General features: G+C 72.2%; 38 protein-coding genes. 27 read left to right on the top strand and 11 right to left on the bottom strand.

Annotated features, from left to right (window positions below; all coding sequences use genetic code 11):
• From ACZ5FU_RS34225 to ACZ5FU_RS34200, 6 genes are all read left to right on the top strand, one after another.
• Positions 1-2820: SDR family NAD(P)-dependent oxidoreductase (locus ACZ5FU_RS34225; RefSeq protein WP_469047844.1), on the top strand; the 2820-nt coding region annotated here is incomplete at its 5' end.
• Positions 2821-2824: 4 nt separating this feature from the next.
• Positions 2825-3607, top strand: coding sequence for an arylamine N-acetyltransferase family protein (locus ACZ5FU_RS34220; protein ID WP_451530466.1), 783 nt, complete (start codon positions 2825-2827; stop codon positions 3605-3607).
• Between the two features lie 12 nt (positions 3608-3619).
• Positions 3620-5266 (top strand): bifunctional 3-(3-hydroxy-phenyl)propionate/3-hydroxycinnamic acid hydroxylase MhpA, encoded by a 1647-nt coding sequence (mhpA, locus tag ACZ5FU_RS34215; RefSeq protein WP_468839250.1) that lies wholly within the window; start codon positions 3620-3622, stop codon positions 5264-5266.
• A 64-nt stretch (positions 5267-5330) separates the two neighbouring features.
• Complete coding sequence (locus ACZ5FU_RS34210) at positions 5331-6281, top strand: class I SAM-dependent methyltransferase (RefSeq protein WP_451780098.1); 951 nt, start codon at positions 5331-5333, stop codon at positions 6279-6281.
• Between the two features lie 192 nt (positions 6282-6473).
• A complete protein-coding gene (locus tag ACZ5FU_RS34205; RefSeq protein ID WP_468645913.1) occupies positions 6474-7067 on the top strand; it encodes a malonic semialdehyde reductase in 594 nt (197 codons plus the stop codon).
• Between the two features lie 273 nt (positions 7068-7340).
• Positions 7341-8105 (top strand): thioesterase II family protein, encoded by a 765-nt coding sequence (locus ACZ5FU_RS34200; RefSeq protein WP_451530462.1) that lies wholly within the window; start codon positions 7341-7343, stop codon positions 8103-8105.
• A 255-nt stretch (positions 8106-8360) separates the two neighbouring features.
• On the opposite strand, the gene ACZ5FU_RS34195 is transcribed toward ACZ5FU_RS34200, so the two are convergent.
• Positions 8361-9830 carry a non-reducing end alpha-L-arabinofuranosidase family hydrolase gene (locus tag ACZ5FU_RS34195; RefSeq protein WP_451530461.1) on the bottom strand — a complete coding sequence of 490 codons (1470 nt, stop codon included), beginning with the start codon at positions 9828-9830 and terminating at the stop codon, positions 8361-8363.
• A gap of 768 nt (positions 9831-10598) precedes the next feature.
• Between ACZ5FU_RS34195 and ACZ5FU_RS34190 the strand changes: the two genes are divergently transcribed.
• The 3 genes from ACZ5FU_RS34190 to ACZ5FU_RS34180 all read left to right on the top strand — a co-directional run bounded on the left by ACZ5FU_RS34190 (position 10599) and on the right by ACZ5FU_RS34180 (position 15367).
• Entirely contained in the window at positions 10599-12032 is a 1434-nt protein-coding gene (locus ACZ5FU_RS34190; RefSeq protein ID WP_451530460.1) for an endo-1,4-beta-xylanase, read from the top strand.
• A gap of 739 nt (positions 12033-12771) precedes the next feature.
• A complete protein-coding gene (locus ACZ5FU_RS34185; protein WP_468839254.1) occupies positions 12772-14076 on the top strand; it encodes a family 16 glycosylhydrolase in 1305 nt (434 codons plus the stop codon).
• Positions 14077-14167: 91 nt separating this feature from the next.
• Entirely contained in the window at positions 14168-15367 is a 1200-nt protein-coding gene (locus ACZ5FU_RS34180; protein WP_469047843.1) for a beta-1,3-glucanase family protein, read from the top strand.
• Positions 15368-15497: 130 nt separating this feature from the next.
• Here ACZ5FU_RS34180 and ACZ5FU_RS34175 read toward each other — a convergent pair whose 3' ends face one another.
• Complete coding sequence (locus tag ACZ5FU_RS34175) at positions 15498-16631, bottom strand: hypothetical protein (RefSeq protein ID WP_469047842.1); 1134 nt, start codon at positions 16629-16631, stop codon at positions 15498-15500.
• 286 nt (positions 16632-16917) lie between these two features.
• On the opposite strand from ACZ5FU_RS34175, the gene ACZ5FU_RS34170 reads away from it, so the two are divergent.
• Entirely contained in the window at positions 16918-18807 is a 1890-nt protein-coding gene (locus tag ACZ5FU_RS34170; RefSeq protein WP_469047841.1) for an ABC transporter ATP-binding protein, read from the top strand.
• Positions 18808-18960: 153 nt separating this feature from the next.
• Here ACZ5FU_RS34170 and ACZ5FU_RS34165 read toward each other — a convergent pair whose 3' ends face one another.
• The gene (locus ACZ5FU_RS34165; RefSeq protein ID WP_451780109.1) at positions 18961-20157 is read right to left on the bottom strand and encodes a cytochrome P450 family protein; all 1197 of its coding nucleotides are present in this window, start codon (positions 20155-20157) and stop codon (positions 18961-18963) included.
• 190 nt (positions 20158-20347) lie between these two features.
• Here ACZ5FU_RS34165 and ACZ5FU_RS34160 point away from each other — a divergent pair, with 190 nt between their 5' ends.
• A complete protein-coding gene (locus ACZ5FU_RS34160) occupies positions 20348-21799 on the top strand; it encodes a WGR domain-containing protein (RefSeq protein ID WP_469047840.1) in 1452 nt (483 codons plus the stop codon).
• A 198-nt stretch (positions 21800-21997) separates the two neighbouring features.
• On the opposite strand, the gene ACZ5FU_RS34155 is transcribed toward ACZ5FU_RS34160, so the two are convergent.
• On the bottom strand, positions 21998-22981 hold the full coding sequence (locus ACZ5FU_RS34155; RefSeq protein ID WP_469047838.1) for a PaaX family transcriptional regulator C-terminal domain-containing protein: 984 nt from the start codon (positions 22979-22981) through the stop codon (positions 21998-22000).
• Positions 22978-23640 (bottom strand): GNAT family N-acetyltransferase, encoded by a 663-nt coding sequence (locus tag ACZ5FU_RS34150; RefSeq protein ID WP_469047836.1) that lies wholly within the window; start codon positions 23638-23640, stop codon positions 22978-22980. The genes ACZ5FU_RS34155 and ACZ5FU_RS34150 overlap by 4 nt, the downstream gene beginning before the upstream one ends.
• A 94-nt stretch (positions 23641-23734) precedes the next feature.
• Between ACZ5FU_RS34150 and ACZ5FU_RS34145 the strand changes: the two genes are divergently transcribed.
• The 3 genes from ACZ5FU_RS34145 (at position 23735) to ACZ5FU_RS34135 (ending at position 27343) form a co-directional block, all read left to right on the top strand.
• The gene (locus tag ACZ5FU_RS34145) at positions 23735-24799 is read left to right on the top strand and encodes an alpha/beta hydrolase family protein (protein WP_469047835.1); all 1065 of its coding nucleotides are present in this window, start codon (positions 23735-23737) and stop codon (positions 24797-24799) included.
• 107 nt (positions 24800-24906) lie between these two features.
• A complete protein-coding gene (locus ACZ5FU_RS34140) occupies positions 24907-25599 on the top strand; it encodes a TetR/AcrR family transcriptional regulator (RefSeq protein ID WP_451530451.1) in 693 nt (230 codons plus the stop codon).
• Between the two features lie 148 nt (positions 25600-25747).
• Entirely contained in the window at positions 25748-27343 is a 1596-nt protein-coding gene (locus ACZ5FU_RS34135; RefSeq protein ID WP_451530468.1) for an MDR family MFS transporter, read from the top strand.
• A 330-nt stretch (positions 27344-27673) separates the two neighbouring features.
• Here ACZ5FU_RS34135 and ACZ5FU_RS34130 read toward each other — a convergent pair whose 3' ends face one another.
• From ACZ5FU_RS34130 to ACZ5FU_RS34120, 3 genes are all read right to left on the bottom strand, one after another.
• Positions 27674-28792: a WD40 repeat domain-containing protein gene (locus tag ACZ5FU_RS34130; RefSeq protein ID WP_469047833.1), complete on the bottom strand. Its 1119-nt coding sequence runs from the start codon at positions 28790-28792 to the stop codon at positions 27674-27676.
• A gap of 104 nt (positions 28793-28896) precedes the next feature.
• Complete coding sequence (locus ACZ5FU_RS34125; protein ID WP_469047832.1) at positions 28897-30540, bottom strand: peptidoglycan-binding protein; 1644 nt, start codon at positions 30538-30540, stop codon at positions 28897-28899.
• 528 nt (positions 30541-31068) lie between these two features.
• Positions 31069-31923 (bottom strand): helix-turn-helix transcriptional regulator, encoded by an 855-nt coding sequence (locus ACZ5FU_RS34120; protein ID WP_451530448.1) that lies wholly within the window; start codon positions 31921-31923, stop codon positions 31069-31071.
• A 101-nt stretch (positions 31924-32024) separates the two neighbouring features.
• Between ACZ5FU_RS34120 and ACZ5FU_RS34115 the strand changes: the two genes are divergently transcribed.
• On the top strand, positions 32025-32804 hold the full coding sequence (locus tag ACZ5FU_RS34115) for an SDR family oxidoreductase (protein ID WP_451530447.1): 780 nt from the start codon (positions 32025-32027) through the stop codon (positions 32802-32804).
• Between the two features lie 162 nt (positions 32805-32966).
• Positions 32967-33290, top strand: a complete 324-nt coding sequence (locus ACZ5FU_RS34110; RefSeq protein WP_451780120.1) for a hypothetical protein — start codon at positions 32967-32969, stop codon at positions 33288-33290.
• A 258-nt stretch (positions 33291-33548) separates the two neighbouring features.
• On the opposite strand, the gene ACZ5FU_RS34105 is transcribed toward ACZ5FU_RS34110, so the two are convergent.
• Positions 33549-34829, bottom strand: a complete 1281-nt coding sequence (locus tag ACZ5FU_RS34105) for a sulfite oxidase (RefSeq protein ID WP_451780122.1) — start codon at positions 34827-34829, stop codon at positions 33549-33551.
• Between the two features lie 583 nt (positions 34830-35412).
• Here ACZ5FU_RS34105 and ACZ5FU_RS34100 point away from each other — a divergent pair.
• From ACZ5FU_RS34100 to ACZ5FU_RS34085, 4 genes are read left to right on the top strand one after another with little or no spacing between them, the layout of a single operon-like run.
• Positions 35413-36450, top strand: coding sequence for a sugar-binding transcriptional regulator (locus ACZ5FU_RS34100; RefSeq protein ID WP_451780124.1), 1038 nt, complete (start codon positions 35413-35415; stop codon positions 36448-36450).
• Positions 36451-36458: 8 nt separating this feature from the next.
• On the top strand, positions 36459-37118 hold the full coding sequence (locus ACZ5FU_RS34095) for a type VII secretion system-associated protein (protein ID WP_451530443.1): 660 nt from the start codon (positions 36459-36461) through the stop codon (positions 37116-37118).
• A complete protein-coding gene (locus tag ACZ5FU_RS34090) occupies positions 37115-40411 on the top strand; it encodes a hypothetical protein (protein WP_469047829.1) in 3297 nt (1098 codons plus the stop codon). The genes ACZ5FU_RS34095 and ACZ5FU_RS34090 overlap by 4 nt, the downstream gene beginning before the upstream one ends.
• A 56-nt stretch (positions 40412-40467) precedes the next feature.
• Positions 40468-41799 (top strand): hypothetical protein, encoded by a 1332-nt coding sequence (locus tag ACZ5FU_RS34085; RefSeq protein WP_469047827.1) that lies wholly within the window; start codon positions 40468-40470, stop codon positions 41797-41799.
• A 96-nt stretch (positions 41800-41895) separates the two neighbouring features.
• On the opposite strand, the gene ACZ5FU_RS34080 is transcribed toward ACZ5FU_RS34085, so the two are convergent.
• On the bottom strand, positions 41896-45219 hold the full coding sequence (locus ACZ5FU_RS34080; RefSeq protein ID WP_469047825.1) for a right-handed parallel beta-helix repeat-containing protein: 3324 nt from the start codon (positions 45217-45219) through the stop codon (positions 41896-41898).
• A 73-nt stretch (positions 45220-45292) separates the two neighbouring features.
• On the opposite strand from ACZ5FU_RS34080, the gene ACZ5FU_RS34075 reads away from it, so the two are divergent.
• Positions 45293-46522, top strand: coding sequence for a S8 family serine peptidase (locus tag ACZ5FU_RS34075; protein ID WP_451530439.1), 1230 nt, complete (start codon positions 45293-45295; stop codon positions 46520-46522).
• A gap of 455 nt (positions 46523-46977) precedes the next feature.
• Here ACZ5FU_RS34075 and eccCa read toward each other — a convergent pair whose 3' ends face one another.
• The gene (eccCa, locus tag ACZ5FU_RS34070) at positions 46978-50961 is read right to left on the bottom strand and encodes a type VII secretion protein EccCa (protein WP_468645920.1); all 3984 of its coding nucleotides are present in this window, start codon (positions 50959-50961) and stop codon (positions 46978-46980) included.
• Positions 50962-51259: 298 nt separating this feature from the next.
• Here eccCa and eccD point away from each other — a divergent pair, with 298 nt between their 5' ends.
• From eccD to ACZ5FU_RS34040, 6 genes are all read left to right on the top strand, one after another.
• Positions 51260-52657: a type VII secretion integral membrane protein EccD gene (eccD, locus tag ACZ5FU_RS34065; protein ID WP_451780132.1), complete on the top strand. Its 1398-nt coding sequence runs from the start codon at positions 51260-51262 to the stop codon at positions 52655-52657.
• Between the two features lie 18 nt (positions 52658-52675).
• On the top strand, positions 52676-54148 hold the full coding sequence (eccB, locus tag ACZ5FU_RS34060; RefSeq protein WP_469047824.1) for a type VII secretion protein EccB: 1473 nt from the start codon (positions 52676-52678) through the stop codon (positions 54146-54148).
• 408 nt (positions 54149-54556) lie between these two features.
• Entirely contained in the window at positions 54557-54907 is a 351-nt protein-coding gene (locus ACZ5FU_RS34055) for a hypothetical protein (RefSeq protein ID WP_451780136.1), read from the top strand.
• Positions 54908-54974: 67 nt separating this feature from the next.
• Positions 54975-55295, top strand: coding sequence for a WXG100 family type VII secretion target (locus ACZ5FU_RS34050; RefSeq protein ID WP_228971183.1), 321 nt, complete (start codon positions 54975-54977; stop codon positions 55293-55295).
• Between the two features lie 28 nt (positions 55296-55323).
• Positions 55324-55770 carry a type VII secretion system-associated protein gene (locus tag ACZ5FU_RS34045; protein WP_451530910.1) on the top strand — a complete coding sequence of 149 codons (447 nt, stop codon included), beginning with the start codon at positions 55324-55326 and terminating at the stop codon, positions 55768-55770.
• A 12-nt stretch (positions 55771-55782) separates the two neighbouring features.
• Positions 55783-57346, top strand: a 1564-nt coding sequence (locus tag ACZ5FU_RS34040; RefSeq protein WP_469047823.1) for an AAWKG family protein, incomplete at its 3' end; no start/stop codon positions are given.

The raw sequence follows: 57346 nt of genomic DNA, 5'->3' as shown, positions 1-57346 counted from the left end.
TTGGAGGATGCGGCGGCTTTGGTGGTGGCGCGGGGTCGGTTGATGCAGGCGTTGCCGTCGGGTGGGGTGATGTTCGCGGTCGAGGCCGCGGAGGACGAGGTCGCACCCTGGCTGGTGGAGGGGGTGAGTGTCGCGGCGGTCAACGGCCCCACCTCTGTCGTGCTCTCCGGTGTGGAGGAGGCGGTTACGGGGGTGGTGGCCCGGTTCCCTGATCGTCGGGTGAAGCGGCTGCGGGTCTCGCACGCGTTCCATTCGTCGTTGATGGATCCGATGCTGGAGGAGTTCCGCCGGGTCGCGGCCGCACTGACGTATCACGAGCCGCGCGTGCCGGTGGTGTCGAACCTGACCGGTCGACTGGCGGAGGCGGGCCGGCTGTGTTCGCCGGAGTACTGGGTGGAACACGTGCGCGGCACGGTCCGCTTCCACGACGGCATCCAGAGCCTGCGGGAGCAGAAGGTGGCCACGTTCTTGGAGCTGGGCCCGGAGGGTGTGTTGTCGGGGATGATCGCGCAGGACTGCGTGCCGTCCCTGCGGCGGGACGTGCCCGAGGACCGGGCCCTGATGCAGGCGCTTGGCCGGCTGCACGCCCGGGGTGTCGAGGTCGACTGGGAGAAGGTCTTCGCCGGGACCGGCGCCCACCGGGTGGACCTGCCCACCTACGCCTTCCAACACCAGCGCTACTGGATCGAGGGCGACGGGCCGGCTGTTCCCGAGACGACGACGGACCCCGTCGATGCGGCTTTCTGGGACATCGTGGACAGCGGCGATACGGAGTCGCTGGCCGAGTCCCTGCACCTCGACGCTTCCGTCCTGGACGGCGTGCTGCCCGCACTGTCGTCGTGGCGTCGCCACCGTAGGGACGAGGCCGTGATGGACAGCTGGCGTTACCGGATCGACTGGCGGCCGATGACCGACGTACCGGTACCGGCCGGGGGCGCCGCCGACGGCACCTGGCTGATGCTGGTCCCCGCAGGGCAGGCCGATGCCCTGGCGGAGGCCGTGCGGGGGGCGCTGACCGCCCACGGCGGTCACGTCGTACGGGTGGACGTGGACGGTGAGGGTCGGGAGGACCTGGCAGAGCTCCTCCGTACGAGTGGGGACGCGGAGAGGACCACACCGGTCGGGGTGGTGTCCCTGCTGTCCCTCGACGAACGGCCTGATGCCGACCACCCCACTCTGTCACGGGGGACGGCCGCCACCGTCTGCCTGGTCCAGTCGCTGGAGGACCTGGACGTCACCGCCCCGCTGTGGTGCCTGACCTCCGGGGCCGTCGCGGTCCGGACGGACGGGGAGGTGGGCAGCGCGACGCAGTCCATGGTCTGGGGGCTCGGCACCGTACTGGCCCTCGACCATCCTCGGTCCTGGGGCGGACTCGCCGATGTGGCCGCCGATCCGGACGAGACGGCTCTCCGCCGGCTGATCGCCGTGCTCTGCGGAGAGCACGGCGAGGACCAGGTGGCGATTCGGGACACGGGCGCGTACGCGCGTCGGATGATCCGTGCCGAGTCCGCCGCCGTCGGTGACACGGTGTCCGGGGAGCCCTGGACACCACGGGGTACGGTCCTGGTCACCGGGGGTACCGGTGGCATCGGCGCACATGTGGCGCGCTGGGCCGCCCGCCGGGGTGCCGAGCACCTGCTGCTGCTCAGCCGCCGCGGCCGGGCCGCCGAGGGCGCGGACGCACTGGAGGCGGAGCTGACCGCGCTCGGTGCCCGCGTCACCATCGCGGCCTGTGACGTCACCGACCGTTCCGCGCTCGACGAGGTCGTCCGGACGGTCCCGTCCGACCTGCCGGTCTCAGCCGTCTTCCACACGGCGGGCGCCGCCCAGGAACCCGGGCGGCTGTCCGACAGCAGCGTCGCGGAGTTCGCCGAGGTGGGCCGGGCGAAAGTTGCCGGTGCCGTAAATCTGGACGCCCTGCTCGCCGACCGTCCGCTGGACGCCTTCGTGGTGTTCTCCTCCGGCGCCGCCGTCTGGGGAGGCGCGGGACAGAGCGGTTACGCCGCCGCCAACGCCTTCGTCGAAGGCCTCGCGCATCGCCGGCGCGCCGAGGGCCGGGCGGCGACCGCTGTGGCCTGGGGCGCCTGGGCCGGCGGCGGCATGGTCGACGAGACCGTGGCGGAGGAGTTCGCGGCGGTCGGCGTCGAGCTGATGCGGCCCGAACTCGCGGTCGAGGCGTTGGGCCGGGCGATGGCGCGTGGTGAAGGGCACCTCGTGGTCGCGGGCATCGACTGGTCGCGGTTCGTACCGGCCTACACGGCGGCCCGGGAACGCCCGTTGCTGCGGGAACTGCCCGAGGCCACCGTGCCCGTCGCCACCGGCAGGGGCAGGGGCAGGGGCAGGGACACGGGCAACGACGGGAGGACGGAGGACGACAGCGAGGCGTTGCGAGCCCGGCTGTCGCGTCTGCCCCTGCCGGAGCGGCGGACGACACTCGGTGATCTGGTGCTGGCGGAGGCCCGGCAGGTGCTCGGTCACACCACCGGCTCAACGGCGGTCGAAGAGGGAATCGCCCTCCTCGACATCGGCTTCGACTCACTGACCGGTCTCGAACTGCGCAACCGCCTCAACCGGATGTCGGGACTCGACCTGCCGCAGGGCCTGATCTTCGACTTCCCCACCGTGGACATGATCGCCGAGCTGATGCTGGAGGCGTTCCAGAACGAACCCACCGTCACTCCGCGGGTGGTCGCGGAGGAGATCGACAAGCTGGAATCGGCGCTTACCCCGGCACTGCACGACGACGCGTCGCGCGCGCGGGCCGTCTCGCGGCTGCGTGAGCTGCTGGCCAAGTGGGATCACACGGAGAAGGGAGAGTAACCGGATGTTCGAGGTCGAGACCTACCTGCGTCGTCTGGGTTTCACGGAGGCACCCGCCCCCGACGTCGAGACGCTCCGTCTGCTGCACAAGAGGCATCTCATGTCGCTGCCCTATGACAGCAGCCACTTCATCAAGAGTTTCACCGGCTTCCGCAACGTCGTCGACATCGACGTCGACGACACGTTCCGGGCGATCGTGGTCGAGGGCGCGGGCGGTGTGTGCCACGACCTGAGCGGCCTGTTCCGCAGGCTCCTGACCGAACTCGGTTACGACGTCTGCCTCCTCGCCGCGTCCCAACGCTGGCCGAACGGAGAGTTCGGGCCGGATCTCGAGCACACCTTCGCCTCCGTGCGGCTCGCCGGGGAGACCTGGCTGGCCGACGTGGGCTTCGCCGGACCGTCGTACCTGGAGCCGCTGCGGATGACCGACGAGGTGCAGCACCAGTTCGGCTGCGACTACCGGCTCACGGCGGACGGCACCCACCACGTACTGGAACGCAAGGCCGCCACCGGGGACTGGCGGTCGGTGTACCGGTTCGAGCTGACGGCCCGCTCCGTCTCCGACTGGGACGGTCCGCGCGACTCCGCGGCCGAACGCATCGTGAAGGACTCGCTGTTCGCGGGGACGGTGCTGCGGGGCCGCGCCACCGACAACGGACAGCTGGTGCTCACCGGCAGGCGGCTGCTGACGGTGGACGACGGACACGAGACGGTCCGCACCTTGATCGACAAGGCCGAGTTCGAGCGCGTGGTCAAGGACATTCTCGTCGGCACGGGCAACGGCTGAGGCGGGGACCGGATGGAGACGGCGCTACAGACACGGACGGCCGGCACCGGGGCCGAGGCGGACACGGTCACCGACACGGACGTGGCCGTCGTCGGCTACGGCCCGGTGGGGCAGGTCTTGGCCATCCTGCTTGCCCGACACGGCTGGCGGGTCACGGTCGTGGAACGCTGGTCACAGCCGTACCCCATGCCGCGGGCCGTCGGCTTCGACGACGAGGCCGCCCGCATCCTGGCGGCCGCCGGCATCGGGCCGTTCCTCGACGAGTTCGGTGAGAACTCCCGGGACTACGCCTGGCGCAACGCCGCCGGCGACACCCTGCTGCACATGGAGAGCGCCGCGAACGGCCACTGCGGCTGGCCGCAGGCGACAGCCATGTACCAACCCGGACTCGAGGCCACCCTCATCGAGCGGGGCACCGATTTCCCGAACCTCCGGGTCGTCCGAGGCCGAGAAGTCGTCGAGATCGACGACCGAGGTGACCTGGTCGAGGTGATCTCCGAGGACGACGACGAACAGGAACACGCCTTCACCGCGCGATACGTCGTCGGGTGCGACGGGGCCAACAGCTTCGTCCGGGAGGCCATGGAGAGCTCGCTCACCGACCTCGGGTTCTTCTACGACTGGCTGATCTGCGACGTCGTACTGCACGAACCGCGCGAGTTCCGTCCCAACAACCTGCAGATCTGCGACCCGCGGCGGCCCCGGACCGCCGTGTCGGCCGGTCCGGGGCACCGCCGCTTCGAGTTCATGCGGTTACCGGGAGAGAACCTCGGGGAGCTCCGGCGCGACGACACCCTGTGGCGCATGCTGGAGATGTTCTCCGTCCGTCCGGACAACGCGACGCTCGAACGACACGCCGTATACACCTTCCAGGCCCGCTGGGCGGGGGAGTGGCGCAAAGGCCGGCTGATGATCGCGGGGGACGCCGCGCACCTCATGCCGCCCTTCGCCGGGCAGGGCATGTGCTCGGGTTTTCGGGACGTGGCCAACCTGTCGTGGAAACTCGACCTGGTCCTGCGCGGCCTCGCCGACGATTCCGTGCTCGACACCTACACCGCCGAGCGCCGGGCGCACGTCCAGAACGCCGTCACCACGTCCGTCAGACTCGGCAAGGTCATCTGCGTCACCGATGCCGCGGCAGCCGCCGACCGAGACGCGATGATGCTGGCCGCCCGCGCTCGCGAGGGCGCCGCCTCGCTGCCCATGTCGACCGCGATCCCCCTGGACGAAGGCCTGCTCGGGCAGGCCGGCGACGACACCCCGCTGCGGCCCGCCGGCACCCTGTTCCCCCAGGCCACAGTGGCAGGCGCCGAAGGAGAGGGGCTGTTCGACGAGATCGTCGGCCTGGGCTTCGTACTGCTCGCCGCCGGCGATCCCGCGGAGCTGCTCGACGATCGGCGGCGTGCCTTCCTCGACGGTCTCGGCACGCGCTACGCACAGGTCCTCCCCGCGGGCACGCAGTCAGCGACGCCTGCCCCCGGCTCCGTTCTCGACATCGAGGACCGCTACCTGCCGTACCTGGCCCGGCACGACGCGACGGCCGTTCTGGTGCGCCCCGACTTCACCGTCTTCGGCGCGGCCCACGGGATCGAGGAGTTGGGCGCCCTGGTGGACCAACTCGCCCACCGACTCGGAGCGTCGGTACCGGCCGTCGGCTGAGGAGCGCCGGCCCCGGAGCAGTTCCCGCTTTTTTCAACAAGCACCATCGGAGAGGAACGCACACATGGGTGCACGCGAAGACATGTACGGCCTGTTCACGAGCGTCAACGAGATCAATCTGACCGACGACCAAGGTGGTCAGAGCGCCAAGGAGGGCACGCACAAGAAGAACATCTCCACCAGCTACGACCTGCAGGCCCGGATGTCGAAGAAGGGCATCCTGTGGAACTGGGGCTACCACGACGATCAGGTCGCCAAGGAGATCAGTGCCCGCATCCCCGGCTTCCTCGACTACGACACGGACGGCTTCTCCGAGGAGCTCTACTTCGCCGCGCTCCGGGAGGTGCCGCTCGACCTGGACGACTACGCGGACAAGTTCGTCCTCGAGGTCGGCTGCGGTCTGGGCGAAGGCCTGAACTTCCTCTCCCGCGTCGTCGACGCACAGAGCATGGTCGGCCTCGACCTGTCGGACCAGGCGGTCAAGCGCGCGAACGCCTCGCTGTCCCGCAAGGGCCTGCGCTACGTCCAGGGGGACGCGGAGAACCTGCCGTTCGAGGACGGCGAGGTCGACGTACTCGTCAACATCGAGAGCGCGCACAACTACCCGAGTCTGGAGAAGTTCCTGACGGAGGTGGCGCGCGTGCTCAAGCCGGGCGGCTACTTCACCCACGTCGACCTCTACACCACCCGGCGTCACGCCTTCCTGACGGAGCTCCAAGGAAAGGACCTCGGCCTGGAGTGGGTGCTCGACCGTGACATCTCGCCCCAGGTACGGGCCGCGATCCACGGGCGACTGGCCCCCGAGGGCTCCTTCCACAAGGCGCTGCGGGAGCAGCGGGTCGGTGCCGTCCAGCGACACATGGCCAAACGGGTCGGCCCGGAGGCGGTGGGCGGTTCCTTCGCCGGCTACACCGACAGCGGCTCCACCAGGCTGCTGAAGAAGATGGGCGTACTGCCGTCGCAGTTCATGCCGCCGGTGGACAGCTACCGGCATTACGTGGCCAAGAAGATCTGATCTTCGTCACCTGAACCACAGGTCCATTTCTCGCACGTCGACGAATTGGCCGAAAGTGGTCCGAGGGTAATGGATTCGCCACTCCGTGACGGTTCGGTGAAGTAATGTCGAACATGCTTCCACTCCTGCAGAAGAGACTCGTCGGGTTCGTCCGTGGATCGACCTGTCCATTCGTTCAGAAAGAATCCCTCCATGACTCTCGTGCTCGACCCCAAGGCGCAGGACCTGCTCTTCCGTGAGGCCCGCACCGCCAATACGTTCACCGACGAACCGGTGACCGACGAGCAGGTCCAGGCCATCTACGACCTGGTCAAGTACGCTCCCACCTCGCTGAACCAGCAGCCGCTCCGTATCCTCCTGGTCCGCTCGGACGAGGCTCGCGGGCGCCTGGTCCGGCACCTCGCCGAAGGGAACGACAAGAAGGCGGAGGCGGCTCCACTGGTCGCGATTCTCGCCGCGGACAACGAGTTCCACGAAGAGCTTCCGGAGCAGTTTCCGTATTTCCCCCAGGCCAAGGACGTAATGTTCTCCGACCGGGGTGTGCGGGAGCAGTCCGCGAAGTTCAACGCCTCCCTGCAGGTGGGCTATTTCATTCTCGGCATTCGGGCGGCGGGTCTGGCTGCCGGTCCCATGACCGGGTTCGATGCCGATGGCATCAACGGGGAGCTCTTCCCCGACGGTGAGCACTCGGTTCTCGCCGTGGTCAACATGGGCAATCCGGGTGAGAACGCGTGGTTCGACCGTGCTCCCCGCCTGGCCTACGACCAAGTGGTCACAACGGTCTGACACGCCTTTCCCAGCTGTGCCCGTCCGCCCGGCAGCCGCCCGGGCGGACGGGCACAGCCGAAGGCGCCGGTCGTTCTCCGGCTGGATCGATTTGTACTCCCTGATGCTTTTGTTCACCAGCGGAATGCCGGTCGGAGCTGTGCTCGGCACTTTTGCGTGCGGAGAGTGCGCGAAGGGCTCACCCTGTCGAACAGGGAAATTTGACGGTCATTCTCAGAGGAGCGACGTGATGCCTTTCCGGCCGACCGGAGACGAACAGAAGGGACACGCCTGATGACGGCGAGGAACTCGGACGAATGGATCAGGCGTTACCATCCCGCACCGGCCGCACCGACGCGTCTGGTCTGCTTTCCGCACGCCGGTGGCTCCGCGACGTTCTACCACCCCGTCTCACGCGCTCTGTCGCCCGGGATCGACGTCGTGGCAGTGCAGTATCCGGGGCGCCAGGACCGCCATGCGGAACCCCTCATAGGCGATGTCGAGCAGATGGCGGACCTCGTCGCGAGGGAGATCGAGCCCTGGGCCGACCGGCCCTTGACGTTCTTCGGACACAGCATGGGTGCCTCGCTGGCGTACGAGGTGGCTCTGCGACTGGAAGCCGGCGGGACGACACTGCTCGGCCTCTTCGCCTCCGGACGCAGGGCGCCCTCGCGGTGGCGGGACGAGCGTGTGCACCAGGCCGACGACAAGGAGTTCCTCACGGAACTGCGAAACCTCGGAGGTGTGGATCCCGCCGTCCTGGAGAACGAGGAGATCCTGCGGATGGTCCTTCCCGCACTGCGCAGCGACTATCGCGCCGCTGAGACCTACCGTCCGCGGCAAGGACGTCGCGTGAGCTGCCCCGTGGTGGTCATGTTCGGGAAGGACGACCCGAAGGTCACCGAGGACGAGGCTCGCTCGTGGGCGGAGCACACCACGGGGGACACCGAGGTGCGTGCCTTCGACGGCGGTCATTTCTACCTCAACTCCTGCGCGCAGCAGGTCGTCGAGGAGATCCGGAAGTTCGTCGTGGAACGCGGGACAGTGGCGTCCGGATGACTCGTGGCAGCGCGCGGGGGACACCGGGCCGGTGCCGACACGGCCTTCGGTGCGCCCGGACACCTCGACCGTGTGATCCGCCGGGAGCCGCGCAGGAGCCGGCTGCGGGGCGGCGCCCGGACGGGTGAGCGTGGCACGGCTTCGGCTCCGTCACCGTGAGGGAGCCGGCCGTTGCCCCACGACCCGGGCGGGCTCGGCTTTCCGCCGAGCCCGCCGTGCCGGCTCTCCACCGGAGCCGGACCCCGTGTCACGCCGTCAGCGCTGCAGTGTCAGCAGACCCGGACGGTAGGGCAGGAGGCCGTAGTCGCCGCCTGAGCTGGGGCTGCGCCCCTGGTAGAGCAACTGCAGGTTGCAGGGGTCGACGGTCATGGTCTGATCGGGGCCACTGCGGATCAGTTCGCCGTGGCTGATGTCGTTGGTCCAGGTGGCGCCGCTGTTCACCTTGCCGGCGAAGGGATTGTTCTCGGTCGCGGCCTGGGGCGTCCACGAGCCGTTCAGACTGGTGGCCGTGAACGAGCGGAAGTAGCGGTGGCCCTGCGCCCCGATCGCCTCGACGATCATGAGATAGCGGTTCTGGCCCTGCAGCTTGTAGACCTGCGGCGCTTCGAACAGGTTGTTCGTCGTGTCGCTCATGACCACGGTCGAGGTCGTGCCGAAGCTGCCCGGGAAGTTCCCGATCGGCATACCGGCCCGGTAGATCTTGCCGTTGTCACCGGCGAAGAACAGGTACATGTTCGTCCCGTCGCCGATGAGCGTCTGGTCGATGGGTCCTGTTCCGGAGCCGGAGATGCTTCCGGAGAAGAGCACCTGCTGGGACGACCAGCCGTTCGGATTGGTGGGGTCGCTCGACGTCCGGTAGGAGAAGGCGGTCCCGCCCCACTGGTAGGCGAGCACCCAGATGTTCTTCGGCGCGAAGTAGAAGAGCGTGGGTGCGACGGCGGAGGTCGACATCGTGTTCTGGCCGGCCGAGGCCATCTCCGACCAGTTGGTGAACAGGCCGAAGTTCATCGAACCCCAACGCGTCCCCGTGTCGTGCGTCGTCGCGTAGACGAGTTGCCTGCCGTTGTAGGGGGCGACGGTGAAGTCCTTGAGCGAGACCCAGCCCTGCTTGGGCTGCGCCAGCGCGCCCGTCGACGTCCAGCGGTACGTCGACGGAAGCCCGCACGGCCCGGGACTGTCGGTGCCGGCCTTGACGAGCTGCCACTGTTGGTTGGTGCCGCCCCAGTCGTCGTACTGGACGACGTTCGCGTTGTCGGCGGTGGAGGCGCCTTGCACCTCGAGGGCCTTGTTGCTGTGGCGCGAGACGAGCCTCACGTAGCCGTCCGGGCCGTCGACCAGCCGCCACTGCTGGTTGGTGCTGTTCAGGTCGGTCCACTGGACGATCGAGCCGCCGTTCGCGGTGGACCAGTTGTGGACGTCCAGCACCTTGCCCGAGTGGCGGGACTTGATGCGGTAGTAGCCACCCCCGGAATCGACGAACTGCCACTGCTGCTGGTTCTGATCGTTCCTGGTCCACTGGGTGATGCGGGCACCGTCTTCGGTCGCCATGTTGTAGACGTCCAGGGCTTTTCCGCTGTTGCGGTTGATCAGCACGTACGAGGCGTCGGGGTCCACGGTCGCCGCGTCGGCGGGCTGGGCACCGAGGAAGACGGCCACGAGCAGCAAGGGCGAGAGGACCGCGAGCAGGCGTCTCGGACGGACCGGGGACGAGCGGCGAAACCACATCAGAAGGCCTCCTTGGGGCGGGGTGAGGTGGCGCCGATGGACCGCGGAGCGGTCGTACCGGGGGAGGAACAGCGTCGAAACTTTCGGATATCTCTCCGAACCTTTGACGCCACAAGCTAGGAATGCGGAGCCCTTTGGTCAAGGTCCTTCGCTGATCTGTCCACAAACGGTTCCTCCCGGCATCCCGGAAGTCCGCGACAGGACCCGGTGGTTCGGAGATCCGCGCAGGGCAGCGGAGTTGAGCAGGCGAGATCTGGCGTTCACCGCGATTTCGAAAGATTCGAAGATGCTTCAGAAACTTTCTTTGTGATGAGTATTGACGACCCGCCGTCAATTCCTCAATCATCCGTCCCTGGACGATCGACCGCGGTTCGACATGCCGAACCGCGTCGCCCTGGGCAGTTGTGCCGCACGACAGATCCACGCTGTGAAGCACCCGCGCCACCCCGTTTCGTTCCGATGAGGCCGCACCGGCGCCTCCCGGCTGTTCGCGCATGTGGAGAGGTGCGCGACGCCGCGTGGCGGCCCCGGCTGAACCGCGAGGGAGTATCCCGTGCCCGTGCCGAAACACCCCCGCCGTACGTCACCCGACGGCCGGCCGGTCACCTGCCCGTGCCGGTCGAGATCGTCCAGGTCCCACGAACACGGCGCCCGGCGGTTCCACGCCGCCCGGGTTCCGGCCCGCCCCGTCCGTCTGTCGAGCAGGAGTGGATGACGCATTCCCCCGCGCTTCGGTCCTTCCGTGATTTCTACCTTGGAGGCACATTCATGGGCTCGTACGCCCTTCCCGGACCCGCTATCCGCCAAAAGCTCCGCGGCCTGCTGTTGGCACTGGTCGTCGCTGTCCTCGGTGCGGCCGCCGCACTGGTCGCGCCGCCCGCACACGCCGCCGAGAACACGCTCGGCGCCGCGGCGGCGCAGAGCGGCCGCTACTTCGGCACCGCCATCGCCTCGGGCAAACTGGGCGACTCCGCGTACACGTCGATCGCGGCCCGTGAGTTCAACTCGGTGACGGCCGAGAACGAGATGAAGATCGACGCCACCGAACCGCAGCGGGGCCAGTTCAACTTCACCGCCGGTGACCGCGTCTACAACTGGGCGGTGCAGAACGGCAAGCAGGTGCGCGGCCACACCCTTGCCTGGCACTCCCAGCAGCCCGGCTGGATGCAGAGCCTCGGCGGCAGCACCCTGCGCCAGGCGATGATCGACCACATCAACGGCGTGATGGCCCACTACAAGGGCAAGATCGCCCAGTGGGACGTCGTGAACGAGGCCTTCGCCGACGGCAGTTCGGGAGCCCGGCGCGACTCCAACCTGCAGCGCACCGGCAACGACTGGATCGAGGTCGCCTTCCGCACCGCGCGCGCCGCCGACCCGGCCGCCAAGCTCTGCTACAACGACTACAACGTCGAGAACTGGACCTGGGCGAAGACCCAGGCGATGTACGCCATGGTCCGGGACTTCAAGCAGCGCGGCGTGCCGATCGACTGCGTCGGCTTCCAGTCGCACTTCAACAGCGGCAGCCCGTACAACAGCAACTTCCGCACCACCCTGCAGAACTTCGCCGCCCTCGGCGTCGACGTGGCCGTCACCGAACTCGACATCCAGGGCGCCTCGGCCACGACCTACGCCAACGTGACCAACGACTGCCTGGCCGTCCCGCGCTGCCTCGGCATCACGGTCTGGGGCGTGCGCGACACCGACTCCTGGCGGTCGCAGGACACGCCGCTGCTGTTCAACGGCGACGGCAGCAAGAAGGCCGCCTACACCGCCGTCCTCAACGCGCTCAACGGCGGCTCCACCACGCCCACGCCCCCCACGGGTTCCGGACAGATCAAGGGCGTCGGTTCGAGCCGCTGCCTGGACGTGCCCAACTCCAGCACCACCGACGGCACCCAGCTCCAGCTGTGGGACTGCCACAGCGCCACCAACCAGCAGTGGACGTACACCGACGCCGGTGAGCTCAGGGTCTACGGCAACAAGTGCCTGGACGCCGGCGGCACCGGCAACGGCACCAAGGTCCAGATCTACAGCTGCTGGGGCGGCGACAACCAGAAGTGGCGCCTCAACTCCGACGGATCCATCGTCGGCGTCCAGTCCGGCCTCTGCCTCGACGCCGCCGCGAGCGGCACCGCCAACGGCACCCTGATCCAGCTCTACTCCTGCTCCAACGGCAGCAACCAGCGCTGGACCCGCACCTGACGGGACCTTCCCGGACCAAAGGGTGAATCGGCGAAGACCTGCGTCACGGCTTTCCCTGCCGCTCCACGAGGACATCGCCGGTGCTCCCGGGTCGCCGCCGTGAGGGCGGCGACCCTCCGGTTCAGGAGACACTCGACGCCGGGCTCGGCGGCCGACACCACGGGCACGGCGGCGCACCCGTCAGGACGACCGGTCCGTGACGCCGGGGCGCGCATGACGTTCACCCTGCTTCCGAGCCCCGACGGCGTGCCGCACTCGTGCGGCACGCCGCACGTCGTACATCCGGTGCGTGAGCCCGAGCGGGACCGTCGACGCGATCCACGCCCACGGCGATGCGGCACCCGCCGCGCACCGGGGGCCGCCGCCGCGGGCCCTGCCCGGCCCGCCGCCTCCCTGTCGGCCCCGGCCCGCCTCCCTGCCGGCCGAGAACCGTCCCGCTCGGTCGAAGCCGCCTCGGCCGGCCGACGCGCGGTCCCCGTCCGCTCATGTCCGGCTGAAGCGGACGTCCGAATGCGGGCTTCCGCTTAAGTGCGCCTTAAACGGCTCTTAAGTGATCGTGGTCATCCCTCAGGAATCGAAGTAACCGCAGGTCAGAGGGTTTTGGGCAACGGAAGGAGAAGTTGTCGCAGGCAACGGCCGTCCGTAGCATCGGGGTCCATCCGTGGAACCGACGCGGTGTGAGAGCGCTCTCATCAGCTCTCTCCCGGTGGAATCCCTCACAGACAAGGTGTGTTCAGCCATGGCTGCTCATCGCGCACGGCGGTGGTCGCTCGGCGGACTGGTGCTGCTGGTCACGGCCGCTCTCGTCACCGCCGTCCTTCTCACCACGACGGGCCCCGCGACCGACCGCGCCGACGCCGCACCCGCCGCGACGACCTGGTCCGACGAATTCGACGGCGCCGCCGGCAGTGCGCCCGACGCCTCGAAGTGGACGCTGGAGACGGGCGGTTCGGGCAACGGCAACCACGAGCTGCAGTACTACACGCGCGGCACGCAGAACGCCGTGCTCGACGGCGCCGGCCACCTGGTGATCACTGCGCGCGAGAACGGCGACTCCGGCCTGCAGTGCTGGTACGGCACGTGCCGCTACACCTCGGCCCGCCTCAACACCGCCCAGACCTTCACCCGGGCGTACGGGCACTTCGAGGCGCGCATCAAGGTGCCGCGCGGCCAGGGCGTGTGGCCGGCGTTCTGGATGCTCGGCGACGACCTGGGTAGCGCGGGCTGGCCCACCAGCGGCGAGATCGACATCATGGAGAACGTCGGCTCCGAGCCCGGCAGGGTCCACGGGACGGTGCACGGGCCCGGCTACTCCGGCTCGGGCGGCATCGGCGCGGCGTACACCCTGCCGAACGGCCAGGCCTTCGCGGACGACTTCCACGTCTTCGCCGTCGACTGGAGCCCCGACAGGATCACTTGGTCCGTGGACGGACAGGACTACCAGACCCGCACCCCGGCCGACGTCAACGGCAACAAGTGGGTCTACGACCACCCCTTCTTCCTCGTCCTGAACTTCGCGGTCGGCGGCGACTGGCCCGGCAGCCCCGATCCCGCCACCGCCTTCCCGCAGACCATGACGGTCGACCACGTCCGCGTCTCGTCCTCGGACGGCACGGAGTCCGGCGGCTCCGGGACGGGCGGCTCCGGGTCGGGCGGCACGGCGAAGACCGGTGCCGTCAAGGGCATCGGCGGCATGTGCGTGGACGTGGTCGGGGCCGCCGGCGTCGACGAGGCCCCGATCCAGCTCCACGACTGCAACGGCGTCGACGCCCAGAAGTGGACCCTGGGCACGGACGGCACCGTGCGGGCCTTCGGCAAGTGCCTCGACGTGCGCGGCGGCGCGACCGCGGACGGCACCCCCGTGCAGCTGTACCGCTGCAACGGCACCAAGGCCCAGCAGTGGACGTACACCTCGGCCCGCGACCTGACCAACACCGGCGCCGACAAGTGTCTGGACGCCACCGGCAACTCCGCCGCCGACGGCACCCGCCTGCAGATCTGGTCGTGCGGCGGCGGCGCCAACCAGAAGTGGACCGTGGGCTGAACCGGCCCAGACCTGCCCCCCGCACCACTCCGGTCTCTTTCTCCCCCCTCTCGGCCCCCACGAGCCACCGGCACCAAGGAGCACACAGCACATGAGCCCCCGTCACCAGCGCAACTTCACCCGCCGCAAGATGCTCTTCGCCCTGGGCGGCGCGGCCGTGGCCGTGCCGGCCGCCGCCGCCGTCGCCCCGTACGCCCTGGCCGGGCAGACGGACGGCGCCGACACGAAGGCCGTCGGAGCGCTGCCGCTCACCATCGCCAACAACAGCGGCGCCTTCGGCGACACCGACGTGCACGTCTACATCGTCGGCAACCAGGACGGCAAGCAGGTCCGCGTCACCGAGGACGGGACCCTGGCGCCGATAGCCCTCTCCGACAACGGCGCGGACGGCTTCACCGACTACGCGCTCACCCTGTCCGGCAGCGGCGACACCACCTTCCTCCTGCCGTACATGTCCGGCCGCATCTACGTGTCGCTCGGCCAGAAGCTGAGGTTCAAGGCCGTGGCGGACGGCAACGGCGACGCGGCACTGCAGTACCCGGCCGGCTGGGTCACGTCCGACCCCAACTACACGGTGCTGCACGACTGCGCCGAGTTCACCCACAACGCCTCCGGCATGTTCTGCAACACCACGATGGTCGACATGTTCAGCGTGCCGATGGCCATCGAGCTCGACGGCGCCAAGAAGCAGACCACGGGCACCCTGCGCGAGGGCGGCCGGGCCGCCGCCTTCGCCGCGGTGAGGAAGGTCGAGGCGTTCGCACCGCTCGTCGTGGACGACGTCCGCATCATCGCCCCCGGGCACGGTCTGGACGCGGGCCTGTTCGCCAAGGACTACTTCGCCCCGTACATCGACGCGGTGTGGAGCACCTACACCGGCAGGGACCTCACCGTGAAGACCGATGCCGGCACCTTCACCGGCCGGGTGCGCGGCGAGCGGTTCACCTTCACCGGTCCCGCGTCGGTCTCCTTCAGCAAGCCCTCCACCCGTGACGTGCTGTTCTGCGACGGCAACCTCGCGGCGCCCAACGACGGCACCACCGGTCCCGTGGCGGCCGTCCTGGGCGCCGGCTTCAACCGCTCCACGCTGCTCGACAACCCCACGCAGCCGGACACCGACCCGGCCCGCTTCTACCTGGGCGAGCTGACCAACCACTACTCCAGGGCCGTCCACGCGGCGACCCGGGACGGCAAGGCGTACGGCTTCGCCTTCGACGACGTGGCGGACTTCGCCTCGTACATCCAGGACAACGCGCCCACGGGCATCCGGCTGACGCTGACCCCGTTCTGACCGGCCGAAGGGCGTCTCGAAAGCGGCGGCGTCCGCCCGAGGGGCGGGCCCGGCGGCGCCCGACGCGTGCGACCGCGAGACGCGGGGGCGCGTTCGCCACGCGCCCCCGCCCGCCCGGCGCGAGGCGTGCCTACGCCTCGTCCCCGAAGAAGGCCTCCTCGTCCCCGAGGAAGGCCTCCTCGTCCATCATCGCGGCGCCGAACCCGCCCAGGACCTCGTCGATGCTCAGCTCGGTGGCGCCGGCCGGTGCCGTGGGCGTCCGGCCCTCGCTCATCCGCACCACCAGGCCCAGCTTCTTCACCTCGGCGTTCTCGGCCAGCTCGGCGAGGTCCACGGAGACCTCCGTCAGCTCGCCGTTCTCGAGCGTGAAGTCCGCCGCGACCTCGCCGTCCGGGGCGTCCGCGAGGTCCTTGTCCGTGGGCAGCTCCATGCCCGGCGGCAAGTTCTTCGCGAACGGACGGATCTCACCGAGGAACTTCGTGATCAGCGTGCGGAACGGGGCCGTGGCGGTGATGTGCTCGGAACCGTCCTCGTCGTCGGCCGTCCTGAACTCGACCTCGCGGGCTACGGTGCTGCGCAGCGCTTCCAGCAGGCGCTTCTGCGTCCCGGCGTCGAGGGTGGGATCCGGCGCGGGTTCCGCACCCGGCTCCGCCCCCAGCTCGGCGGTGGTCCTCTCCATCGCCTTGGTGTCGATCTTCACCCACTCGCCCTCGAGCACCTTCTTGAGCCCGCTCGCCTCCGGGGGCAGGTCCTTCACCGACGGCACGGGGAAGCCCATCGTCCTGCCGAGGGTGTCCGCGTCGGTGCGGACGTAGGTGTAGTCGCCGACGACCCGGTACTCGGTGAGGTCGCCGTCCTTGCCGCTGATCTTCAGCGCCATGCCGACGTAGTCCTTCTCCCCGGACTCCTCGATCGGCTTCCTCGACCGCACGGTGACACTGATCTTCACGCCACTGAGCAGGTCGGCTATCTCGTCGGACATCTCCTCACCGGGCTCGGGGTCCGACGAGGCGTCCAGCGCCTTCAGACTCCGGGCGTCGGTGTCGAGATCGAACTCGAAGGAGATCTGCTTCTCCTCGCCGAGCTTCTCGAAGGCCCGGTCGAGCTTCCTCCCGGCGGAGAGCTGCTCCACGGTGCCGCAGGCGGCCGAACCCGCCAGGACGGCGCCGACGACTGCGGTGGCGGTCAGGGTCTTGCGGATGGCGGTGATGATGGTCTCCTCGTCAGGGCGATCACCCTGTGATCGCTGCTGACGAAGACTCATGCCGGCGCCGAATGGTTGTGCCGGGTGTGAGCGACGTCGCCGGGCGGTGCCGTTACACGGGTTTGGCCCGGCCGGCGGCGCGGGCCGCGGGAGACACCACCGTCGGCGTTTCGGCCAACTCGCTTTTCCCGCACTCCCGTTGCCGGGAGCGGGTCGATGCATCCGCCACCTTCCGACGCGCGCTCCGTCCGGAGGCTCCGGACCCGGCCGAAACACATGCGTTCGATACCGGGGCCGGCTCGTTGAGCTCCACGACCAGGCAGGGAACCGCTGAGGAGGAACGACCTTGACGTCATCCGCCAGGAACGAACAGCAGGCCGCCGCGCCTCCTCCGCCACCGCCGGCGGAGATCACCTACAGCGGGCAGTACTCCGTCAATCCACTCGCCGAGGTCTCCTTCCGGCGGATGTGCGCGCAGCTACCGGCCGTCCTGGGCCGGATCGCACGACTGTCCTGGCGCACCGACCGGCGGGCCGTGCGTCTCCTGCTCGGCTGCCAGGCGGTCACCGGAGTCTCGGCCGCCGTGCTGCTGGCCGCCACCGCCCGTGCCATGAGGCCCGTCCTGGGCGACGGCTCTGCCGGCGACCGGCTGCACGGAGCCGTCCCGGCGCTGCTGGTGGTCGCGTTCGCCGCCGCGCTGGGCCGCGTCGCGGCGGCGCTGGCCACGTACGCGGAGCGGAGGATCACCCCCAGGCTGATGACGGAGACGGACAGCGCTCTGGTCGAGGCGGTCTGCCGGGTCGAGGCCGCCGCGTACGCGGAGGAGGGGTTCTCGGACCGGCACGAGGCGGCCGAGATGGGGGTGATGCGCACCCACGTGATGGTCGCCGACGCCCAGCGGTTCCTGTCCGCGCTGATCCGGATGGTCACCGCCGGTGGTGTGCTGTCGGCGTTGAACCCCCTGATGCTGCCGCTGCTCCTGCTCGCCGTGCTGCCGGCCGGCGTGGGGGCGGTCCTGACCGCCCGGGTCGACTACGAGATCCACTACGCCAACGTCGCCGACCGCAACGTGCGCGGCATGATGCGCTGGTGGGCGACCACGTCGAAGTACGGCGACGAGGTCCGCGCCAACTCGATGACCGACTACCTCGTCCACTGGTACCGGGCCCTGTCCGACCGGTGCGACCGGCGCACCCTGGCCGCCGCGCCGCGGACCCTGCGGATCGCCCTGCTCAGCGCCCTGGCCGGCGGCGTCTTCCTCCTCACGACCTGGGGGGCGCTCGCGTGGCTGGCGGTCTCGGGGCGGATCGAACTCGCGGTGGCCGCGACGGCCGTCATCGCCGTGCAGACCACGCTCGCCGCGCTCTCCCAGGTCGTCCTCAACGGAGCCGCGGTCTTCCACACCAGTCTCTACCTGAGCGACATGCAGGCCTTCCTCGACGACGCCGCGGCCCGCACCCCGAAGCGCGGCCCCGGCGAGCACCGCGCGCCGACCGAGCAGATCCGGCTCGAGGAAGTCGTCTACCAGTACCCGGGCAAGGACAAGCCCGCCGTCGACGGCGTCTCCCTCACCCTGGAGCGCGGTCAGATCCTCGCGATCGTCGGAGCGAACGGCTCGGGAAAGTCCACGCTCACCCGCCTGCTCACGGGCGTCTACCTGCCGGACAAGGGCCGGGTCACCTGGAACGGCGCCGATCTCGCCGGGATGGATCCGGCCGGCGTGTGGGCCCACACCGGTCTGGTGCCGCAGATCTTCGCCCAGTGGCCGATGCCGGTCCGCGAGAACGTCACCCTCGGCCAGCCCCGCACCCACGACGACGCGCCCGTCTGGGAGGCCATCGACGCGGTCGGCCTGCGCGAAGCCGTCGACGACCTCCCCGCGGGCCTGGACACCCTGCTCTCCCGGGACGTCTTCGGCGGCTCCGAACTCTCCGGCGGCCAGTGGCAGCGCGTGGCGTGCGCCCGGGCCCTGTACCGGCGCCCGGGGCTGCTGATCCTGGACGAGCCGACCTCCCAGATGGACCCGCGCGGCGAGCACCGGGTCTTCGAACAGATCAAGGCCGTCGCCGCCGACCGCATCACCATCGTGGTCACCCACCGTCTGGAGAACACCAGGATCGCCGACCACATCGTCGTGATGGAGCACGGCCGGATCACCGAACAGGGCCGGTACGACGACCTCGTCCACGCCGGCGGAACCTTCGCCGAACTCCTCGAACTCTCCCAGGACCGCTGACCGTTCCCGCTCCGCTCGGCCCCGCCCTGCCCCGTCCCGCCGTGCGAGGACGGGACGGGGCACCGTACCGGTCGCCGTGCCGGTCGCCGTGCCGGTCGCCGTACGTGCCGTCGGAGTGCCGGCCGAAGCCGCTTCCGCGGCCCGTGCCGTCGGTCACCCGGTGAAACGCACCGGCAGACTGCGCGGGCCGCGGATCATCATCCCCGGCCGCCAGACGATCGCCGCCGGATGGATGTCCAGGGCCAGGTCGGGGCAGCGTTCCAGCAGCGACCTGATGGCGATCCGCGCTTCCAGGCGGGCCAGCGGAGCCCCGAGGCAGTGGTGGATGCCGTGGCCGAACGCCACGTGGCCGCGGGCGTCGCGGGAGATGTCGAAGCGGTCGGGTGAGGGGAAGCGGGCCGGATCGCGGTCGGCGTCGGCCATGGCGATCAGGACGAGTTCGCCGCCGCCCGGGACGACCGTGTCGCCGATCGTCACCGGCCCGGTGGTGAAGCGGAACGTGGGCGTCTCCACGGGACCCTCGTAGCGCAGCATCTCCTCGACGGCGGCGTCGATCGAGGAGAGGTCCGCGCGCAGGGCGGCCAGTTGCCGCGGGTGGGTGAGCAGGGCGAGGACGCCGTTGGAGATGAGGTTCACCGTGGTCTCGTGACCGGCCACGAGCAGGAGCCAGGCCATGCCCAGGAGTTCCTCGTGGGACAGCCGGTCCCCGTCCTCGTCGCAGCCGTGGATCAGGGCGCTCATGAGGTCCTCGCCGGGCTGCTTCCGCTTGTCCTCCACCAGCTCCGCCATGTACCGCGCCATCGCGGTCGCCGCCGCCTTGCGCTCCTCGGGATCGGTGGCGCCCAGGGCGTCGTTCGACCAGGTCCTGAAGGACTCGCGGTCCAGGCCCGGTACGCCGAGCAGTTCGCAGATCACGGACATCGGCAGCGGGAAGGACAGCGCCTCGACGAGGTCGGCGCGTCCGTCGGGGGCGGCGAGCATCCGGTCCAGCAGCGCGTCGGTGGTCCTCCGGATGCCCGGAGCGAGTTCCTCCACCCGGCGGGCGGTGAACTCCCGGGCGACCAGTTTGCGCAGCCGCGTGTGGTCCGGCGGGTCGGCCCTGAGCATGTGCGGGCCGGAGGAGATGGCGCCCAGCGGCAGGGAGGGGGAGGCCTTGCTCCAGTCCTTCGAGAGCGAGGGGTCGGCGAGGGCGGCGCGCCCGGCCTCGTACCCGACGACGAGCCAGGCCTCCGCGCCGCCCTCGGGCATCCGGATGCGGTGCACCGCACCCCGGGCCCGTAAGCCGGCGTAGACGGGATAGGGATCGCGGGTGAAGGACTCACCCAGTGCGGCGAGGTCGACGATGTCCACGGAACCGCCATTTCGTCGGTAGGCGTGTGTACGGCGTGGAGAGTGACCCACGGCGGAACAGCGGGAGTCAAGCGAGTTCCGAGCGCCTGCCGGGGTCCCGGCGCGGGCCGATTGTCAGTGGCTCCCCCTACGGTGTGAGCAGTGGGGCCCGCTGGAAAGGCCACGGGTCCACTGTGGGGAGGGGTGTGCCATGTCTGCCGGGTCCGCGGGGTCGACGACGTATCTGGAGTTGTCGCAGGAGGGTGACGGTGCGCACAAGTTCTACGAAGTGACCGTCGACGGACAGGTGGTGACGGTGCGCTACGGGCGGATCGGCGCCGGTGGACAGACCCAGACGACGACGTTCCCCACGGTGGAGAAAGCGCGCGCCGCAGCCGCGAAGAAGGTCGGCGAGAAGGTCCGCAGGGGATACGCCCCGGCCGTTCGGGGACAGCGCGCCCCGCGTTCGGTGACCCGGCGTCAGGTGGCCTCGGCCCCGTCCACCGCGCGCGCCGTCGCCCCCGTGCTGTGGCGGTTCGCCACCGGTTCCTCGGCGTTCGGCATCCACGTCGACGGTGAGCGCTGCTGGGTCGGCAACCAGGCGGGCGACGTGTACACCCTGGACCACGACGGCAACACGCTGGCCCGCTTCAGCCTGCCGGACGGCGTGAAGTGCCTGGTGGCCGACGACTTCTGGATCTACGCCGGCTGCGACGACGGCAAGGTGTACGACCTGTCCTCCAAGCTGCCCTTCGCCGCCTACGACATCGCGGCGGACGTCGACATCTTCTGGCTCGACATCCACGAGGGCGTCCTGGACGTCTCCGACCGCGACGGCCGGCTCACCGTCATCGACCACGAGGACGAGCACCAGTGGTCCCGGCGCAGCCAGGGGGAACACGCCTGGATGGTGCGCGCCGACGACCGGGCCGTGTACCACGGCCACCACCGGGGCGTCACGGCCTACGCGCCGGACGGCGGCGGGGAGCTGTGGCACACCTCCACCCGGGGCGGCGTCCTGTTCGGCTGGCAGGAGGACGACGTCGTGTACGCGGGCACCGCCCACAAGGTGGTCCAGCGGCTGTCGAAGCGGACCGGCACGATCGAGGCCACGTACGCGTGCGACGGCGCGGTGTACTCGTGCGCCACCTCGCCCGGCGGGCGGTTCGTCTTCGCGGGCGACGCGGCCTCGTCCGTCTACTGCTTCGACCAGGACGGCACACGGCTGTGGAAGCTCGGCACCGGCGGCGGTTCCGCGCTGTCGATGCAGTACCACGACGAGCGGCTGTACCTGGTGACCACGGACGGTTCGCTGGTGTGCGTGGACGCGAGCGCCACGGCCGTCTCCGCGGCGCAGCAGGGCACGGTGCCGGCGGTGCGGGACGTCAAGCTCGCCGCGGCCCTGCCGACCTACGAGCCGGCCACGGCCGCGGCCGCGGTGACCACCGTCGCCCAGGCCCCGGCGGGATCGGTCGTCGTGGAGTGCGTGAACGAGGCGGGGCGCATCCGGGTGCACGTGGTGTCCGAGGGCTACGACCGGGCACGGAACGTCCAGTTCCCGCGCGCGATACGCGAGCCCGGAGCACGCTACGTCGTGGACGCCCTGCACACCGCGGCGGGCGGCTTCTACCGGGTCCGCGGCGACATCCGGCGGCTGCTGTGACACCCCCTGCGCCGACGACGCCTGCGCGTCACCTCTCGGCAGGACCGCGCGGGCGCGGTGTCCACGAGTGATCCACCGGTGTCCTCCGCGCTCGGGGGGCCGGCGTGCGGCGGGGAGCTCGAGAGCCCGTTCGCCGGTCCGGACGGGGCGCGAGCGCGGCTTCCGCACATCGGCGCCGGCCCCGCGCCCGTGGGGCCGTCACGCGTCGGACGGAGCGTCGGCGGGCTCCGCGGCCGGAGCGCCGAGCGCGTCCTGGTAGAGCCGGAACAGGCGCAGGCCGCCGCCTTCCTCCGCGGCGGCGGCTCCGGCCTCGTGGAGCCGCCGCCAGCAGTCGGCCGCGAGCCGGCGTGCCGTCGCACCGGGCCAGGGCCGCGGCAGCAGCTCCGGCGGCAGCAGCGGATCGGGTTCCATGGCACGGGTGAACTCGGCGGCGAGTTCCACCGCCATGGTCAGCCGCCCCGCCGCAGGGCCGTCCCCGCTGTCCCGGCCGGCCGGCCCGGGCCGTTCGTCCGGATCGGAGCCGTCCAGGATCTCGAGGCAGCGGCGCGCGAAGGCGGCGAGCCGTTCGTGCCGGGCGGCGATCTCCTCCAGCGGCCAGAGCGCGGCGGCCAGGGCCGGCGGTTCGGCGAGGGTGCCGACGCGAAGGTCCGTGCTGGTGAGGAAAGCGACCGAGGGCAGGACGTCGAGGTGCCGGGCATGGGCCTCGACGAGGGGGGTGACGGGGTTGGCGGTGACGTACAGACCGCCCTGGAGGGGTGCGGCGCCGAGGTGGAGGAGGGCGTCGCGCAGGGCGTCGCGGGCGGTGCGGCGGGACTCGGGGACGGCGAACGCGAACAGGTGCCAGGTGCCGTCCCAGGGAGCGAGTCCGGCGTCCTGGCGGTAGGCGTGGCGTACGTGGTCCGCGTCCGGGGCCAGTGCGCCGGTCGGGTCGGCGACGGCGCGCAGCAGGGCCTTGCGGCCGCGGCCCTCCTGGGTGAACCGGCCCTCGTCGACCAGGCGTCTGACGCACAGCCTCACCTGCTGGTCGGTCATGCCCAGCAGGCCCGCGACGCCGTAGAGCAGGCCGGCGTCGACGGTGCCGTCCTCACGCACGAGCGCGTGCACGAGCAGACGGGTGGGGATCTCCGGCCGGGTCTCCGGCTCCTGCCCGCCGCCGCCCGCCGCGGCGCCGGGGGGCGTCACGCCGTCCTCCCGGCCGCACGGTCCGCCGCGGAGACGGGGCGGTGCATGGTGGTCACGGCACCGAAACCCATCAGGCGGCGCAGCCAGGGGGTCTGCTCGGTGCGCCGTGCCACGAAGCCGTGGCGCTCGTACAGGGCGCGGGCACGGGGATTGGTGTCGACGACGTCCAGGCGGACGCGCCGGCAGCCGTTCTCGGCGGCCACGGCGGCGATCTCCCCCAGCAGCAGACCGCCGATGCCGCCGCCCCGGTGCCTCGCGTCGACGGCGATGCCGTCCATGACGAGTTCGCCCTCGGCGGGTCCGCGCTCGAACAGGGCCAGGACGGCGAGGCGCGGCAGGCCCCGCAGGAGGCCGTAGGCGGAGAGGACGTCCGCCGCCGTCCCGCCGGTCAGTGCCCGCCCGCCGAGCTGGTAGCCCGCCGCGCCGACCACCTCTCCGCCGACGACCGCCGCCACGCACCGGTCGTGGTGCAGGTGCCGCGCGATGAACGCCCGCCCGGTGTCCGGGGGGCCGAGCGCGGGACCGAGTTTGCGGCCGAACGCTTCCCAGTACAGCGCGGCCACCTGCCGCTCGGCGCCTTCGGGCACGCCGCGCAGACACGTCACCGCACCGGTGCGGGGCGCTGCCGCCGGCCGGCCGGCCGTACGGATCGGATCCATGGCGGTCCTCCTTCATGGGACTCTCTCGTTCGATCGAGTGTAGTACGTTCATCTTCGGAACGAGCGTTTTCGATATGAACGATATGGAGGCGTCGTGCGCGAACGACGTGGGAAACCTCTGACGGGGCGCCGGTGGCGTCGGCTGCGGTGGTCGCTGGCGGCCGTCCTGCTGGTGGTCGCCGGCCTGGGCGGAGTGGTGGTGTGGCAGAACAGCTACGCGCTGCGCGAGGAGCGGGTGGTGCTCACGCACGACGGGCACCGGCTGGAGGGGGTGCTGGCCCGTCCGAGGGCGGGGCGAGGACCGTACGGACTGGTCGTGTTCGTCCACGGGGACGGGCCGGTCGACGCGACGCACGACACGTACTACCGGCCCCTGTGGGAGTCCTTCGCCCGCGCCGGGTACGCCTCGCTGTCGTTCAGCAAGCCGGGCGTCGCGGGATCGGAGGGCGACTGGCTGCGGCAGAGCATGGACGACCGCGCCGAGGAGACCCTGGCGGCGGTCGCCTGGGCGCGCGGCCGCTCCGACGTCGACGGCCGGCGCATCGGCCTGTGGGGCGCCAGTCAGGCGGGCTGGGTGCTGCCGAAGGTCGCCGCGAGGGACCGGGGCATACGCTTCGTCATCGCCGTCTCCCCGGCCGTGAACTGGCTCCGCCAGGGCCGCTACAACCTGCTCGCCGAGTTGCGCGCGGAGGGCGCCGACGAGCGACGGATCGCGAAGGCGCTGCGGCGCCGGGAGACGACACTGGCCCTGCTGCGGCGGCGCGCGTCCTTCGAGGAGTACCGGGCGGCGGTCGGCGACGACGAGGCCATGTCCCGTGCCCGATGGGGGTTCGTGAGCAGGAACCACACCGCCGACGCGGTCGGTGATCTGCGCGCCGCGCGCGGCACCCCGGTCCTGCTCGTGCTGGGAGGCCACGACGTGAACGTCGACGTCGCCGAGACGGAGTCCGTCTACCGCGGACTCCTGCCCGCCGGGACGCTCCGGGTCGCGCGCTACCCCGACGCCACCCACTCGCTGGTGGACCACCGGGTCGAGGGCAGCGGGCTGCGGCTGACGGCTACCGCGGTCCTCGCGCCGAGGAAGCTGTACGTGTCCGGGTTCCTCGCCGACCAGGCTCGCTACCTCCGGCAGCTCGACGCGGGCGAGGAGGCGGCATGAGCGGGACGCGCGCCGCCGGGCGCGGCGGGGAGCCGCGGCGGCCGCGCGGACCGCGGTGACGCGCCCGCTATTTTTGCAGGCTCTGCATTTTTGCGTACCATGCAGCCATGGCAGAGGGGGCGTCCGCCCGGAGCGGGCTCAGGGAACGCAAGAAGAGGGCCACCCGTGCCGCTCTGGTGGAGGCGGCCATCCGCCTGGCGACACGGCAGGGAGTCGAGAACGTCACCGTCGACGCCATCAGCGCGGCGGCGGGGGTGTCCACACGCACGTTCTTCAACTACTTCGACTCCCGCGACGAGGTCTTCGTCATGATCGGCGCGGACGCCGGAGCCCGCGTCCGCCACGCCGTCCTCACGGCACCCGCCGGACGCCCCCCGCTGGAAGCACTGCGCGAGGCCCTGGCGACGGAGCTGGAAGAGGTCGAGCAACAGCAGGAACTGTGGCGACTGCACGCGGAAGTCCTCGGCAGGAACCCCCAGTTGCTCGCACGGACCCTCAGCGCTCACATGGCGGACGAACTCCTCCTCGCCGAGGCGATCGCCGAACGCATCGGGGCGGGCTCACCGCTCTTCACCCCGGACCGTCCCACCCGCACCGCACCGGACGAACAGGACCGCGGGCACGCCCTGGCCCTGTACCCCCGCCTCCTGGCCGCCGTCGGCGGCACCGCCGTCCGCATCGCGGTCGAGCACTGGTGCGTCCGGCAGGCGGAGGCCACCTTCGCCGACGTCTTCCGCGAGACGTTCGAGCACCTCGCCGCAGGCTTCCCCGAACCCCCCGTTCGGGGTACCGGCCGCTGAAGCGGACGATCCCACCCGATCGGTCCGACGAGCGGATCCACCCAGAGCACCGGCCGCCCCCTCGCGTGCGGCCGGTGCTCCGACAACGAACCCCGAGAAGGATGCTGTGAACTCAACAGCGGCGCCGGTCCAGGCGCCACCGACCGCCATGTCGGAACGGCAGATACTCCAGGCCATGTCCGGGCTGATGGCCGGCATGTTCGTCTCCATCCTGGCCGGCACCGTGGTCGCCAACGCCCTGCCCAGGATCATCGCCGACCTGGGAGCCGGCCAGTCCTCCTACACCTGGGTCGTCACCGCCGAGCTGCTGGCGATGACGGCGACGGTCCCGCTGTGGGGCAAACTGGCCGACCTCTACAACCAGAAGCTGCTCCTGCAGATCTCCCTGGGCCTGTTCGTGGTCGGCTCGCTGCTGGCCGGTTTCTCCCACGACGTCGGACTGCTGATCTTCAGCCGCGTCGCCCAGGGCATCGGCGCCGGCGGCCTGACGGCCCTCGCCCAGGTCGTGATGGCGGCGATCATCCCGCCCCGCAGGCTCGGCAAGTACGCCGGCATGTTCGGTGCCGTCTTCGCCGTCGGCACCGTGGCCGGACCCCTCATCGGCGGCGTGCTGGTCGACACCGACTGGCTCGGCTGGCGTTGGTGCTTCTTCATCGGCGTCCCGTTCGCCCTCCTGGCGATCGTCCTGCTGCAGCGCACCCTGAAGCTGCCCACCGTGCGCCGCGAAGCGAAGATCGACTACCTGGGCGCCTTCCTGATCGTCGCCGGCGTCTGCACGCTGCTGATCTGGGTGTCGCTGGCCGGCAACAGCTTCGACTGGGCCTCCTGGCAGACCGCCGCCCTCACCGGCGGCGGACTGCTCCTGCTCGTCGCGGCCGTCCTCGTCGAGGCCCGCGTCCCCGAACCGGTCATCCCGCTCGGCATCTTCCGCAACCGCACCGTGACGCTCACCACCGTCGCCAGCCTCTTCGTCGGCCTGGCCATGTTCGGCGGCACCGTCTTCCTCTCCCAGTACTTCCAGATCTCCCTGGGCAAGTCCCCGACGGTCGCCGGCCTCATGAGCCTGCCCATGATCCTCGGACTCCTGGTCTCCTCCACCGTCGCCGGACAGATCATCAGCAGGACCGGCAGGTGGAAGGTCTTCCTCATCGCCGGCGGCGTCCTGATGACGGCCGGCCTCGCTCTCCTCGCCACGATCGGCGAGGACACCCACTTCGGCCTGCTCAGCCTCTACATGGCCGTCATGGGCGTCGGCGTCGGCATGCTGATGCAGAACCTCGTACTGGCCGCGCAGAACGACGTACAGGCCTCCGAACTGGGCGCCGCCACCTCGGTGCTCTCCTTCTTCCGCAGCCTGGGCGGCACCATCGGCACCAGCGTGCTCGGCGCGATCCTGGCCAGCCGCGTCGCCACGGAGATGAGCGAGGGCCTGCGGGACGCCGGAGTGCCCAGCGGCGGCGGGGGCGCTGCCGGACACGGCGCGCTCCCGGACATGACGACCCTCCCCGCCCCGATCCGGGAGATCGTCGAGCGGGCCTACGGCGTCGCCACCGGCGAACTCTTCCTCGTCGCCACCCCCTTCGCGCTGCTGGCCCTCATCGCCGTCCTGTTCGTCAAGGAGAAGCCGCTCAAGACCACCAGCGGCATGGAGCGGCTCGCTCAGGAATCCGCCGCCGGCGGTGACGGCGTGAGCGGACCGGAGCGCGTCGCCGCCACCCGGGCGGAGCCCGCCGAGGCCGGCTGACGGACCGGGCGGCGGGTGTCCGTGGACCGCCGCCGCCCGACAGCGGCCTCTCCCGCGGGGGCGGCGGGACCGCCCCGCAGGTGTCCCTCCGACGGGCGGCCGGCCGATCGGACGTGTCCGTCCGGGGCGAGGCGTCCCGCGCCGCGCCACCCGTGCGCGGGCGGCCGGGGTGCGGGACCGCGTGGGCGTCCCCGACACCGCCGGGCGCGACCGCACCCGCCCCCGCTCCGGCAGCCGAGCGCCGCACGGCCCGAAGAGCGCCGTCCGCCGTGCGGGGGCACCCGCGGTCCGCCGGGGAGGGCTCCCGCCGGGCCGTGGGAGCCGGGGCGGTCAGGAGAAGCGGCGGACGAAGACGTCCGACCTCCCGTTGGTGTCGCCGGGCACGAGGTCGTCGGCCGTGGACTGGAAGACCACCTCGCGCCCGTCGGCGCTGACCGCGTCGGTCCCGGCCGAAGCGGGCTGGTCCGAGACGGTCTCGTCGGTGCCCGTCCACAGGTCGCGCAGCGTGAGCGACGGTCCGTTCGTGTCGTGCGGGGCGTACAGCAGATAGCGGCCGGTGGGATCGATGGCCACACCCCGCACGCCGGGCACCCGTCGGGCGGTGCCCGAGCTCATGTCGTGGACGTAGGTGTCGGGGCCCGAGAGGTAGACGACCTTGCCGCCGTCGTCGCTGAGCTGGACGAGCGTCGCCCCCGCGGACGGGCCCTCGATCGGGCCGGAGGTGGTGCCTCCGGCCCGGTCCCACACGAAGACGTCCTCCGTCCCGCCGTCCTGGTAGGCGACACGACTGCCGTCGCCGCTCACGGACGGCCGGGACGGCCGGGTGTGGCCGAACCGGGCGACGGTGTCCTTGGTGCCGGCGTTCCAGTCCTGGAGCTCGACGCGCTGGCCGAACGACGGCTGCCTGGGGGAGGTGACGGCATGGACGACGTAGCGGCCGTCCGCGCTCAGCGACGACTGGCTGCAGCTGTACCAGCAGGTGACGGAGATCTCCCGTGTCGTGCTCACCTGGTCCAGGCGGATCCGCGTGTCGTTGAACCACCGTCCCGAGTAGGCGACGTACTCCCCGTCACCGCTGATCACCGGGGGTTCGATCGGGGACAGGGCCCCGAGCCGCCGGGTCTGCCCCGTGTGCCGGTCGCGGACGTACACCCGGTCGCCGCCCGTCGTGCCGTCGGGCGTGAGGTTCGTCGCCGACGACGAGAAGACGACGCGGCGGCCGTCGGGCGTGAGGGAGGCGCCGGCGGAGTCGCCGTCGGCCTGGGTGCCGTCGTCCGCGACACTGATCCTCTCGACGCCGGCTCCGCCGGTGTCCGCGACGCCCGCCACGGCCGTGGAGTCGGCCGAGGCGGCTTCGGGCAGGACCGCCGTGACCGCGCAGACCACGACCGCCGCGCTCAGGGCGGCCCGCACACGTCCGGTGGTTCCCCGGTTCGCGTTTCCCCTCATTTTCCCCCCTCGCGGAACACGGTTCTCCGCCGGCTCCCACCGGAGGATCTCCAGCATGCAACCGTGACGGCGCTGTGGGGTCAATGCGTCATATGGCGTACCGGTCAGCGGACCCGGATGAAGACCACGTCGTACGTGCTGTTCGTGGTACGGGACTTGACGTAGACGCCGTCGTTGTCGCCGTCGGGGTCGCCCGTGTTGCCCTCGACGGTGGTGAAGGACGCTCCGGCCACGGTCCGCACGATGCCGATGTGCTCGTTGCCGCCGGTGAAGTCGCTTCCGCCGTCCCAGTCGAAGGCCACGATGTCACCCGGCTGCGGGCTGGTCGTCACCGACAGGTGGTAGTTGCCGGCGCGCGCCTGCTTGACCCAGCCCGAGACGTAGGAGTTGCGGTAGGGACTGGCCCCGGTCTGCCTGGCCACCCAGCTCACGAAGGTCGCGCACCAGGCGTAGTCGCTGGTGGACAGCGAAAGACCCACGGCCGCGCCGTAGCTGTTCGCGCGGGCGCTGCCCTCGACCGTGCCGGCCTCGGCCTGGGCCACGTCGAGGATCTTGGCGTAGCCGCCGCCGGGCGGGGGCGACGACGGCGGGGTGACCGTGCCGTACAGGGCTGCCTTGGTGTTCGGTCCCACACGGCCGTCGGCCGAGAGGCCCTTCTCGGCCTGGAAGTCCCTGACGGCGCTGCCGGTGAGCGGTCCGAACTCGCCGTCGACGGCGAGGTCGGCACCGTGGTGGTTGAGCAGGCTCTGCAACTCGGTGACACAGCCGCTGTGTTGCCCCTGCACGATCTCGTTCGGGCACGAGGCGGAGTTCAGGTTCACCGGCGCGGGCGCGCCGTTGCCGCCGCCACCGCCGATGTTCGCGTACAGGGCGGCCTTGGTGTTCGGACCGACCTGGCCGTCGGCGGTGAGGCCGCTCGCGGACTGGAACGCCTTCACGGCCGTCAGGGTCTGAGGGCCGAAGCCGCCGTCGACGTCGAGGTGGTACCCCTTGCCGTTGAGCAGGGACTGCAGCGTGGCGACGCAGCCGCCGCTCTGTCCCTCCACGATGTTCTCCGGGCAGGACGTCGACCTCAGGTCCAGGCCCGTCGACGGTGACTCGTCGGTGTCGTACAGCGCCCGCTTGGTGTCCGTGCCGACCTGGCCGTCGGCGGTGAGGCCGCGGGAGGACTGGAAGCCGCGGACGGCGCTCGCCGTCCCGGCGCCGAAGTCGCCGTCCACGTCGACCGCGTAGCCGTGGTGGCGCAGCAGCCGCTGGAGCTCGGTGACGCATCCGCCCTTGGCGCCCTGGACGATGTCCGCGGGGCAGGAGGCGGACCGGAGGTCGACGGGGGCGGGTGCGGAGCCTCCGGTCGCGTACAGCTTGCTCTTGGTCGCGGGGCCCACCCGTCCGTCGACCGCGATCGCGGTGGCGGCCTGGTACTCACGGACCGCGTGGAGCGTGGCCGATCCGAACTGGCCGTCCGCCACCAGGCCGGCGCCGTGCGCGTTGAGCAGGTTCTGCAACTCCGTGACGCAGCCGCTGATCTGGCCCTGCACGATCTCGTCGGGGCAGGAGGCGGAGGTCAGCCTGACCGGGGCCGGTACGGCCGCCGCCGGACCGGCCCCGAGGACGATGCCGGCCGAGACCATCGCCGCGGTGGCGGCGAAGGTCCCGATCCGGATCCGCCACCCCGGCCCGGTGCGACGGGTGTGCCGGTGTGCCGGGCTTTCGCCCCCGGCAGGGACGGGGGACGCGAGTCTTCTCATGGCGGCGAGGTTCTCCTTCGACTGCCGGTTCCTCTTCTGACACAGCGCCACCTGACGTACCGTCACCTGATGTGGCATCACGTGACGGGCCGCCGTGCGACGGACCGTCGCGCTCGTCCGCGTCCTTTGCCGCGGCCCGTGTGGTCACCCGTGTGTTCAAGGGGCCGGGAGGACCACCGGGACGAGGACGTGCGGGAACGGCGCGGGTGGCGAGAGCAGGGTGGCGCGTGACGGAACGGAACGCCACCGCTGCGGCCGAAGTGCGGCCATGACGGGACACCTACCGCGCTGACCTGCGGGAACGTCGACCGGGATGACCGCACGGCGGGACGACGGCACCGGTACCGGCGGGCCCACGAAGGCATGTGCGGTCCTCACGACCGGCATGCCGTCCCCGCGTGGCGACCGCCCGGCCGGTCGTGGACAGGCAGTCAGGCAGTCAGGCAGTCAGGCAGTCAGGCAGTCAGTCGGTCTGCGGACAGCCGGGCCGGGTGGGCGTGCGTCGCTGACGCGGCCGGTGCCCCCCCCTCAGCCACCGGACTCCGACTCGGCGAAGCGGTCCAGCCCCAGTACGGCGAGCAGTTGCAGCTTCTCGTGACTCTCCGTCCGTGGCGGGGCGGTCAGTACGAGGAGGGTCTGGGACTGGTCCTCGGTGAACAGCGCCTGGCAGTCCAGTTCGAGCGCGCCGAGTTCGGGATGGAGGAGCGTCTTGTGGTCCTCGAAGCGCCGTGCCACCTCGTGCCGTTCCCACAGCGTGGTGAACTCCTCGCTCGTCCTCTGCAGGGTGCGCACGAGCTCGCCGGCCCGGGAGCGTGGGCCCCGCACCCCGTAGGCGGCACGCAGGCTCGCGACCTCGGCGCGGCTGTGGCGGTCGCGGTCGGCCTCGGGGTAGCGCGACCGCTCCGCGGGATCGGTGAACCAGCGGTAGACCGCGCTGCGGGCGAGACCCGTGCGGCCCGACGCGTCGCCGAGCAGGGCGGCGGCCATCCTGTTCTGCACGAGCGTCTCCCCGAGGTCGGACAGGACGCACGCCGGAGTGTCGTCGAGGCGGTCCAGCACGCGCAGCAGCGCGGGGGCGACGTGGGCCGAGGACGACAGCGCCACCGGAGCGTTGTGCCCGGCGACCCGGTACAGGTAGTCGCGCTCGCCACCGGTCAGCCGCAGCGCCCGGGCGAGCGACGCCAGTATGTGCTCGCTCGGCTGCGGACCGCGTCGCTGCTCCAGCCGCGTGTAGTAGTCGGTCGACATCACGGCGAGGGACGCGACCTCCTCGCGCCGCAGCCCCGGGGCCCTGCGGCGCGCGCCGGTGGGGAGCCCGACGTCCTCGGGCTGGAGCGCCTCGCGGCGGCGCCGCAGGAAGTCGGCCAGTGCTGCACGGTCCATGAGATCGATTGTCGCCCGGACACGGCGGGCGAGCCAGGGACCGCCGATCCCCCGATGACCGGTCTCTGCACCCGCGGAGCCGAACCGGCCACAGTCGAGGCATGGACATCACCGGAAACACCGTCTTCATCCCCGGCGCCACCAGCGGCATCGGGCTCGCCCTCGCCCTCGAACTGCGGGCCAGGGGCAACACCGTCGTCGTCGGCGGCCGACGGGCCGAACTGCTGGAACGGATCGCGGCCGAGCACCCCGGCATCGGCACGGTGCGGATCGACACCACGGACGCCGCGAGCATCGCCTCCGCCGCGAAGGAGGTCCTCGCCGATCACCCCGCCCTCAACGTCCTCGTCACGATGGCCGGCGTCATGAACGTCGAGGACTGGCGCGACCCCGCCTCGTTCCTCGCCTCGGCGGAGTCGACGGTGACCACGAACGTACTCGGCCCGATCCGGCTCATCGCCGCGTTCGTGGAGCACCTGCAGGCGCAGCCGGACGCCACGATCATGACCGTCTCCTCGGGCCTCGCGTTCACGCCGCTGAAGGCCACCCCGAGCTACAACGCGTCGAAGGCGGCGATCCACATGCTCAGCGAGTCCGTGCGGCTGCAGTTCGCCGGCACCTCGGTGAAGGTCGTGGAACTCGTGCCGCCGGCCGTGCGCACCGCCCTCCTGCCCGGTCACGAGGACAACGAGCTCGCCATGCCGCTGGACGAGTTCGTGGCCGAGACCGTCGCCCTGCTGGAGACGCAGCCCGAGGCGAAGGAGATCCAGGTCGAACGGGTGAAGTTCCTGCGCTACGGAGAGGCCCGCGGCGACTACGACCGGGTCGTCGCGGCGGTCAACGCCTCCGACCCGCACGGGAAGCGGTCCGACGGGGCCTGACCTCCCAGCCCCGCCCGGTCTCCCAGCCCCGCCCTGTCTCCGAGCTCCGCCCGGTCTCCCAGCCCCGTCCGGCCGCCACCGGCACCTGGGCCTCGGCGCCGCGCCCCGGCATCCCGCCCCGACGCCGTGCCGGGGCGGACCCGAGTGGGCAGAATCGTTCGCGTGGGAGCACACCAGTCACCGGAGAAGACCCCCGACGGGCACTTCGTCGTCATCAAGGGACGGAAGTGGCGGGCGACCGATCCGTCCCTCCCCGAGGAGACCGCCGCTCGTCTTCGACGCCACCTCATGTCGGCCCGTCGCGCGGTGCGCTCCGCGACGACCGCCGGTGACGCGGAGGCCGAGCGGGCGGCTCGCGCACGGGTGAACCGGGCGAAGGTCGCGCTGGGCGAACGGGGTACTCCCTGGTGGGAGCAGTCCGAGGACGAGCGCCGACGACGCTGGGAACAGGGGCTTGCGGACCTCGACGCGCGGGAGCGGGGCTGAGGACGACCGCGGCGGATCGTGCGCCTGGGCGGCACCGGTCCGGCGCGTCACCGGCGCGAGCTGCCGGCCGCGCCGGACGGGGCGCCGTCGTGGCCGTGGGCGGACGCGGTGGGCGGTCGACCGGTGTGTCCGCGGCCGGTGGCGCGGGTGAGGGGCACCTCGGTCCGGCGGTTCTCGCCGCGACCCGCGGTGCCGGGGCCGGTTTCCCGCCGTCGCGCGCCGGCCGACGTCCTCCCGCCCCACGCCGGCCGGCGTCCGTCACAGCACGGTCACGGGGTGCCGTACCACCGCGTCGAAGAGATAGCCGTGGACGTTGGGCGTGGCGCTCGGGGGCTGTGTGTGGTGGGTGGTGTCCGTGGCGCGGGCCAGCAGGTGGGTGGCGCCGGGTGTGCGGGGGTGCCAGGTGTGGGACCAGCGGGTCCAGGTGCCGGCGCGGGGCCGGTCGTGCAGGCGGGCCGGCCGCCAGTTCGCCCCGCCGTCGGTGCTGACGTCGACACGGGAGATGGCGCCCGTGCCCGACCACGACCGTCCGTGGAGTGTGTGGGTGCGGCCGGCGGTGAGGGTGGCGCCGTCGGCGAGTTCGAAGGCGCTCTTGACGGTCTGGTGGGTGAGGGGCGCGCTGCCGTTCTCGGGGTGGGCGGGGCCGAAGAGCCGGTAGAAGGTGGTGTTCCAGGGCGAGTAGAGCGGTTGTGCGGAGACCTCGATGTCGCCGACCCATTTGATGGAGGCGATGCCTATCCAGGAGGGGACCAGGACGCGTACCGGATGTCCGTGGTCGGGCGGGAGCCGTTCGCCGTTCATCTCGTAGGCGAGGAGGACGTCGTCCAGGGCCTTGGCGAGCGGCAGGGGACGGCGCACGCGGCCCAGGTTCTCGCCGCCGCTGAGGTATTCGGCGTCCAGGCCGCGCGGTTGGACGTCCACGGCGCGCGAGGACAGTCCGGCCTTGCGCAGCACGTCGGCCAGGCGCACGCCCCGCCAGCGTGCGACGCCGATCGCGCCCAGGGTCCATGCGGTGCCGGAGACCGTGTCGCCCTGCTGGGTGGCGTAGTAGGAGCGGCCGTTCCCGGCGCATTCGACGAAGGCGGTACGGGTGACGGCCGGCAGGGCCCGCAGGTCGTCGTAGCCGAACTCCACCGGCTCGGCCTCGCCGGGGGCGCCGCGCAGCCCGCTGCCCCACAGCCGCAGCCGCCAGTCGTCGGCGGACAGCCGGGGGGTGGAGGTGTGGTTGCGCACGAAGAACAGGTCGTTGGGGGTGTGGTGGCCGGTGCCGCGCAGCGCCTCCCAGCGGGTCTCGGCGTTGGTGCCGCGCTGGACGAACCACTCGGGCGGCAGCGGCTTGACGATCGGCGTGTCCGCGGCGCCGGCGGCGTGGGCGGGGCGCGGGGCACCGAGCGCGGTCCCGGCGGCGGTGGCCGCGAGCAGGGTGAGCAGCCGGCGGCGGCTGACTCCGTCGGCCCTGGCCTCGCCGTCGAGCCACTGACGCAGCCTTCGGCGGTCGTAGTCGGTTTCGTGGTGGCCGGCGGGAGCGGGAGAAGACATGGCGGTTCCTCGTCATGGTGGGCGAAGGAGCACGACGGATGCGCCGCGGAGCGGGACGGGGCGGTACGCGGACTCGCGCCGGGGCGGCCCGTGCCGGTACTGCCGGCGCGCGAAGCGGCGGGTGACGGAAGACGTCAGGAGGAGCGCGCGGTCAGCCGTTCGTGCGACACAGCGCGGCGGCCACGCGGACGAGGTCCACGGCGCGGCGGCGAGTCAGGGGTTCCGGCTGCGGGAACGGCATGGCGGGATGCAAGCATGTGGGGCGCGGGGTGTCAACGGAGCCTGTATGTGGGTACGTTGGGATCCGTGATCGCCTGACCGGTGGTGCGCGCAGGAGGGGGTGGTGTGCCGTTCCTCCGGCGACGACCGCCGTTCCGACGTCAGTTGTGGCATCCCGTGGGGAGATGTGAGGGATCGGTGCGGGAACAGCCCTCTGTCGACGGACCGTTCGGTGTCGGTGCTCTCCGGTGTCCCTGGTGTCACCCGGGTGTCGTTTCCCTGTCATGTTCTGCTTACCTCGCACAGATGAACTTGGCCGGTAATCGGTGTGAGTTGACGGACGACGAGAGCGCGGAGAGACGACATGGCCGAACCGGCTGGGGTGGCCGCGTCACCCGCGCCGATCGACACGCTCCTCGCCGCCGCCGTCGCCCGGCGCTTCTACCTGGAACACCGCTCGAAAGTGGAGATCGCCAAGGAGTTCGGCATCAGCCGGTTCAAGGTGGCCCGCCTCCTCGACGCGGCCGTGGCCCACGACATCGTGCGGATCGACATCACCGTCCCGGCCGAGATCGACGTCCCGCTCGGGCGGACGCTGGCCGAGCGGTTCGGACTCCGCCACGGCATCGTTGTCAACCTGGGGCGGAACGAGAGCGGTACGACGTCCTCCACGGACCGGCGGCAGAGCGGCCGCTGGCTCGGCACGGCGGCGGCCCGGCTGCTGTCGGAGATCGCCGAGGAGGGCGACGTCCTCGGGCTGGACGGCAGCGACGCGGCGGACGCGCTGAGCGAGACGGTCACCAGGCTGCCGCCCTGCGACGTGGTCCAGCTGACCGGGGTGTACGGGCGCGACCTCGCCCACGACGCCGCGATCACCGCGGTCCGCCGTACGGCGGCGGCGGGCGGCGGGCGGGCGTTCCCGCTCCACACCCCGTTCCTCCTGCCCGACGCGGCGACGGCCGCCGTGCTGCGCAGCCAGCCTGCCACCGCCGAGACGCTGGCCCGGTTCGGCCTGGTCACCAAGGCCGTCGTCGGCATCGGCAGCTGGGACGCCCCGCACTCCCCGGTGTACGGCGCCCTGTCCGAGCGGGAGCGGGAGACGCTCCGGGCGGCGGGAGCGTGCGCCGAGATGGCCGGCCACGTCCTGGACACCGCCGGCCGGGTGATGCCCACCGAGCTGAACACCCGTACGATCACGGTCGGTACCGCCGAACTCCGTGGCGTCGCGGAGCTGATCGGTGTCACGACCGGGGGACACGCCACCGGAGCGGTCCGCGCCGCGCTGAGGTCCGGACTGCTCACCGGAGTCGTCACGGACGCCGCGACCGCGCGTGGCCTCCTCCGGCACGACGACCCGGACGACACGGCACGGACCACGGTGTCGCCCCGATTCACCGAATGAGGACAGTGATGAGCCAGCAGGACGAGGCGCTTCCGCCCGTTCCGGACGACATCCGCGAGGCGGGCCGCCTCGCCCCGGACCACTGGCTGGGGGTCGTCGACCCGATGTGGTCCGGAGCGGGCAGGCCCCCGGAGTGGGCCATGACCGGCCGGTGGCGGTCCGGCCTCGACGGCGAGATCGTCGAGTGGGAGGACAACCCCGCCTACCGGCCCTCCCCGCGTGCGCTCGGCTGGCCCGAACCGGAGGACGAGGTGGACCGCGCCGTCCAGCTCGCGTCGACCGGATACGGGCCCGGCGAGGCGGTGCCGGCCGCGCTGGCGGGGCGCGAGGTGGCCGTGCTGACGGCGCCGGGCGGCGGCCCGCTCGGTGCGGCGGCGCCGGACGGGACACCGGTGGTGCCGGTGTTCACCTCGTCGGTGTTCCTGCACACCGCGGGCCGCTTCGCCTTCGAACTGGTCGGCGTACAGGACCTGTTGGCACGCATCCCCGAGGGGCACGCGCTGTATCTGAACCCTCCGGCCGCGGTGAGCATGCTGCTGGACCCCGACGCCGTGCGCGACGCCGTCCGGGACGGTACGGGGGAGCGGCCGTTCGCCGCCGCGTCCGCGGGCCGTACCGCGCGGGTGCTGACCGAGGCCGTCCACCCGGCCGGGGGGACGGACGCGTGAGCCGCTGGTCTTCCGTGATGCCGGGCCGGGGACGCAGGACCGGCTCCGGCCCGGGCCGCGGCACGGTGCTCCCGGCCGACGGCGCGAACGGCACCGGCAACCGGAGCGCCGGTGGCCCGCCCGTCGAGGACGTCGACGGCGTGCTGCTCGTGCGCTCGGTCGAGGACGACTCGTTCCCCCTGGACGTGGTGGCCGAAGTGGCGGGCGCCGTCGGCCGGGAGGAGGACGTCGTCACGGTGATCGTGGGCTCCGCCGGGGGTGGGGCGCCCGACGCCGACCACTGGGCACGGCTGGGCGCGCTGCTGGACTCCCTGCGCGCGCGGGGCACCGACCGGGTCCGGCTCGTCATGTCCGGCGCCGGCGCCGACCGGCCGGAGCAGCCCTGCGTCGCCCGGCGCATCGCGGACGCCTGGGAACTGGAGGTGACGGCTCCGGACGGGGCCGTCCTGATCACACCCGGCGGCACGCTCTTCGTCCACGGCGACCCCCGCACCGAGTGCGGCTGGTGGCGGTTCGCGCCCGGTGCGAAACCGCGGAGGCTGGGCCGGCGCGCCCCGGCGCCGGCCTGGGAGGAGGCGCTGGACGCGATGCCCGAGCGCACCGCCGGCGGCTGTGTCGTCGACCGCGTCCCGGCCGGCGTGGTGATACGCCCGGCCGAGGCCCCGGGCCCGGCCCCCGACGACCTGTGCTTCTCCGTGCCCGTCGACTTCGAGCGCCTGACGGTGGTGGTCGGTGCCCCGCGGGCGGAGGACGTCGCCGCCGACGAGGTCGCCGCCGTCCTCGCCGGGCTGCCCCGGGCGCACCGCGCCCGCGCCCGCCTCGCGCCCGGCGGCCGGCGCGACCTGCTGCGGCTCGGACAGTCGGTCGCCGACCTGCTGGGCGCCGAGGTGGAGGTGCTCACCGGCCTGCCCCTGCTCGACGACCACGCACCGCCCGGAACGCCTCCCCGGCCCACGCTGGTCGGGCTGGACGGCAGGCCGAGCTGGCGGCCGTTCGTGTCGTCCGTGGTCTGCGGGCCGGTCGACTCGAAGGGGCGGGCCCCCGTACCCAGGCCGACGGAGCTCCATCCGCCCGACTGGCTGCTCGGCGGCGGCGAACGCGGGACGGTACGGCTGACGGACCGCTGGCAGGCGACGGTGACCCGGGCCGGTCTCGCCCTGTGGGCACCGGACGGCCCTCGTCCCGGACCGCTCGGCCCGGCCGTCGACCCGGAGGCCTGCGCCATCGAACTGGGCCTGCCGGGACAGCCGTTGGACGACTCCCTGCTGCCCGCTCTGTCCCGCCTCCTGCACGGCCTCGGCACCGACGTCCGGTCACGCACCACCCTGCTGGTCCGCGGCGGACTCCTGGCGGGCGACGGCCCCCTGCGCCGCCTGGCCGCCGAACACGGCGTACCGAACATCCGCTACGTCACCACCGGCCGGCCCTCGCACCCCGGCCCGGTGACCGGCCGGCCGGTCACCGCCACGCAGCCCGGCCGTGTTCCACCGCCCGGGCGGGTGGCCCACGGGTCCGGTCCGGCCGCCGCGCCGCCGTCCCCCGGGGTGGACGGGGCCGCCGGACCCGGTGGAGCTCGGCCGCCCGCGACCCACGGGCCCGGTACGGCGGCCGCCCTGCCGTCCGCGGGACCCGGCGCCGGGGCGCGCCGTGAGCCCGCCAGGCCTGCGGCCGGGCCCGGCCGCGCCGTGCCGCCGGGCGCGTCGGGCCGGCGGCCCGGGACGGGTGCGGCCGCCCCGACGGCCGTCGGGGCCGCCGAGTCCGGTGAGGCTTCTGCGTCCGGTGGCGTGACGCGTGAGCCGGGTACGACCGCCGGTGTCGCGGCGGCCGGGCCGGACGCCGGTGCGGCGCGTCGGCCCGGTGCGGCCGCGGGCGGGTCCTCGGCCGCCGAGCCCGTCAGGGTTCCGCCGCCCGGTGGGGTGGCCGCCGGATCGGGTACCACCGCCGTCCCCCGGCCGACCGCCGGACCCGACGGCGGGACGGTACGCCGCGACGACGAGGCCGAGCCCGCCCCGCGGGCCGCCGGGCCCGAGGCGCCGGTGTCCCAGCCCGCCGGGTCCCCGGACGCCCTTCGGGGCGGCGGGACCGCCGACTCGAACGGCCCTTCGGCCGCCGAGCCGGTGGCGTCCCCCGACGCTCACGCGGACACCGACGCCGTGGCGGTGGGTGTGCCGACGGGGTCTCTCCCGGAGGGCGCCGGACTTGGGGAAGCGGCGCGCGGGGCGGCCGTGTCCGAGGTGCCCTCGGAGCCCCTTCCGCGGGGGCGGGCCACCGAGGACGTCGGCCCTGCCGCCTCCGGGCCCGTCGCGTCGCCGGACGGCGCGCCGGTGACCACGGAGGCCCGGTCCGCCTCCCCGGCCGGGGCGCGCGCCGGAGCCGACGGTTCGGGTCCGGACGCTGGTGCTGGTGCTGGTGTCGGTCCTGGCCCGGACGGCGGCGTCGGCAAGGCGGCCGGCGGCCGGGCCGTGCGCGCCGGGGCACCGACGGGACCGCGGGGCCGGGGCGGTGAGGCGCCCGCCGCGCACCGCGTCGCCCTCCCGTTCGCGCCCGGGCACGTCAGCGGTGCCGCGGAACGTGCCGCGTTCCGGGACGCCGCCGTCGGCGCCTGGGAGGGGCACGCGGCCGCGGTGTCCCGGGTGCTCACCCGGATGCCCGCGCTGCGCGGTCACGAACTGGAGGCGGCCCGGACCGACCTCGTCGCCGCGCACGCCTATCTCACCGCCGAGGAAGGGCCGCTGCACCACCGCGAGTTGATCCGGGACCTGCACACCGGCGAGGGGCGCCTGCTGCCCTACGCCGGCTGTCTGGCGTCCGCTCTGCGCCGGCTGCCCTCCTACCGGGGTGTGGCGCTGCGCGGCGGGGAGACGGACGGCCCCGAACCGGTCGTCGGTACGCTGCTGCACGATCCGGCTCCGGTCAGCGCCCTGGCAGGATCATCCGTGCTCCCGGCCGGAGTCCCCGGGCGCTATGCGATCTGGTCCGTCACCGGACGCAAGGTGCGCCAACTGCTCGACCGGCCGGGCGGCTCCACGGAGGCGTACGAGGAGATCGTCTTCGTACCGGGGACCGGCTTCCGGGTACTGGGGGTACGGAGCGTGCCCGCCGGCCCCTCCGTCGTACTGCTGCGGGAGCTCCCCGGGAACGCGACCGCCTACATGGACGGGTCGGAGGAACTGAGCGGGCTGGACCTCAAGGCCCTCACGCACCTCGAGGAGGCGCTGGCCAAGGGCTTCCGCGCCGACGGCGGCCCGCAGTGGCCGGAACGCTGTTCCGGGCCCGTGGGCCAGGAGCGATAGCGGCCGGGGACCGCGCCGCACGACCACCCATCACCCCACACAGATCGAGGAGAACGATGGCAAGTCAGAAGAAACCGCCCGTCCCCCAGGGGCCCGAGGGCACGGGCGGTTCGTCCGTCCGCAGGGCCGTCTCCCTCGGGTCGGCGGCGGCCGACCCCGGCGCGATGCTGGCGCCGGCCGCACGGCGTACGGCAGCGCCGGAGCAGGGCGAGGGCGGCGCCGGGGGAGCGGAGGCGGCACGACCGGCCCCGAAGGCCCCGGAGACCACCGGGGGAGAGACCGCTCCGGAGCCGCCCGCCGCCACGGCCGGCACCGGCGGGGAAGCGGCCGCGACGCCCGCAACGGCCGCAACGGCCGCAACGCCCGCCGCGCGAGAGCGTCCGGAGGCGGAGAGCGAGAGCGCCGCCGAGCCGGCCGCCGCCGTCCGGGCCGCCCCGGACGCCGAGGCCCGCGGGGCGGCCGGAACCGCCGCAATGGGAACCGCCGCGGCCGGAACCGCCGCGGCCGGAACCGCCGCGGCCGGTGCCACAGCGGCCGGTGCCGGTGCGGACGGGCCGCCGTCCGGGAACCCGAAGAAGCCCGTGCTCGCCGCCGCCGGCATCGCGGGCGTCGTCCTCCTCGCGGTGCCGCTGCTGATCTGGGCCACGGACGACTCACGGCAGAAGAAGGACGACGTGGCGGTGGCCGTCGGGTCCGACACCCTGCTCGAGGGGGAGCCCCCGGAGGTGCCGAAGGGCTACTACGCCCCCGCGACACCGACGTCGACACCGTCACCGAAGCCGTCGACCGAGAAGCCGTCCGCCAAGCCGAGCCCCGTCGTCGAGAAGGCGGCACCGGTGCCGAGTTCGGCACCGCCGGCGAGCAAGCGGGCCGAGGCGCCGAAGAAGACGGAGGCCCCGGTGAAGCCGTACGAGCCCCCCAAGCTTCCGCCGAACACCGCCGCCTACGCCGTTCAGCGGCTGGCCGCGTCCGCTCCCGGCCGGCACATCTGCTACCGGGTCCACATGAAGGGCGCCGGCTGGACGGCTCCCGTGTGCGACGGGGCGACCGCGGGCCAGGAGGGCAAGGGGCGGCCCGTCACGGCCATCAACGTGGCGGTGGCGGACGCGAAGAGGGTGAACGGCAACGAGTTCATCCAGAAGCAGGGATGGACGACCGCGTGGTCGGGTGCGGCCGACGGGACGGACCTGACGCTGGGAAGCGCCGCCTCGAACGCGCCGAACCTCAGCGGCTTCACCATCGGCGTGGACTCGGGCAACGTCTGCCAGAACCACAAGCTCGGCGGGCACGGCTGGGGCGGCCTGGCGTGCGAGAAGCCCGAGGGCTGGATCTTCGGCGGGTCGACGGAGCCGCAGTTCTGGCTGGAGGCCGTCAGGTTCACCGTGTGAGGGGCGCGCCCGCCGTAGGGGGCGCGACCTCGAGGTGCGCGACAGCGCAGCGAACGCCCGCCGGTGTCCGACCGGCGGGCGTTCGCCTTCAGGAGGTCACAGGGCGGCCTCCCGCCGGAGCGCCGGCGGCAGGTCCTGCGGCAGCAGTGTGGTGAGGTCGGCGAGACTGGGCGAACCCAGCCCGCCCAGCCGCCGGGCCTGACTCGTGATCATCGACTCCAGCAACTGCCGGGCGAGCCGCGCGTTGCCGAAGGAACGGTCGCGCGCAAGGGCGTCCACATGGGCGCGCAGCGCCGCGAGGGTGGCGTCGGCGCACTCGTACCCGGAGGCCGCGGCGTGCCGGGACACGATGGTGACCAGCTCGTCGGTGCTGTAGTCCTCGAACCGCACGAACTTGGAGAACCGGGACGTCAGGCCGGGGTTGGAGGCCAGGAAGCGCTCCATCTCCTCGGTGTACCCGGCGACGACGACCACGATCTCGTCGCGGTGGTCCTCCATCAGCTTCAGCAGGGTGTCGACGGCCTCACGGCCGAAGTCGTTGGACGCCCCCTCGGGGGTGAGGGTGTAGGCCTCGTCGATGAACAGCACCCCGCCCAGCGCGCCGGTGAAGACGTCCTTGGTGCGCTGGGCGGTGTGGCCGACGTACTGGCCCACCAGGTCCGCCCGCGCCACCTCCACCAGGGAGTCGCGGGGGAGCACCCCCAGCGAGTGCAGGAGCCTCGCGTAGAGCCGGGCGACGGTGGTCTTGCCGGTGCCGGGCGGCCCGCTGAAGACCAGGTGGTTGCTGATCCGGGGGGCGGGCAGCCCCGCGGCGATCCGCTGACGGGCGTTGGTCAGCAGACTGACCAGGTCGGCGACCTCCCGCTTCACGGCGGAGAGCCCCACCATGGCGGTGAGTTCGGCCATCGGGTCGGACGTGTCGTCGGCGTCCTGCGCCGTGCCGCCGACGGCCGCGGCCTCCGCGTCCCCGACGTCCTGCGGCAGCAGCAGCGTCAGGTCGTCCTCCGCGGGGTCGGTCATGGCCGCGAGCCGGAACGCCTGCCGGTCCACCATGTCCTCGAACACGGCGCGGGCGGCGCGGCCGTTGCCGAACGTCGCGTCGCGCGTCATCCGCTCGAAGCGCACGGCGAGGGCCTCCCGGGTCAGCGGCCCGAGCTCGAACTGGTGCCGCAGGCAGAGGCTCTCGGTGATCGTCACCAGTTCGTCCACCGCGTAGTTGCCGAACTCGATGGTGCGGGTGAAGCGGGAGGCGAGCCCCGGGTTGGCGGTGAGGAACGACTCCATCTGCTCGGAGTAGCCGGCCGCCACCACGACCACGTCGTCGCGGTGGTCCTCCATCAGCTTCAGCAGGGTGTCGACGGCCTCGCGGCCGAAGTCGTTGGACGTCCCCTCGACGGTGAGGGTGTACGCCTCGTCGATGAACAGCACCCCGCCCAGGGCGCTGTTGAACGCCTCGGTGGTCTTGATGGCCGTACCGCCGATGACCTGTGCGACGAGATCGGCGCGGGCCACCTCGACCAGGTGCCCGCTCCTGAGCACCCCCAGGTCCGCGAGGATGCTGCCGTAGAGGCGGGCGACGGTGGTCTTGCCGGTGCCGGGCGGCCCGGCGAAGATCAGATGCCGGCTCATCGACGGGACCGGCATGCCGAGCCGGCGCCGGCGTTCCGCGAGCTGGTTCAGGTTGACCAGCGTGTTCACCTGGTGCTTGACGTTCTCCAGACCGACGAGCGACTCCAGTCGGGCCAGCGGACCCTCGGACTCCGGCTCCTCGCCGGACCCGCCGGGGGCGCCGTCCTCACCGGCCGTCACGGCCGACTCGCCCCAGCTGTCCGGCAGGCCGTTGTCCGCGCTGGTCAGCAGCTCCACCGTGAGCCGTTCGCCCGCACGGCTCTGGCGCAGTCCCGCACCGCGGTTGTCGCGTACGACGCACCGGGTGACGTCGACCGGTTCGGCGCTGTCGACCCGTATGCCGTCGCCGGTGCTCCCGGTGATCTCACAGGCGTCGAGGACGGCCCGGCCGCCGCGCGACACCTGGACGCCGTGGGCCCGCGAACCGTGCACCCGGACCCGCTCCAGGGTGATCTCGGCGCCGTCCCGCACACCGATCCCGGCGTCGGCGCTGTCGTCGATCCGGCAGTCCCGCAGGGTGCCCCGGCCGCGTTCGCCGACGAGGAGGCCCGAGCGGGCGGCGGAGCGCAGCACGGTGTCGCTGATCTCGGGGGCGGAGTCGTCGTCGACGCTCAGGGCGCAGCCGCCGGCGGACTCGATCTCGCAGTGCTCGAGGCGGCCGCGGCCGTCGTCGGTGAACTCGACGCCGTGGCCGCCCGCGCCGGTGACCCGGGCGCGGCGCAGCAGGGGGTCGGCGGCGGTGCGCACCGAGATGCCGACGCCGGCCGCGTCCAGGACCTCCAGGCGCTCGAACTCGGCCGTGGAGCCGTCCCAGAGCTGCACCGCCCCGGCGGTGTCGGCGCAGTCGCTCACCACGGTGTCCCGCAGCAGCGGGGCGCTGCCCTCGACGACCCGCACGGCGGCCTCGGCGGAGCCGTGGAACGAGCAGTCCTCCAGGGTGCCGCGCGAGCGGTCCAGGACGAGCAGTCCGCCCTTCTTGGTGCGTCGGGTGACACACCCGCGCAGCACCGGGTCGGCTCCGCCGGAGATCACGATCCCGCTCTGCGCGAGGGACTCGAACGACGTCTCCTCGATCTCCGGGCGGGACATGCTGGTCACGAACAGGCCCACCGAGGCGTGGTGCACGGCGCACCGCAGCACCCGGGTCGAGCTGTGGCCCTCCAGGGCGATGGCCGGTTTGTCGGTGCCGGAGATGTCGCAGCCCTCCACGGTGCCCCGGGCCTCGCCGTTCGCCAGGACGCCGTTGGCCCGCGCGCCGCGGATGCGGCAGTCGCGGATCAGGGGCCCGGCGGTCTCGCCGATGACCACCGCGGAGGTGCCGAAGTTCTCGAACACGCAGTCCTCGACGATGCTTTCGCTCTCCGAGGAGTCGACGAGCCCGGCGCCGCCGGGGTTGCCGATCCGGCAGCCGCGGGCGGCCAGCGAGCCCTTGCCGCGGACCAGCAGCGCCGTCCACCCGGCGCCCGTCACCGTGCAGCCGTCCAGCGCGGCCTGACCGGCCGGTACGTCCACGACCGCGGCCTCCTTGTCGCGGCCCCGCAGGGTCAGGGCGCTGAGCATCACGGCGTCGGCCATGAGGGTGACGGCGGTGCCGCTGCGCGGACAGATCTCGACGGTGCCCGGCTCGCCCTCGCCGACGATCGTCACCCGGTGCCGGATGACGAGGGTCTCGGCGTAGCGGCCGGGGCGGACCCGGATCACCGCCCCGGTACGGGCCTGGGCCAGTGCCTCACCGATCGTCTGGAAGCCGTCCGACCGTTCCGGGCCGACCGTGAGTATCTGACGTGCCACGCCTCGAACCTCCTTGTGCTGCTGCGTTGTTGGCGTTGTGCGCCGTACATCTTGTGTGCATATCATGCGGATCATGCGGAATATCATGAAAGGCCGGGCCTCGGGCCTCGCGCTGGCGATCGTCGTGGTCCTGCCGGTCACGGCCGGACCGGCCTTCGCCGCCCCGGCGGCCCCGGCCGCGCCGTCGGCCGGGGCGGGCGCGGACGACCCGGGGGCCACGCTGCTGCCCCCGCTGCCCGTCCGGCTCGGCGAGGGCAACCCCTGCACCGGCGCCTCGGGACGGACGGCCACCGGAGCGGCGTGGTCGCAGACGGCGCTCGGGCTGTCCCGGGCCCAGCGGATCTCGCGCGGCGCCGGCGTGACCGTCGCGGTGGTCGACTCCGGTGTCTCCACCGCGGTCCCCAGCCTGTCCGGCAGGGTGGAGGCCGTCGGCGCGGCGGCCGAGGACTGCGTGGGCCACGGCACGTTCGCCGCCGGCCTGATCGCCGCCGCCCCGGAGAAGGGCAGCGGCATCACCGGGGTCGCCCCGCAGGCAGAGATCCTCGCCCTGCCGGGCACCGACGACCGCGGCGTGCCCTCCGTGGAGCGCGTGGCCGCCGGCATCCGCACGGCGGCGGACCGCGGCGCGCAGGTCATCTACGTCGGCCAGGTCCTGCGCACCGGCAGGGCCGAGCTCACCGCGGCCGTCGCCCACGCCACCCGGCGCGACGCGCTGGTCGTCGCCCCCGCCGCGCCGGACGCCGTGCCCCGCGAGGAGAAGGGGCCCGACGGCGAGCCGCCCGAGGGCCCCTACTGGCCGGCCGCCGCGCCCGGCGCGCTCGCCGTCGTGGACTTCGGCCCCGGCGGCGTACGGCAGAAGAACGCGCCGCCGGCCCACGAGCCCGACCTGTCCGCGCCCGGCGACGAGATGGTCAGCGTCGGCCCCGGGGGCACCGGCCACTACATCGGCTCCGGCGCCTCGCTGGCCGCGGCGGGCGTCGCCGGCACCGCGGCACTCGTCCGTGCCTACCACCCCGACCTCACGGCGGCCGAGGTCGCCCGCCGCCTCCTCGACACCGCCTACCCCTCGGACACCCCCCGCCTCGACCCGTACGCCGCCCTGTCCCTGGTCCAGGAGCGCACGACGCCCCCCGCGCGGACCCCCGCACCCGCACACATGCCGTCCCCCGCCGACCCCACCCCCCACCACCGCTCCCTGACCGTCGCGGCCGCGGGCCTGGCGACGGTCCTCCTGCTCGCGGCCCTGGCCGCGGTCGTCCCCCGGGGCCGCACCAGGAACTGGCGCCCCCCGACCGCGCCTTAGGGCGTGTTGCGAAAGTCCCGTCTGCCCGGCGACGCCTGGCACGCACGCTCGCCGCGTTGTCGGGATCGCCCCGATACCACCAGTATCGGGGCGACCCTCCGCCTTGCGATCGCACGCACCAGACGCCGCCGGGCCTGCCCTTCGGGCAGACGACGCTACTTTCGCAACACGCCCTAGGGCGTGTTGCGAAAGTCCCTCCCCCGGAGGGAGTGCTCCCAGCCCGGCGACGTTCGGCACGCACTCCCCCGGAGGAGACACCCCCGGCCGCGTCGTCGGGACCGCCCCGACGCGTCCGGTGCCGGGGCGGTCCTCCGTCTCGCGGCCGTACGCGCCGGGCGCCGCCGGGCCTGTCCTGCGGGCCGACGACGCCGGCTCCGGGACACGCCCCGGCGGCGCGCCCGCGGGGGCGGTGGGGGAGACCCCCCGCCCGCCCCGGTCCACCCCGTACGGACGCGTCACCGCGCGTCCCCCACGAGCCCCGTCTGCACCTGCAGGGTCTTGCGGCGGGCGATCCGGACCGCCCGCCCCGGAATCAGCTCCCGCCCCTTCACGCTCCCGAAGAGGTACCCCTCGCTCGGCGGGCACGACATCAGCAGACCGGGCGTGTTGACCTCCTGCAACCTGCGCAGCAACGCCTCGTTGAGCCCACGCCCGGCACCCGCCGAGGACCGCGCCACCACCAGGTGCAGCCCCACCTCGTGCCCCAGCGCCAGATGATCCAGCAACGGGGCGAACGGCTGCGTCATCGGCCCGCCGCCCACCATGTCGTAGTCGTCGACCAGGATGAACAGCCGCGGCCCCTGCCACCAGTCGCACGACCGCATCCGCGACGGAGCGATGTCCTCCCCCGGAACCCGCTGCCTGACCGCCCGTGCCGCCCCGTCCACCAGGTCCCGCAGCATGTCCAGGGACACGGCGTGCCCGAGCCGGTACGCCTCGGGCACGCTCTCCACCAGCTCCCGCCGGTAGTCCACCGTCATGATCCGCGCCTCGGCCGGCGTGTACCGCTCGGTGATGCCCCGCGCGACCAGCTTCAGCAGGTTCGTCTTGCCGCTCTCCGTGTCGCCCACCACGATCAGGTGCGGGCTCTCCGTGAAGTCGTGCCACACCGGCGCCAGTTCGTTCTCGTCCAGGCCGATGGCGATCCGCAGGCCGTTCTCGCCCTCCGGCTCCGGCAGCTCCTCGACCGGCAGCTTCGCCGGCAGCATCCGCACCCGCGGCGCGGTGGGCCCCGCCCAGCTCTCGGCGATCGCGGCGACCAGCCCCGCGACCCCGTCCGCGAGGTCGTCGGCGTCCTCGACCCCGTCGACGCGCGGCAGCGCCGACAGGTAGTGCAGCTTGTCCGAGGTCAGACCCCGCCCCGCGCTGCGCGGGACCGCCGCCGCCTTGCGGGAGTCGATCTGCGAGTCCATCGGGTCACCCATCCGCAACTCCAGCCGGGTCCCGGTCTGGTCGCGCACCGAGGACGACAGCTCCACCCAGCGGGCCGTCGTGACCAGCAGGTGGACCCCGTAGTTGAGGCCGCGGGCGGCCAGCGCGTTGAAGGTGGGGATGTGCCGGTCGAAGTCCTGGCGCACGGTGGCCCAGCCGTCGATCGCGAGGAACACGTCCCCGTGCGGCTCCTCGGGGAAATCGCCCGCCGCGCGCCGCTTGCGGTACGTCGGCATGGAGTCGATGCCGTGCTCCAGGAAGAACCGCTCCCGCCGGGCGAGCAGGGCGGTGACCTCGGCGATCGTACGGCCCACCCGCTCGGTGTCCACCCGTGCCGCGACCCCGCTCATGTGGGGCAGCCCGTCGAGCGCGGCCAGCGTGCCGCCGCCGAAGTCCAGGCAGTAGAACTGCACCTCGCGCGGCGTGTGGGTGAGTGCCAGCGCGGTGATCAGGGTCCGCAGCAGGGTGCTCTTGCCGCTCTGCGGACCCCCGGCGATGGCCACGTGGCCGCCGGCCGCCGACAGGTCCACGGTCAGCAGATCACGCAACTGGTCGAAGGGACGGTCCACGACACCCACCGGCACCGTGAGCCGGCCCCGCAGCGGCCAGTCCGCCGTGGTCAGGCCGTAGCGCGGATCGGGCGTCAGCGGCGGCAGGACCTGGTCCAGCGTGGCCGGCCGGCCCAGCGGCGGCAGCCACACCTGGTGGGCGGGCGGGCCCGAACCACGCAACCGGTCGAGCGCCACCGACAGCAGGGTCTCCCCGTCGTCCCCCTCGCCCTCCGGCTCCGGCTCCGGCTCGCCGGGGTCGCCCGCGAGATCCGGGTCCGCGGGCGCGCGCGGCACCACCCACTCCGCCGTCCACGGCACCACCTGACGAGCCACCTGCGCCTGTACGACCGCCCGGCGCCGCCGGTAGGGACCCGACACGTACGCGGCCCGGAACCGGGTGAGCGCGTCGACGCCGCTCTTGAGGAAACCGGCACCCGGCTGGGCGGGCAGCTCATAGGCGTCCGGCACGCCCAGCACACCCCGGCTCTCCATCGCGGAGAACGTCCGCAGACCGATCCGGTACGACAGGTGGCTCTCCAACTGGTGCATGCGGCCTTCCTCCAACCGCTGCGAGGCCAGCAGCAGATGGACCCCGAGACTGCGCCCGAGCCGGCCGATCATCACGAACAGCTCCATGAAGTCGCGGTGCGAGGCCAGCAGTTCACTGAACTCGTCGACCACCACGAACAGGCTGGGCAGCGGCTGCAACGGCGCCCCGGACTGCCGCGCCTTCTCGTACTCCAGCGCGGAGGTGTAGTTGCCGGCCGCACGCAGCAGCTCCTGACGCCGGATCAGCTCCCCGTGCAGGGCGTCCTGCATCCGGGCGACCAGCGCCACCTCGTCCGCGAGGTTGGTGATGACGGCGGAGGTGTGCGGCAGTTCGTCCAGGCCGAGGAAGGTGGCGCCGCCCTTGAAGTCGACCAGGACGAAGTTGAGGGTCTCGGAGGAGTTGGTCAGCGCGAGGCCGAGGACGAGGGTCCGCAGCAGTTCGCTCTTGCCGGAGCCGGTGGCGCCGATGAGCATGCCGTGCGGGCCCGTACCGCCCTGCGCGGACTCCTTGATGTCCAGCTCCACGGGCCGGCCCTCACCGCTCACCGCGATCGGCACCCGCAGCCGGGCACTGCCGGTCGACCGCTCCCACAGCGTGGCCGGGTCGTGCCGGTGCAGATCGGGGATGTTCAGCAGCGAGGTCAGCTCGACGTCGTCGGCGAGCGGCCTGGAGTCGTCGCCGCCCACACTCATCCGGTACGGCGCCAGCAGCCGGGCGAGGGCCAGCGCCCCCACCGTGCCCAGCCGGTCGGGCCGGCCCAGCACCGTCGACTGCTCCTTGCGGTCGCGGTCGGTGCGCACCAGCGCGACACCGCCCTCGCCGACTTCCAGGCGCAGCGTGGTGCGCCCCGGTTTCCACGCGAGCGAACCGGTGACGTCGAGCACCACCGCGTTGCGGAACCCGTGCCCGTCGAAGCGGTGCCCCGCCGGCACCGTGCAGCCGTCGATCACGACGACCGTGTACGGCTCCTCCCGCCCCGGCACCGCGTCGGGGTCGGAGCCCGGCCGCTCCAGGAACTCCGCGCCCAGCAGGTTCTCCAGCTCGGCGAAGGCCGAGGCGATCATGCGGGCCGGTCCGGCGCCGTCCTCCTCGTGCCGGTGCAGACTGTGCGGCAGCCACTTCGCCCACTCCCACTCCGCACGCCGCTCGTCCGAGACGCACAGCGCGATCCACAGGTCGTCGGGGGAGTGGAACACCGCCAACTGCGCGACCAGCGCCCGCACCTGGGCCCGGATCCGCTCCTCGTCCCCGCGGAACAGCACCTTCGACCAGGCCCGCAGGTAGATCGCGATGGGCTGGTCCCGGACGGTGGAGTAGGCCCGGGTGAAGCTGCGCAACGCGTGCGCCGACAGCGGCTCCAGGTCCTCGACGGGCTTGGTCGACAGCGGCGTCAGCTTCATCGCGAGCCGCTGGTCGCCCACACCCATCCGCACCTCGGCGAAGTCCTCGTCGGACACCCGGCGTTCCCACAGCCGGGTGCTGCGCACCAACGACGACAGCGCGTCGGGCTCGGGATGACGCCAGGCGAGGGCGCGCTGCTGCTCCACGACGGACGCCCGCACCATGCGCCGGGTCTGCCGCAGGTACCGCAGGTAGTCGCGGCGCTCCCCCTTCATCCGCTGCTTGCGCTCACCGTTGCGGCGCATGACCTGACCGAGCATCATCCCCGCCGAGGCGACGACCATCACACCGAGCGCGATGTAGATGAACCCGCCGCTGCTCTGGCTCATCCCCGGCCGCATGAACATCAGCATCATGGAGACCGACATCAGCGCCATCGGCAGATAGGTCCACACGGCGGAACTGTCCGGCACGACTTCGGGAAGCGTGGGCGGCTCCTGAAGGCTCAGTTCCCCCGACGGCATTTCGGGCCCCTTGCGACGGGCCGGCCGGCGGAACAGGATCACGCTCAACGAACGTCCTCCTCAATGATTTCGGAAGGAATTCCGGGGGAACCCGGCGGTGACACCGCGGGTTTTCTCGTAAAGGGTCAGAGTCCCACGCGACGGCGGCGGGAGAATTGACGTGGGGTTCCGTGAAGCTGAACTCCCGGAGTGGTGTTGCGAAAAGTCCGGCGTACGGTCAAACTCGTCGGCGCATGCCCCGTCCGACTTTTCCGTCGCGTTCGGCGACCGGCCGGTGTGCCCGCCACCTTCCAGCCACCGTGCTTCCCGTGGCCCGCCAGAAAGTGTGAACCCCGCATCCATGAGTGAGATCCAGACGGCAAGCCTGTGCCGCGTCACCGTACGGGCTCCTGCCAGGACCGTCGACCTGGCCGTGCCCTCCGACGTCCCCGTCGCCGACCTGCTGCCCACAGTGATCGGCTACGGAGGGGACGGCCTGGAGGAGTCCGGCCTGGAGCACGGAGGTTGGGTGCTCCAACGGCTCGGCGGTCCACCGCTCGACCCCGAGAGTACCTTGGACTCCCTCGGTCTGCGGGACGGAGAGGAGCTCCACCTGCGACCGCGCACCGAGGCACTGCCCGAGGTGCACATCGACGACCTGGTCGACGGCATCGCCGACGGCATGGGCCGCAGACCGCACGGCTGGAGCGACCGGGCCGGCCGGCGCCTGCTGCGCGCCCTGGCCGCGACCACCCTCGCACTGGGCATCGTGCTGCTGGCCATGCCGGGAACGGCGGGCTGGGCACGGGCCGTCGCCGCCTCGGCCGCGGGAGTCCTGCTGATCGCCGGCGCGGGCTCCGCCTCCCGCGCCGTCGGGGACGCCGGAGCCGGCGCGGTGCTCGGCCTGATGGCCGCCCCCTACTTCGCCCTGGCGGGCTGGCTGCTCCCCGGCGGCGACCTGGGCGGCTCCGACGGCGCGGCCGTCCTCGGCGCCCGGCTGCTGGCGGCGTCCACGGCCGGCGGTGCGGGCGCGGTCCTCGCCCTGGCGGCGGTCGGCGTGTACCCGGCGCTGTTCATCGGCGCGGCCTGCGTCGCGGCGGCGGGCGCGCTCGGCGCCGCCCTGATCACCCTGGACCTGGCGCCGCAGCAGGCGGCCGGCGTGGTGGCCGTCGTGGTGGTGCTCTTCGGCGGGTTCGTCCCGACCCTGTCGTTCCGGCTGGCCGGCATGCGGATGCCGCCCCTGCCGACCAACGTCCAGCAGCTGCAGCAGGGCATCGACCCCTACTCCTCCTCGGACGTCGACGCGCGCTCCGCGCTGGCGGACGGCTGGATGACCGCCCTCTACGGCGCCATCGGTCTGGTCTGCCTGCCCTGCCAGGTGGCGCTCATGGCCGTCCCGGACCTCGCCGAGATCCTCACCGTCGTGGCCCTCTCCCTCCTCCTGCTGCTGCACAGCCGGGGGCTGGGCAACCTCTGGCAGCGCCTCGCGCTGACCGCCGCCGGGGCCTGGGGCGTCGTCCTGCTGCTGTTCGTCTCCGCGCGCTCCCTCTCCCCGGTGGACCGGCTGACCCTGACGGCCGGCCTGATGGGGCTGGCCGCCGTGATCACCATCGCCTCGTGGACCGTGCCCGGACGGCGGCTCGTCCCGTACTGGGGGCGCGCGGCCGAGCTGCTGCACTCACTCGCCGCCATCAGCATCCTGCCGCTGACGCTCTGGTCGATGGGTGTCTACGGCCGGCTCCGCGGCATCAACGGCTGACCCGGGAGAACGACGACCATGCACAACAAGCGCGACCAGGTGCAGGCGCACCTGTTCATCATGGGACGGCTGGCCTCGGCCATGCTGCGCTCCGAGCCCGACTCCCCGGAGAGCCCGCTGGGCCGGACCAACCGCGGCGCCGCGATCGGCGTGATCATCGCCGTGCTGGTGTGCGCCGGCGCGTTCGTCTTCGGCCTGATCAGGCCCGGCGGCAACGACTCCTGGCGCTCGGGGGAGAAACTGATCGTCGACAAGCAGACCGGCGCGCGCTACCTGTACCTGGACGGGCGGCTGCGCCCGGTGCGCAACTACGCGTCGGCCCGGCTGGTCACCGGCGGCGACGTCGGCGTCACGACCGTGGGCACGTCCTCGCTGGCCGGCACCCCGCACGGCACGCCCGTCGGCATCCCCGACGGGCCCGAGGCTCTGCCGGGCACCGGCGACCTGGACCGCACGCCGTGGCTGGTGTGCTCCGGGATCCTCCCGCGGACGACGGGCGTCGTCACGGCGACCACGACGCTCGCCCTCGGCGCCGGCGACCCGCAGGACGTGCCCGGCGGCAGGCGGCTGGGCGAGGACGAGGGCATGCTGGTCACCGGCCCGGACGGCGCCACGTACCTGCTGTGGCAGGGCAGCCGGCTGCGCCTGGACGAGCGGGCGAAGGCGGCCGAGGCCCTCGGGTACGGCGACGTCGCCCCGCGCCCCGTCTCCGCGGCGTTCCTCGACGCCTTCCCGCTGGGGCCCGACCTCGCGCCCGCCGACGTGCCCGGCCGGGGCGGGGAGGGGCCCGAGCTGGCCGGACGGAGCACCAGGATCGGACAGCTCTTCAAGGTGGACGTGCCCGGCTCCGCCGCCCGCTACCACCTGCTCACGCGGGAGGGTCTGGTCCCCCTCACCGACACCGGCGCCACCCTCCTGCTGGGCGACCCGCGCACCCGCGAGAAGGCGTACGGCGGGGGCGCCGCGACCGTGGCCACGCTCGGTGCGGACACCCTGGCCGGACATCTCGCCCCCGACGCGCGAGGCTCGGGCACGGCGAAGCTGCCCGCGAAGCCGCCGAAGACGGTCACCGCCGACACCGGCGCCGTGGCCTGCGCCGAGGTCGACTCCGCGACCTCCGGTGTGCGCGTGGGCACCTCGGTGCTGCCCGAGGGCGCCCTGCCCGAGACCGTGCAGGCGCCGGCGCCCGAGGTCGAACCAGGCTGCCTGAAGGTCGACACCATCGCGGTGCGGGCCGGGAAGGGCGCGCTGGTCAGGGCGTTGAGCGCGAGCGGCAGCGCACTGGGCGACACCACGTACCTGGTGACGGACGAGGGCGTGAAGTACCGGCTGCTGTCCCAGGAGGCGGTGGAGGCGCTGGGCTACGGGGGCGCCGAGACGCGGACGATGCCGTCCCCGATGCTGGCCATGCTGCCCAGCGGCCCGGACCTGACCCCCGAGGCGGCGTCCGAGGGCGAGGCGCGGGTGACGCTGCGGTGCCCCGGGCGGTAGCGGACGTCAGGGGGAGGCCGGGGGAGACCGGGGCCGGGGCCGAAAGGGAGGCGGCCTGGGCCGTCGACGGTCGTCCGGAAGGGAAATTCTTGGCGTCGGCGTGGTCACCTCCCGTTAAGCCGGGCACCCGGCGGCGCCCGGCGGAAGGCGCCTGCCGCCCGATCTGTCCGGTCGTCCTCACCGTACCGCTCACGTGAGCGGAGCGAATTCCGATTCATCGCTCAACTGAGCTTTCATGGAGAAGACTTCGAGGTTTGGCGGGCAATTGCCAAACAAGTTGAGGGCTGCATAACATCTGGCCGTCCCATGGTCCCGCGAGTCAGTCATGTCCGCCGGGACACCCTGTCTGCCCACGGGGTTGCATGGGGGTCACAGCCCGGTGAGTCTCGCCGAAAAGGGAGTTTCCGCATGGCCATGCAGCAGTCCGAAGAACGCGCGACCCGTAATGGAATCATGGCGCTGGAACAGGCTTTCACCGGAGTCCAGCGCTGCCAGCAGGACGTCCAGTCCACGTCGCACACGCTCGCCTCGAACTACGGAGGCGTCGACGGCGGCAAGTACAAGAAATTGCTGGAGCAGTGGGACGAGCACGTCGACACCATCCTGATCAACCTGGACCGGATGGTCGACGAACTCAACGGCACCCTCACGGAGCACGGGCTGGTGCAGGGATCCACCAGCGACGCGATCGACACGGAGTACTCGCGCTCCACCCAGGTGTTCGACGAGCTCAACGGCACCAGCACGTCGTCGAACTGACCCGGCGCACCCAGCAGATCCCCCACCTTCCCCCTCTTGTCGTTCTCCCGGTGAATCGAGGAATCCGATGGACTTCTCCGACGGCTACATCTACGTCGACTACAACCATGCCGAAGGCGCGGCGGACGACATGGTCGGCCAGTCCCAGGCGATCATGAGCATCCTGGCCAACCTGGAGATGGAACTGGCCGAGCTCCGCAACAGCTGGATCGGTGACGACCGGGACGTCTACAGCGAGGTCCAGGCGAAGTGGGACAACGCTGTCGAGAACATCAAGACCCTGCTCGCCAACCACTCCGGCCTGCTCACCGAGATCTCCTCCAACTACCGCTACACGGAGCAGAACCTGTCGCAGCGGTGGGGCGACATCAGGATCGGCAGCCGCTGACGCCGGCCGGTGACGGAAGGGTGATCACGTGGCCGTCACGGTCCTCGACAGCACGTTCCTGAAGAACTTCATCAACCACCAGATCGACGGCTTCCGTACGACGCTGGAGAACATCCTCAAGGACAGTCCGACCGCCGGGCCGGCGATCTCGTTCATCGCGGACAGCATCTCGACCACGACGATCGACTCCGCGAAGCCGCTCGTCATCGGCCTCATGGCCGGTGAGAACAGCGCGGTCGGCGGGGGTGCCCTGAACAAGGTCATCCAGCAGGGCGCGGGTGAGGTCGTGCGCATCCTCGAGGACCAGACGGTCCTCTTCGAGGATCTCGAACAGGCGTTGTGGGACACCATCGACGAACTGGCCAAGGCCCAGGGCAAGAACCTCGAGAACATCACCGCGGACGACTTCATGGACATCTTCGAGGACGTCGACAGCGATCTCGACAACCCCGGTGCCACCCAAGAGAAAGAGTGACGGAGTTCGGCGATGGCCAACCCCGAGGACAACAACAACGACAACTGGAAAAAAGCGGTTGACCTGCTCACCGGCTATGTCCTGCCGGAGCGGAAGACGTTGTTCGACGATCTGAAGGGTAACGACGGCATCCCGCTGATCCACGTCCGACTGGACAAGAGCGGGGGCCCGGAGTACTCGTCGGGTTTCCTGTCCTCGAGCGGCTGGAAGACGCACAACACCGACTACACCATCCCGTTCTACCGCCCCAGCGACGACTCCCAGGACGTCTCCGCGGGGAAGTACCTCTACCGGTACCGGGCCTACATCACCTTCCTCGCGTCCGGCCAGGCCTCGCCCCCGAGCGGGAACGACATCATCCCGGACTACACCAAGACGAGCGAGCGCCTGAAGGACAAGGGCGGCTGGAACAAAGAGGGCGAGAAGCTCGACTGGAACACCAACGCGTTGGTTCGGTACGTCTACGGTTCCGGGGACGCCCTCTCGCAGATCATCACGTGGCCCTACTCGACCCACGGGTTCACCAACCGCGGCTACCCGGTGAACGACGCCGACTACGTCGACCTGCGCACCTTCACGGAGGCGGCCAAGGCCTTCGACCGGGTGGTCAAGTTCTTCGAGGACAGCGCGGTCACCGTCGGCAAGTGGGACACCGAGGACATCGGAGAGGGCAGCGACTCCTGGGACGGCACGTCGGCCGCCGTCTTCAAGGAGCTCATCCACAAGCTGGCCCGGAACTACGAGGGGTACGCCGACCAGCTCGACGGCAAGGGTGACGACAAGAGCGCCGTCACCGTCGACGGCGTGACGGTGACCTCCGGGCCGGCCCGGGCGCTGGCGGAGGCCCAGGGCGTTCTCCTCACCCAGGCGCAGAAGCTCTACGACGCCCGGGAGGCGTGGAGGGCCGAGAGCAATCCGCAGCGCTGGCTCTACGACATGCTGCAGAACGCCCGGCTGACCCTCTTCGACACCCAGTACGACAAGACGGACATCGAGACGGTGTCCAGTGGATCCGGGGCGTACACCTCCTGGCACAACTACGTGGTGTCGACCACCGGCTTCCAGAACGACATCGTCATCGAGGGCAAGTCGTACGGCAAGCCGAGCGAGATGACCACGTGGAAGGCGATCGCCGACGAGGCGGTGCGCCGCTGGGAGCAGTCCGTGCAGGACTGGCTCAGCACGGCGGGCGCCGAGGCCATCGTCGAGATCCACAAGGCCTTCAAGGCCGCCGAGAAGGCCTTCGACACCAGCATCACCGACAAGGACGACCGTCCCCTCTCCGAGATCTCCGCCGAGGCGGAGGCCGACGCCGAGAAGAAGAAGGCGGCGGCCGAAGCGGCGGCCGCCAAGGCCCAGGCGGAGAAGGAGAAGGCCGAGGCCAAGGCGGAGGCGGAGAAGGAGAAGGCCGAGGCCAAGGCCGAGCGGGAACGTGAGAAGGCCGAGGCGGAGAAGGAGAAGGCGGAAGCCAAGGCGGAGGCGGAGAAGGAGAAGGCCGAGGCCAAGGCGGAGGCGGAGAAGGAGAAGGCCGAGGCCAAGGCCGAGCGGGAGCACGAGAAGGCCGAGGCGGAGAAGG

Source organism: Streptomyces sp. NPDC031554, from assembly GCF_055580685.1.
This window is presented reverse-complemented; position numbering and strand designations above follow the sequence as displayed.

What these genes read in the sequence shown, in the direction of transcription:
- ACZ5FU_RS34220 (WP_451530466.1), top strand. Translation starts at nt 2,825, where the DNA reads ATGTTCGAGGTCGAGACCTACCTGCGTCGTCTGGGTTTCACGGAGGCA.
- mhpA (WP_468839250.1), top strand. Translation starts at nt 3,620, where the DNA reads ATGGAGACGGCGCTACAGACACGGACGGCCGGCACCGGGGCCGAGGCG.
- ACZ5FU_RS34210 (WP_451780098.1), top strand. Translation starts at nt 5,331, where the DNA reads ATGGGTGCACGCGAAGACATGTACGGCCTGTTCACGAGCGTCAACGAG.
- ACZ5FU_RS34205 (WP_468645913.1), top strand. Translation starts at nt 6,474, where the DNA reads ATGACTCTCGTGCTCGACCCCAAGGCGCAGGACCTGCTCTTCCGTGAG.
- ACZ5FU_RS34200 (WP_451530462.1), top strand. Translation starts at nt 7,341, where the DNA reads ATGACGGCGAGGAACTCGGACGAATGGATCAGGCGTTACCATCCCGCA.
- ACZ5FU_RS34195 (WP_451530461.1), bottom strand. Translation starts at nt 9,830, where the DNA reads ATGTGGTTTCGCCGCTCGTCCCCGGTCCGTCCGAGACGCCTGCTCGCG.
- ACZ5FU_RS34190 (WP_451530460.1), top strand. Translation starts at nt 10,599, where the DNA reads ATGGGCTCGTACGCCCTTCCCGGACCCGCTATCCGCCAAAAGCTCCGC.
- ACZ5FU_RS34185 (WP_468839254.1), top strand. Translation starts at nt 12,772, where the DNA reads ATGGCTGCTCATCGCGCACGGCGGTGGTCGCTCGGCGGACTGGTGCTG.
- ACZ5FU_RS34180 (WP_469047843.1), top strand. Translation starts at nt 14,168, where the DNA reads ATGAGCCCCCGTCACCAGCGCAACTTCACCCGCCGCAAGATGCTCTTC.
- ACZ5FU_RS34175 (WP_469047842.1), bottom strand. Translation starts at nt 16,631, where the DNA reads ATGAGTCTTCGTCAGCAGCGATCACAGGGTGATCGCCCTGACGAGGAG.
- ACZ5FU_RS34160 (WP_469047840.1), top strand. Translation starts at nt 20,348, where the DNA reads ATGTCTGCCGGGTCCGCGGGGTCGACGACGTATCTGGAGTTGTCGCAG.
- ACZ5FU_RS34150 (WP_469047836.1), bottom strand. Translation starts at nt 23,640, where the DNA reads ATGGATCCGATCCGTACGGCCGGCCGGCCGGCGGCAGCGCCCCGCACC.
- ACZ5FU_RS34140 (WP_451530451.1), top strand. Translation starts at nt 24,907, where the DNA reads ATGGCAGAGGGGGCGTCCGCCCGGAGCGGGCTCAGGGAACGCAAGAAG.
- ACZ5FU_RS34135 (WP_451530468.1), top strand. Translation starts at nt 25,748, where the DNA reads ATGTCGGAACGGCAGATACTCCAGGCCATGTCCGGGCTGATGGCCGGC.
- ACZ5FU_RS34130 (WP_469047833.1), bottom strand. Translation starts at nt 28,792, where the DNA reads ATGAGGGGAAACGCGAACCGGGGAACCACCGGACGTGTGCGGGCCGCC.
- ACZ5FU_RS34125 (WP_469047832.1), bottom strand. Translation starts at nt 30,540, where the DNA reads ATGAGAAGACTCGCGTCCCCCGTCCCTGCCGGGGGCGAAAGCCCGGCA.
- ACZ5FU_RS34120 (WP_451530448.1), bottom strand. Translation starts at nt 31,923, where the DNA reads ATGGACCGTGCAGCACTGGCCGACTTCCTGCGGCGCCGCCGCGAGGCG.
- ACZ5FU_RS34115 (WP_451530447.1), top strand. Translation starts at nt 32,025, where the DNA reads ATGGACATCACCGGAAACACCGTCTTCATCCCCGGCGCCACCAGCGGC.
- ACZ5FU_RS34105 (WP_451780122.1), bottom strand. Translation starts at nt 34,829, where the DNA reads ATGTCTTCTCCCGCTCCCGCCGGCCACCACGAAACCGACTACGACCGC.
- ACZ5FU_RS34100 (WP_451780124.1), top strand. Translation starts at nt 35,413, where the DNA reads ATGGCCGAACCGGCTGGGGTGGCCGCGTCACCCGCGCCGATCGACACG.
- ACZ5FU_RS34095 (WP_451530443.1), top strand. Translation starts at nt 36,459, where the DNA reads ATGAGCCAGCAGGACGAGGCGCTTCCGCCCGTTCCGGACGACATCCGC.
- ACZ5FU_RS34085 (WP_469047827.1), top strand. Translation starts at nt 40,468, where the DNA reads ATGGCAAGTCAGAAGAAACCGCCCGTCCCCCAGGGGCCCGAGGGCACG.
- ACZ5FU_RS34075 (WP_451530439.1), top strand. Translation starts at nt 45,293, where the DNA reads ATGCGGAATATCATGAAAGGCCGGGCCTCGGGCCTCGCGCTGGCGATC.
- eccD (WP_451780132.1), top strand. Translation starts at nt 51,260, where the DNA reads ATGAGTGAGATCCAGACGGCAAGCCTGTGCCGCGTCACCGTACGGGCT.
- eccB (WP_469047824.1), top strand. Translation starts at nt 52,676, where the DNA reads ATGCACAACAAGCGCGACCAGGTGCAGGCGCACCTGTTCATCATGGGA.
- ACZ5FU_RS34055 (WP_451780136.1), top strand. Translation starts at nt 54,557, where the DNA reads ATGGCCATGCAGCAGTCCGAAGAACGCGCGACCCGTAATGGAATCATG.
- ACZ5FU_RS34050 (WP_228971183.1), top strand. Translation starts at nt 54,975, where the DNA reads ATGGACTTCTCCGACGGCTACATCTACGTCGACTACAACCATGCCGAA.